Source organism: Gordonia hirsuta DSM 44140 = NBRC 16056 (assembly GCF_000333015.1).
In the GTDB taxonomy this organism is placed as follows: Bacteria; Actinomycetota; Actinomycetes; order Mycobacteriales; family Mycobacteriaceae; genus Gordonia; species Gordonia hirsuta.
In genome coordinates, this window is record NZ_BANT01000020.1 from 1 (window position 1) to 48,096 (window position 48,096).

43 protein-coding genes are annotated in these 48,096 nt (G+C 68.7%); 9 read left to right on the plus strand and 34 right to left on the minus strand.

All coding sequences use genetic code 11. The features are described 5' to 3' along the window. Window positions 1–222 precede the first annotated feature (222 nt). From GOHSU_RS08260 to GOHSU_RS08275, 4 genes are all read right to left on the minus strand, one after another. Complete coding sequence (locus GOHSU_RS08260; protein WP_005939600.1) at window positions 223–1,638, minus strand: HAMP domain-containing sensor histidine kinase; 1,416 nt, start codon at window positions 1,636–1,638, stop codon at window positions 223–225. 6 nt (window positions 1,639–1,644) lie between these two features. Beyond that, on the minus strand, window positions 1,645–2,331 hold the full coding sequence (locus tag GOHSU_RS08265) for a response regulator transcription factor (RefSeq protein WP_005939603.1): 687 nt from the start codon (window positions 2,329–2,331) through the stop codon (window positions 1,645–1,647). A 285-nt stretch (window positions 2,332–2,616) separates the two neighbouring features. Then, complete coding sequence (locus GOHSU_RS08270) at window positions 2,617–4,209, minus strand: FAD-dependent oxidoreductase (protein ID WP_005939609.1); 1,593 nt, start codon at window positions 4,207–4,209, stop codon at window positions 2,617–2,619. A gap of 9 nt (window positions 4,210–4,218) precedes the next feature. Next, complete coding sequence (locus tag GOHSU_RS08275) at window positions 4,219–5,160, minus strand: AurF N-oxygenase family protein (protein ID WP_005939612.1); 942 nt, start codon at window positions 5,158–5,160, stop codon at window positions 4,219–4,221. Window positions 5,161–5,309: 149 nt separating this feature from the next. On the opposite strand from GOHSU_RS08275, the gene GOHSU_RS08280 reads away from it, so the two are divergent. After that, on the plus strand, window positions 5,310–6,080 hold the full coding sequence (locus tag GOHSU_RS08280) for an SDR family oxidoreductase (protein ID WP_005939615.1): 771 nt from the start codon (window positions 5,310–5,312) through the stop codon (window positions 6,078–6,080). A gap of 96 nt (window positions 6,081–6,176) precedes the next feature. Here GOHSU_RS08280 and rpmF read toward each other — a convergent pair whose 3' ends face one another. After that, window positions 6,177–6,350, minus strand: a complete 174-nt coding sequence (gene rpmF / locus GOHSU_RS08285) for a 50S ribosomal protein L32 (RefSeq protein WP_005939617.1) — start codon at window positions 6,348–6,350, stop codon at window positions 6,177–6,179. A gap of 153 nt (window positions 6,351–6,503) precedes the next feature. Here rpmF and GOHSU_RS08290 point away from each other — a divergent pair, with 153 nt between their 5' ends. Beyond that, a complete protein-coding gene (locus tag GOHSU_RS08290; RefSeq protein ID WP_005939620.1) occupies window positions 6,504–7,436 on the plus strand; it encodes an AEC family transporter in 933 nt (310 codons plus the stop codon). A gap of 65 nt (window positions 7,437–7,501) precedes the next feature. Here GOHSU_RS08290 and GOHSU_RS08295 read toward each other — a convergent pair whose 3' ends face one another. From GOHSU_RS08295 to GOHSU_RS08305, 3 genes are read right to left on the minus strand one after another with little or no spacing between them, the layout of a single operon-like run. Then, on the minus strand, window positions 7,502–8,164 hold the full coding sequence (locus GOHSU_RS08295; RefSeq protein ID WP_005939622.1) for a DUF1707 domain-containing protein: 663 nt from the start codon (window positions 8,162–8,164) through the stop codon (window positions 7,502–7,504). A 30-nt stretch (window positions 8,165–8,194) separates the two neighbouring features. After that, window positions 8,195–10,180: a vWA domain-containing protein gene (locus tag GOHSU_RS08300; protein ID WP_005939624.1), complete on the minus strand. Its 1,986-nt coding sequence runs from the start codon at window positions 10,178–10,180 to the stop codon at window positions 8,195–8,197. Then, window positions 10,177–11,637, minus strand: coding sequence for a sigma 54-interacting transcriptional regulator (locus GOHSU_RS08305; RefSeq protein WP_005939626.1), 1,461 nt, complete (start codon window positions 11,635–11,637; stop codon window positions 10,177–10,179). Before GOHSU_RS08305 ends, GOHSU_RS08300 begins: the two co-directional genes overlap by 4 nt. A 53-nt stretch (window positions 11,638–11,690) precedes the next feature. On the opposite strand from GOHSU_RS08305, the gene GOHSU_RS08310 reads away from it, so the two are divergent. Continuing rightward, window positions 11,691–12,272: a TIGR03086 family metal-binding protein gene (locus GOHSU_RS08310; RefSeq protein WP_005939629.1), complete on the plus strand. Its 582-nt coding sequence runs from the start codon at window positions 11,691–11,693 to the stop codon at window positions 12,270–12,272. A 187-nt stretch (window positions 12,273–12,459) separates the two neighbouring features. Here GOHSU_RS08310 and GOHSU_RS08315 read toward each other — a convergent pair whose 3' ends face one another. After that, on the minus strand, window positions 12,460–12,855 hold the full coding sequence (locus tag GOHSU_RS08315) for a YchJ family protein (RefSeq protein WP_005939632.1): 396 nt from the start codon (window positions 12,853–12,855) through the stop codon (window positions 12,460–12,462). A gap of 153 nt (window positions 12,856–13,008) precedes the next feature. Here GOHSU_RS08315 and GOHSU_RS08320 point away from each other — a divergent pair, with 153 nt between their 5' ends. Then, window positions 13,009–13,530 carry an NUDIX hydrolase gene (locus GOHSU_RS08320; protein WP_005939635.1) on the plus strand — a complete coding sequence of 174 codons (522 nt, stop codon included), beginning with the start codon at window positions 13,009–13,011 and terminating at the stop codon, window positions 13,528–13,530. A 91-nt stretch (window positions 13,531–13,621) separates the two neighbouring features. Beyond that, entirely contained in the window at window positions 13,622–14,104 is a 483-nt protein-coding gene (locus GOHSU_RS08325) for a hypothetical protein (protein ID WP_005939639.1), read from the plus strand. Between the two features lie 99 nt (window positions 14,105–14,203). Here GOHSU_RS08325 and GOHSU_RS08330 read toward each other — a convergent pair whose 3' ends face one another. The 20 genes from GOHSU_RS08330 to sucC form a co-directional block, all read right to left on the minus strand. Beyond that, window positions 14,204–15,148, minus strand: coding sequence for a hypothetical protein (locus GOHSU_RS08330; protein WP_005939641.1), 945 nt, complete (start codon window positions 15,146–15,148; stop codon window positions 14,204–14,206). A 139-nt stretch (window positions 15,149–15,287) separates the two neighbouring features. Beyond that, window positions 15,288–16,481 carry a glycoside hydrolase family 183 protein gene (locus GOHSU_RS08335; RefSeq protein ID WP_005939644.1) on the minus strand — a complete coding sequence of 398 codons (1,194 nt, stop codon included), beginning with the start codon at window positions 16,479–16,481 and terminating at the stop codon, window positions 15,288–15,290. Window positions 16,482–16,542: 61 nt separating this feature from the next. Continuing rightward, complete coding sequence (locus tag GOHSU_RS08340) at window positions 16,543–17,292, minus strand: sulfite exporter TauE/SafE family protein (protein WP_024332874.1); 750 nt, start codon at window positions 17,290–17,292, stop codon at window positions 16,543–16,545. Beyond that, complete coding sequence (gene purH / locus GOHSU_RS08345) at window positions 17,279–18,853, minus strand: bifunctional phosphoribosylaminoimidazolecarboxamide formyltransferase/IMP cyclohydrolase (RefSeq protein ID WP_005939651.1); 1,575 nt, start codon at window positions 18,851–18,853, stop codon at window positions 17,279–17,281. The genes GOHSU_RS08340 and purH overlap by 14 nt, the downstream gene beginning before the upstream one ends. Window positions 18,854–18,864: 11 nt before the next feature. Continuing rightward, window positions 18,865–19,485: a phosphoribosylglycinamide formyltransferase gene (purN, locus tag GOHSU_RS08350; RefSeq protein WP_005939654.1), complete on the minus strand. Its 621-nt coding sequence runs from the start codon at window positions 19,483–19,485 to the stop codon at window positions 18,865–18,867. 9 nt (window positions 19,486–19,494) lie between these two features. Further along, complete coding sequence (locus tag GOHSU_RS08355; RefSeq protein ID WP_005939657.1) at window positions 19,495–21,018, minus strand: cell division protein PerM; 1,524 nt, start codon at window positions 21,016–21,018, stop codon at window positions 19,495–19,497. Between the two features lie 135 nt (window positions 21,019–21,153). After that, window positions 21,154–22,221: a DUF5336 domain-containing protein gene (locus GOHSU_RS08360; protein ID WP_005939660.1), complete on the minus strand. Its 1,068-nt coding sequence runs from the start codon at window positions 22,219–22,221 to the stop codon at window positions 21,154–21,156. A gap of 72 nt (window positions 22,222–22,293) precedes the next feature. After that, window positions 22,294–24,228 (minus strand): acetoacetate--CoA ligase, encoded by a 1,935-nt coding sequence (locus GOHSU_RS08365; RefSeq protein WP_005939662.1) that lies wholly within the window; start codon window positions 24,226–24,228, stop codon window positions 22,294–22,296. Beyond that, window positions 24,215–25,867, minus strand: coding sequence for an AMP-binding protein (locus GOHSU_RS08370; protein WP_005939665.1), 1,653 nt, complete (start codon window positions 25,865–25,867; stop codon window positions 24,215–24,217). Before GOHSU_RS08370 ends, GOHSU_RS08365 begins: the two co-directional genes overlap by 14 nt. A 41-nt stretch (window positions 25,868–25,908) precedes the next feature. After that, entirely contained in the window at window positions 25,909–26,754 is an 846-nt protein-coding gene (locus GOHSU_RS08375; RefSeq protein ID WP_005939668.1) for an HpcH/HpaI aldolase/citrate lyase family protein, read from the minus strand. Continuing rightward, window positions 26,754–27,248 carry a MaoC family dehydratase gene (locus GOHSU_RS08380; RefSeq protein WP_005939671.1) on the minus strand — a complete coding sequence of 165 codons (495 nt, stop codon included), beginning with the start codon at window positions 27,246–27,248 and terminating at the stop codon, window positions 26,754–26,756. The genes GOHSU_RS08375 and GOHSU_RS08380 overlap by 1 nt, the downstream gene beginning before the upstream one ends. Next, window positions 27,245–28,393 (minus strand): acyl-CoA dehydrogenase family protein, encoded by a 1,149-nt coding sequence (locus tag GOHSU_RS08385; RefSeq protein WP_005939674.1) that lies wholly within the window; start codon window positions 28,391–28,393, stop codon window positions 27,245–27,247. Before GOHSU_RS08385 ends, GOHSU_RS08380 begins: the two co-directional genes overlap by 4 nt. Before the next feature lie 17 nt (window positions 28,394–28,410). Next, entirely contained in the window at window positions 28,411–30,462 is a 2,052-nt protein-coding gene (locus GOHSU_RS08390) for an acetyl/propionyl/methylcrotonyl-CoA carboxylase subunit alpha (protein ID WP_024332875.1), read from the minus strand. A 5-nt stretch (window positions 30,463–30,467) separates the two neighbouring features. After that, window positions 30,468–32,048: a carboxyl transferase domain-containing protein gene (locus GOHSU_RS08395; protein ID WP_005939680.1), complete on the minus strand. Its 1,581-nt coding sequence runs from the start codon at window positions 32,046–32,048 to the stop codon at window positions 30,468–30,470. Window positions 32,049–32,134: 86 nt separating this feature from the next. Then, on the minus strand, window positions 32,135–32,737 hold the full coding sequence (locus tag GOHSU_RS08400) for a TetR/AcrR family transcriptional regulator (RefSeq protein WP_005939683.1): 603 nt from the start codon (window positions 32,735–32,737) through the stop codon (window positions 32,135–32,137). Then, window positions 32,734–33,357: a DUF5336 domain-containing protein gene (locus GOHSU_RS08405; protein WP_051139553.1), complete on the minus strand. Its 624-nt coding sequence runs from the start codon at window positions 33,355–33,357 to the stop codon at window positions 32,734–32,736. The genes GOHSU_RS08400 and GOHSU_RS08405 overlap by 4 nt, the downstream gene beginning before the upstream one ends. Window positions 33,358–33,383: 26 nt before the next feature. Continuing rightward, complete coding sequence (locus GOHSU_RS08410; protein WP_005939689.1) at window positions 33,384–33,806, minus strand: RDD family protein; 423 nt, start codon at window positions 33,804–33,806, stop codon at window positions 33,384–33,386. Continuing rightward, on the minus strand, window positions 33,803–34,261 hold the full coding sequence (locus tag GOHSU_RS08415) for a hypothetical protein (RefSeq protein WP_005939692.1): 459 nt from the start codon (window positions 34,259–34,261) through the stop codon (window positions 33,803–33,805). The genes GOHSU_RS08410 and GOHSU_RS08415 overlap by 4 nt, the downstream gene beginning before the upstream one ends. Window positions 34,262–34,507: 246 nt before the next feature. Further along, window positions 34,508–35,410: a succinate--CoA ligase subunit alpha gene (gene sucD / locus GOHSU_RS08420; RefSeq protein WP_005939694.1), complete on the minus strand. Its 903-nt coding sequence runs from the start codon at window positions 35,408–35,410 to the stop codon at window positions 34,508–34,510. 14 nt (window positions 35,411–35,424) lie between these two features. Beyond that, complete coding sequence (gene sucC, locus GOHSU_RS08425) at window positions 35,425–36,588, minus strand: ADP-forming succinate--CoA ligase subunit beta (RefSeq protein ID WP_005939697.1); 1,164 nt, start codon at window positions 36,586–36,588, stop codon at window positions 35,425–35,427. A gap of 284 nt (window positions 36,589–36,872) precedes the next feature. On the opposite strand from sucC, the gene GOHSU_RS08430 reads away from it, so the two are divergent. Further along, window positions 36,873–37,886: a M23 family metallopeptidase gene (locus GOHSU_RS08430; RefSeq protein ID WP_155821061.1), complete on the plus strand. Its 1,014-nt coding sequence runs from the start codon at window positions 36,873–36,875 to the stop codon at window positions 37,884–37,886. Window positions 37,887–37,922: 36 nt separating this feature from the next. On the opposite strand, the gene GOHSU_RS08435 is transcribed toward GOHSU_RS08430, so the two are convergent. Both GOHSU_RS08435 and GOHSU_RS08440 read right to left on the minus strand, forming a co-directional pair. Continuing rightward, window positions 37,923–40,337: a UvrD-helicase domain-containing protein gene (locus GOHSU_RS08435; protein WP_005939703.1), complete on the minus strand. Its 2,415-nt coding sequence runs from the start codon at window positions 40,335–40,337 to the stop codon at window positions 37,923–37,925. Window positions 40,338–40,375: 38 nt separating this feature from the next. Beyond that, window positions 40,376–42,181, minus strand: coding sequence for a hypothetical protein (locus tag GOHSU_RS08440; protein ID WP_005939706.1), 1,806 nt, complete (start codon window positions 42,179–42,181; stop codon window positions 40,376–40,378). Between the two features lie 45 nt (window positions 42,182–42,226). Between GOHSU_RS08440 and GOHSU_RS08445 the strand changes: the two genes are divergently transcribed. Further along, window positions 42,227–42,568, plus strand: a complete 342-nt coding sequence (locus tag GOHSU_RS08445) for a chorismate mutase (protein WP_029760041.1) — start codon at window positions 42,227–42,229, stop codon at window positions 42,566–42,568. 30 nt (window positions 42,569–42,598) lie between these two features. Here the strand turns inward: GOHSU_RS08445 and pgi are convergent, their stop codons facing one another. Beyond that, window positions 42,599–44,248, minus strand: coding sequence for a glucose-6-phosphate isomerase (gene pgi, locus GOHSU_RS08450; protein WP_005939711.1), 1,650 nt, complete (start codon window positions 44,246–44,248; stop codon window positions 42,599–42,601). Between the two features lie 49 nt (window positions 44,249–44,297). After that, a complete protein-coding gene (locus GOHSU_RS08455) occupies window positions 44,298–45,038 on the minus strand; it encodes an SDR family oxidoreductase (RefSeq protein ID WP_005939714.1) in 741 nt (246 codons plus the stop codon). A 184-nt stretch (window positions 45,039–45,222) separates the two neighbouring features. On the opposite strand from GOHSU_RS08455, the gene GOHSU_RS08460 reads away from it, so the two are divergent. Then, complete coding sequence (locus GOHSU_RS08460) at window positions 45,223–46,290, plus strand: glycoside hydrolase family 183 protein (protein WP_281169721.1); 1,068 nt, start codon at window positions 45,223–45,225, stop codon at window positions 46,288–46,290. Window positions 46,291–46,335: 45 nt separating this feature from the next. Here GOHSU_RS08460 and GOHSU_RS08465 read toward each other — a convergent pair whose 3' ends face one another. Beyond that, window positions 46,336–47,244 (minus strand): DNA-formamidopyrimidine glycosylase family protein, encoded by a 909-nt coding sequence (locus GOHSU_RS08465; protein ID WP_005939720.1) that lies wholly within the window; start codon window positions 47,242–47,244, stop codon window positions 46,336–46,338. A 47-nt stretch (window positions 47,245–47,291) separates the two neighbouring features. Here GOHSU_RS08465 and GOHSU_RS08470 point away from each other — a divergent pair, with 47 nt between their 5' ends. Further along, a complete protein-coding gene (locus GOHSU_RS08470) occupies window positions 47,292–48,038 on the plus strand; it encodes a 3'(2'),5'-bisphosphate nucleotidase CysQ (protein WP_005939722.1) in 747 nt (248 codons plus the stop codon). Window positions 48,039–48,096 lie beyond the last annotated feature (58 nt).

Below are 48,096 nucleotides of genomic sequence, written 5' to 3' on the forward strand. Positions count from 1 at the left end.
GGCTGCGGCGGCGGGCCGTACGTGGCATGGCCGAACGGCGGCTGCGGATCGCTGCCGTGCGGATCCCTGGTGTCCGGATCTCCACTGTCCGGATCACTGCTGTTCGGGTCGTTGTCGGATCCCCGGTTGATCATGGTGATCACCCTAGAAGATGTTCCTGTGAGTCGGCTCAGGGCATCCTGCGGGACAGCTGGCGGTCCGGTTCCCGACCGGCCGGCGCGACTATCGGCGCACCAGGGTCGGCTCGGGTTCGGTGTGCACGGGGCTGCCGGGCAGCCGCATCCGGATCAGCGCGCCGCCCTGGCTGGACTGCTCGGCCCACACGGTGCCGCCGAGCCGGACCACCACCTGCCGCACGATCGCCAGACCCAGCCCCGAGCCGGGCATCGAGCGGGTGGCCGTGGCCCGGTAGAACCGTTCGAAGATCAGTTCGCGGTCCTCCGGTGGGATGCCGGGACCGGCGTCGGCGACGCTCAGCTCGGCGGTCTGCGGTCCGGTCTGCACCAGGACCACCTCCACCACGCGCCCGGGCGGGCTCCACTTGGCGGCGTTGTCCAGCACATTGAGGACGGCCCGGGACAGTCCGGCGGCCTCGCCGTAGACGAACCACGGCTGGGCGGTCACCGCGAAGTCGATGTCGGCGCGACGTCGTCGCACCCGGGCCAGGGTCTCGTCGAGGATCTCCAGCAGATCGCACTCTTCGAAGATCGCGTCGTGCGAATCGGCCCGGGCCAGGTCCACCAGATCCCCGACCAGGGTCGACAGCTCCTCGACCTGGGCCATCACATCCGAACGCAGCTCCACCATGTCGGTGGCCGGGATCTGCGGGGCGCCCGGCTCGGAGGCGGCGATCAGCAGTTCCAGGTTGGTGCGCAGCGAGGTGAGCGGGGTCTTGAGCTCGTGTCCGGCGTCGGCGACCAGCCGTGCCTGCCGATCACGGGATTCGGCCAGGGCGGTCAGCATGGCGTTGAACGACTCGGTCAGCCGCGCCGTCTCGTCGGTGCCGGTCACCGGGATGGGCCGCAGATCCTGGGTCTTGGCCACGTGTTCGACGGCTTCGGTGAGCCGGCCGACCGGGCGCAGACCGCCGCGGGCCACCACGGTTCCGGCGACCGCGGCGAAGGCCACCCCCAGACCACCGGCCAGCAGCAGGACCGACGCCAGCCGTTTGAGGATCGCATCGGTGCGGTTGAGGCTCTGCGCGATGATCAGGGTGTTGCCGTCGGGCAGCTTGCGGGCCAGCACCCGCTGGTTGTCGGTGGTGCGCAGACTCTGGTTCTTGCTGCCGTACTCGTAGGGTGCGGCGGTCAGATTGCGTTCGATGTCTTCGAAGGGGACGTCGCCGACCTTGTAGGCCAGACCGTCCGGCTGCACCAGAGCGATCGTCATATTGGTCGAGTAGACGCTGCCGGTGATCAGCTTCGGATTCGCGGCCAGCTGTCCGGTCTCGGCCACCGCGGTCAGGCCGTCGGCGCGCACCTCGAGCTGGGTGTCGACCTCCTGGTACAGCGCCCGGGAGACGAAGATGTAGGTGGCCCCGGCCATCAGCATCGCCGACAACAGAACCAGGGCCGCCGCCAGTACCGCCACCCGGGTCCGCAGTGACACGGTCCGGGTCAGCGCGGTCGGTTCACGCACTGCGCATCACGGCGCACTTTCGCGCAGCACGTAGCCGACGCCGCGCACGGTGTGGATCAACCGGGACTCCCCCTCGGCTTCGGTCTTGCGGCGCAGATAGCCGATGTACACCTCGAGGGCGTTGCCGGAGGTCGGGAAGTCGTACCCCCAGACCTCCTCGAGGATCCGGCTGCGGGTGAGCACCCGGCGCGGATTGGCCATGAGCATCTCCAGCAGCGCGAACTCGGTGCGGGTCAGGCTGATCGGCCGTTCGCCGCGGAACACCTCGCGGGTCACCGGATCCAGGGTCAGATCCTCGAAGGCCACCGCCTCCGAGTCGTCACCGTCCTCGCGGGCGGTGCGCCGCGACAGGGCGCGCAGCCGCGCCAGCAACTCCTCCATCGCGAACGGCTTGGGCAGATAGTCGTCGGCGCCGGCGTCCAGTCCGGCGACCCGCTCGGACACCGAGTCGCGGGCGGTGAGCACCAGGATCGGGATGTCGTCGCCGGCCGACCGCAGCCGTCGGCACACCTCGAGCCCGTCCAGGCGCGGCATCATCACATCCAGCACCAGCATCTCGGGCCGGTCGGCCACGATCTTCTCGAGCGCTTCGAGGCCGTCGCCGGCCGTCTCCACGGTGTACCCGTTGAAGGTGAGCGATCGCCGCAGCGACTCCCGGACGGCCCGGTCGTCGTCGACCACAAGAATGCGCATGCCTACAGTCTTAACCCCGGAAGGTAAGAAGGCGCTGAGGGGCGCGCCCTATTCAGATGGGTTCTTCGGCCGATTCGAGCTTTTCGTCCGGATCGGTGAACTCGTCGTCGGTCTCCGATTCGCGCACCGCGGCCCGGGCCTGAGCCTCCGCCTCGGCCCGCACGCGAGCTTCCTGTTCCTCGATCTTGTGCTCCTTGTGCTTCTCGAACGTGCGCTCCCCTAGTGTTGCGGTCGGACTGTCGACGCCCGGAACATCGGACGTGCCTCGAGCCTACGTCGGACCGCTCAGCGACGACGTCGTCCCGCCGCCCCGAGCATCTCGGAGACTTCGGTGAACTTGACCCGCGGGCGGCCCTGTTGGGCACCCTTCTGCCGTTCCCGGCGGTCGATCGCCCGGATCCCGCGGTAGCCCACCACCGTACGACGGCGGCGGCGCAGCAGCTCGTCGAAGGCCTCCGGCGGGCTCACCGGCCGGTCGAGCCGCTCGGCGGCGGCATCGTCGATGAACCTCTCCACCGTCTGGATCGCCTGCAGCTTATTGGCGCCGATCCCGCCGGTGGAGCCGCGTCCGGCCCAGCCGAGTACATAGACACCCGGCAGCGGCGCGGCATCGCCGCCGTCCGGGTCGATCATCCGGCCGCCGTCGTTGGGGAAGTGTCCGGCCCGGTGGTCGAACGGCAGCCCGCCGATCGGCGCCGCCCGGTAGCCGATGGAGCGCACCAGCAGGTCCGTGGCGATCGGATACTCCCGCCCGCCGGTGGACGCGGTGACCTCCTGTACGCGTTCGTCACCGCCGGCACGGACCGGGGTGGTGTGGAACAGGAAGACGATGCGGCGCCGGCCCGGATCGGCCGGCCCGGACAGATCCGGCAGCGGACCGTCGGCGTCGTCGTACCCCTCCACCTGGACGCCCGGGATCACCGACAGCGCCCGGTATTCGGCAGAGGTGTAGGCGGCCTGGTCCTGGCCGCGCCGGCCCAGCAGCACAACCTCGTGGACGTCCTGGCGCCGCAGCAATTCCAGTGCCCGGTCGGCGATATCGGTCACGGCCAGCAGTTCCGGCGGGGACACCAGGATGCGGGCGATGTCCAGGGCCACGTTGCCGGTGCCGACGATCACCGCACGGCCGCTGCCGTCGGCGACGATCTCGATCCCGTCGGCCCCGGGAACCGCGTTGTACCAGGCGACCAGGTCGGTCGCCGAGGTCGAACCGGGCAGATCCTCCCCCTCGATCCCGAGGGTGCGGGACTGCGCGGCACCCACGGCGTAGAAGACGGCGTCGAAGTGCTCGGCCAATTCGGCCGGAGTGATCTGGCCGGCGGCGACATCGTCGCCCACCTCCACATTGGTGGCCATGGTGACCCGAGGATCGCGGTAGAGCAGGTCGAAGGTGCGCATCACGTCTTTGGTGCTCGGATGATCCGGTGCCACCCCGGCGCGCACCAGGCCGCCGGGTGTCGGCAGCTTGTCGATCACCGTGACCGCGGCACGCGTGCGGTTCAGCAGGGTGCGCAGTGCGTAGCCGCCGGACGGGCCGGTGCCGACCACCGCCACCCGCAGTCCCTCGGGCAGGCGCGGCAGTTCGGGGTAGACCACCTCCGACCAGCCCGACGAGATCTGCGGATTGTCCCGGTAGTAGTCGGCGTTGATCTCGATGAAGATCCGGTCCCGCGGACTGAGCCGGTCGGCCGGGAAGATCGCGTTGACCGGGCAGGCGTCCGCGCAGGCGCCACAGTCGATGCAGGCCTCCGGATCGACGTGCAGGATGTCGGAGGTGCCGAAACCCGGTTCGTCGGGGGTCGGGTGGATGCAGTTGACCGGGCACACCGCCACGCACGCGGCGTCGCTGCAGCACGACTGGGTGATGACGTAGGCCATGGCGCCGCCTCAGATCATGTGAACCTTGCGGTAGTACCGCAAAGCCGGCTTGGTGAGCAGCCCCATCTCGTCGAGGAACTCCATCAGGTGGATGCAACTGCTGCGGATCATCGAGTGGTAGTGCTCGTTGCCGGCGGCCTCCCGGCGCGCCCGGGACACGTCCAGGCCGGCGTCGGCGTAGGCCTGCGGCTGCACCAGACTCGAGACGATGAGATAGGCGCCCACCGAGATCAGCAGGGCGCTGGAGTGGCGGCGCGCGGCACTGATCCCCTTCATCGACTCCCGGACCTCTTCGCGCGCGAACTTCATGTGCCGCGCCTCTTCCAGGACGTGGATCTCGTTGACGGTGCGGATGAACGGCAGCACGCGCTCGTCGCGCATGCAGCCGCGCTGGAAGACGTCGAGGATCTCTTCGGCGACCAGGATGCCGGCGTAGGCGACCTCGTCGCGCGCCAGCACACCGAAGTGCTTACCCGCCCGGCCGATACGCGGGTGCGGACGGTAGCTCTTGCCGACCATCTTCTCCGAGGCCTTGGCGAACATGAGGCTGTGGCGGCATTCGTCGGCGATCTCGACCAGCGCGAACTGGAACTCCGGGCTGTGATAATCACCCAGGTACTGATCGCGGATGACCATCTCCTGCAGGATCATCTCGAACCAGATGCCGATGCACATGATCGAGGCGAACTCGTGACGGGTCAGCGAGATCTGCTGCTCCTGCGTCATCTCGTTCCAGTAGTCGGTGCCGTACAGCGAACTCCACTCGGGGCTGCAGCCGTACTTGTCCGGCTCCATCGGCAGCGACCAGTCGATCTCGGTCATCGCATTGCGCGAGAGACGGGCGGCCGAGGCCAGCAGGCGCTCGGAGACCTCGTTCGGGCCGGAGTCCTGCAGACTCACCACGTTGTCGGGGACCTCAGTCAGACCCTGAGGGTCCAGTGCGGCGGTCATCGTCCTCACTCCTCCGTAGAGCAGAATTATTACAACGATCAATGTCAACGTTAGGCCAGGCTTGCGGGGTTGTAAACAGTCTGGAAATCTTACCGACGGGTAACTACCAGCGGAGAAGACGTCTCCGCAGGTCAGAGCGGAGGAATGCCATGCCATCGATCTTCATCTCCGGAGGGGCCGCAGGGATCGGCCTGGCCACCGCCGAACGCTTCGCTGCCGAGGGCTGGACCGTCGGTGTCTACGACATCAACGACCAGGCACTGGCCGCGGTCGCCGAAGCCCATCCCGAGATGATCACCGGCCGGCTGGACGTGACCGACGCCGAGCAGTGGGAGCGCGCGCTGGCCGAGTTCACCGCCCACACCGGCGGCACCCTGGACGTCCTCGACAACAACGCCGGCATCCTGATCTCCGGCGACCTGGCCGCGCTGAGCCCGGCCCAGGTGAAGGCACAGATCGACATCGATGCCCTCGGCGTCGCACTGGGCGCCCAGGCCGCTCACCCGTACCTGAAGGCCACGGCCGGCTCGCATCTGGTCAACATCGCCTCGGCGTCGGCGATCTACGGCCAGCCCGGCATCGCCGTCTACAGCGCCACCAAGTTCTTCGTCGCCGGCTTCACCGAGGCCCTGGAGCTGGAGTGGCAGGCCGACGACATCCGCGTGGTCTCGATCTGGCCGCTGTGGGCCAAGACGGCACTGGCCGAGACCGACGCCAAATCGACCAAGACCTTGGGCGTGCGGCTGACCCCGCAGGACGTCGCCGAGAAGATCTGGGAATCGGTGCACCCCAACACCCTCGACCGGCTGACCCGGCGCACCAGCTACTCGGTGGGCACCCAGACCACCGTCCTGGGCAACGCCTCCAAGTTCATCCCCAACAGCGTCTCGCGAGCGGTGAACAAGCTGCTCTCGCAGTAGTTCTGTCCAGATACGAAGAACCGCGAACGACGAGGACGTCGTTCGCGGTTCTTCGTATCTGTCTGTGGTCGATCCGGTCCGCGTGGACCGGAACGATCAGCGGCGGTCGAGGTCGACCAGGCCCAGCTCCGCGGCCTTCACCAGGCGACGCGGGATGCGGTGCGGCACACCGTTGATCTTCTCTTCCTGCAGGGTGACGTTGTCCGCCTTCCACTGCGAACGACGACTGCGGGTGTTGGCCCGCGACATCCGACGCTTGGGTACTGCCATGATTCAGCCCTTCTCTACTTGCTCTACCTGCTGTGCCCAGTGGGGTTCGGACTCGTCTTCCGATCCGGCCGACCTGCGGCACACAACCAGAACAGACTATCGGCTCACGGCCGTATCTCGCAAAACAGGCCCGAACCGCTAGCATTGCGCCACGTGTCAGGCGTCGTCTCCGGGTTCACCGTCATCTTCATCGTGGTGGTGATCGGCTATCTGCTGGGCCGGACCCGGGTCCTGGGCGAACACGCCGTCAGCGTGCTGGCGCGGCTGGTGTTCTTCGTCTGCACACCGGCGCTGATGATCACCTCGCTGACCACCAACGAACTGTCGGTGGTGTTCTCCTCGACGCTCGCGGTCGCGGCGACCTCGGCGGTCGCGGTCGGAGCGCTCTACTTCGCCGTCGTCCGGCTGCTGTGGCGCCGCGCAGTCCCCGAGGCGACGATCGGCGCGCTGTCGTCGTCGTACGTCAACAGCGTGAATCTGGGGCTGCCGATCGCCATCTTTGTGCTCGACGACGCCTCCTTCATCGCGCCGCTGCTGCTGTTCCAGATCATGCTGTACTCGCCGATCGCGCTGGTGATGCTGGACCTGACTGCCTTGGACGCCGCCCACCGGGGTTCGCTGTGGCGCACCGTCCGCACCCCGCTGACCAATCCGATCGTCATCGGCGGTCTGATCGGTCTGGGGCTGGCGCTGGCCGGGGTCCATCTACCCGAAGCCGTGTTCTCCCCGCTGGACATGCTCGGGAAGGCCTCGGTACCGCTGGCCCTGCTGGCCTTCGGACTGTCGCTGACCGGCGTGCAGGTGTTCGCCAAGGGCGTCACCCCGCGCCGGGACATCGCCCTGTCGGCCGTGCTGAAGATGGGCGCGATGCCGCTGGTCGCCTACGCGCTGGCCCGCTGGGGATTCGGGATGACCGGGCAGGCACTGTTCGCGCAGGTGGTGATCGCGGCACTGCCCACCGCGCAGAACGTGCTGGTGTATGCGACCCGGTACGGCCGCGGTGAGGTGCTCGCCCGCGACTCGGCGCTGATCACGACGGTGCTGTCGATCCCGGTGATCGCCGTCCTGGCTCTGGTGCTGGCCTAGCGTCGTCGTCCGCCGGGCCCCGCGCAGCGGTTCAGCCGGGGTGCCCGGCCGGTTGCGGGGCGCAGTCAGTTGGGGCGCCGCGGACCGGTCTCGGCGCCGCGCGCCACCCGGGTCACCTCGACGCCGCCCAGGAACGCAACTCCGCGGATCACCACCCGCGGCGCCCCGGCGCGGCCGGGACCGGCGCCGGCACCGGAGAAGCTGCCGCCCACCCCCGAGCCGTGTACCTCGACGGTGACATCGCTGGGCACGACGATGCGGATTCCGCCCATCATGGCCTTGCAGCGGATCTCGAGCACCGGGGCGGTGAACTCGACCTCGCGCAGATCGATGTCGACCCCGCCGAGGAACGCGGTCGCCTTCAGGTCGCTGCCGACCACGGCGCCGCCGCTGAGTTCGCTGCCAGACAGGATGCCGGCGGTCCGGGCCACCGGGGCCGCCCCGGAGGTACTCACCCGGGTCTGGCCGGCGGTGCTCTCGGCCACCGCCCCGCCGAGCCGGTCCAGCGGCAGATCTGCCAGCAGCGCGTCCAACTGCGCCAGGGAGGTCGCCGCCAGTGCCTCGCCGGCGCGTTCGCTGTACTCCTCGGGAGTCAGCGCACCGACCGTCATCGCCGCGGACAGGAAGGCGTCGGCCCGCATTCGGTCGGCGTTGTCGGCGCGGATCTGCCCGCGGCGGGCGTCGTCGAGCGGAGCCGGATAGTAGTTGCCACCCTCGGGTTCGGTCACGGTCGCCAGTCTACGGGCCGCCGGCCCGACTCAGCGGCCGGTGCGGCTGCGCAGATAGTCCCCGACCACCGCTGCCCCCAGACCGTCGGCGTCCGGGGCCACCACCCGGCCGCCGATGCGGCGGGCGATCTGGTCGATGAACCGGGCCAGCCCGACATCGTCGCCCAGCCGGAAGAAGGTGACCTGCGTTCCCATCCGGGACAGGTGTTCCAGTTCGCGCACCGTCAGCCCGATGGTCTGCGGGTGCGGCGGGTAGAAGAAGAAGGCTTCGCCGCTGGCGTCCAGGTGCGCGGTCGGTTCGCCGTCGGTCACCACCAGCAGCACTGGCTGCGCGTTCGGGAAGCGTCGCAGATGCCGCTGGGCCAGCAGCAGCGCGTGGTGCAGGTTGGTTCCCTGTTCCATCCGCGGCTCCAGTCCGGTCAGCGTCGCCACATCGGTGTCGCGGGCATGCCGGCCGAACTCGATCAGGTGCAGTTCATCGGAGCGGAAGCGGGTGGAGATCAGGTGGTTCAGGGCCAGCGCCGTCCGCTTCATGGGCGTCCAGCGACCTTCCATCACCATCGAGAACGAGGTGTCCACCAGCAGCACCACCGCCGCCTGCGGCCGGGCCTCGGTATCGGAGACCTCGACGTCGTCCATCTCGATCCGCACCCCGTGCGAGGTCATCGTCGCCACCGAGCCGGGACCGCCGGCGGCCGCGGTGCGCAGGACCGCATTGGTGACCGTGCGCGTGACATCCCACGGTTCGGTGTCGCCGTAGGCCCATTCGCGCGTGGCACCGGTCGGCTCGCCCAGACGGCCTGCGGTATCGGCACGACGCTCCCCGGTCCGCGGCGACAGCTGCTGAGCGATATCGCGCAGGATCGAATGCCCCAGCTGACGCATCGCCTTCGGGGTCAGCTCCAGCCGGCCGTCGGCGGACCGGTGGACCAGGCCCTGTTCGCGCAGCGCCCGATCGAGTTCGGCGAGGGTGCGCGCATCGGCGGCCGCCTCCTCGCCCAGCTGACGAGCCAGCGCGTCCAGATCGATGTCTTCCAACTGCGCCCCGGCGTAGCCCTGTGACAACTGTTCGGCCAGTTCCTCGAGTTCCCCCAGATCGGCCAGCGCCGCAGCACCCTCGCCCAGCCCCATTGGCTGATCACCGGAGAAGCGCTGCGCCCCGTCCCAATCCAGATCGGGCCGGGCGTGGCGCAGGGCCGCATCGAGTTGATCGATCTGGTTCATCAGCGCCGGTGATCCGAAGGCCTGCGCCGACAGCTCCGCCAGTTCGGCCTGCTGCTGGGGAGTCAGCGAGTTGAAGAACTGCTGGGCCGCTGCCGACCGGCGCGCCAGCGAGTCGATCAGCTCGTCGGTGTTCTCCGGATTCTCCGGGAAGTGCTGGCCGTGCTTGTCCATGAAGTCGGCGAACTGCTCGGTGGTGTCTTCCCCGCGATTGTGCGCGTCCAGCAACTCGTTGAGGTCTGCCAGCATCTGCGAAACCGCCTGCCGGTCCTGCTCATCGGCACCCTCGAGGGCTTGTTTCATTCCGGCGAAACGCTGATCCAGGGCCTCCCGGCCGAGCAGGTCGGCGATCTCCTGGTACTTCTCCCGCGCGGTCGGACTGCGCCAGGAGTAGTCCGCCAGCTCGCGCACCGCCTGGGCCGTGGAGGCGGGCAGGTTGCCGATCTGCAGTTCGGCGAAGCGGGCATCGTCGTCCAGATCCCGCGCCAGCTGCTTGCGCTCTTCCAGGACGGCCTCGTCGAGCAGCTGCCGGATCTGCTCGAAGGTCCCGTCCAGATTGCGTTGCTCGAGGAGTTTGCGGCGCCGGCGGTTGGCGGCCTCGGCCAGCCGGTCCAGACCGCGCATCTGCCGGTCGCCGCGGCGCAGGTACTCGCGCAACGCCCGTTCCGGGGAGGCCCCGGCCATCACGTCCTCGCCGATAGCTCCGAGCGCCTCACGCAGATCCAGCGGCGGAGCCAGCGGGTCGGGCCCACCGGAGTACCGCTGATAGCGGGTGCGGTGGTGACGGGCGGTCATCGTTCAGCGTCGGTCTCGGACTGATCGACCCGGTAGACGGTGCGTCCGCGCTCGTCGGGTTCCTTCCCGATGCGCCGGGCCAGGAACAGCCCTTCCAGCGCGAACTCCAGCGCGCTGGCGCGCTCCTCGTCGGACACGTCGAGCTTGGCGGCCAGGCGGTCGAGCACCTGCAGCACCTCCGGATCGGTGCCCATCGCCGAGATCACCTCGGCGGCGGGGATCCGGTCGCCGGTGAGTACCGCCTCACCGCTTTCGAGCTTGTCCACCAGGGGCCGCAGATCCACCCCGCCCAGGTCGGCGCGGACCGCATCGGCGGTCGCCTTGCGCAGCAGGTATTCCAGAAGTTCCAGTTCGCGGCCGTCCTGGCCGGATTCGAATTCGATCTTGCCGCGCAGTACCTCGATCACCGACTCCAGATCGATCGGCCGGGCGATGGCGATCTCTTCCCCGGTGACGGTGGCCCGGTGCAGGGCCGCAGCCGCAACCGTTTCCGCCCCGGCGATGGTGAAACGCGCCGACACCCCCGAACGCTGGTCGATCGACGGATGCTCACGCAGGTAGCGGGTGAAGCGGGCCAGGATCTCGATCAGGAACGACGGCACCGTGGCCACCAGATCGGCTTCCTGCTCCACCACGTCGATCTCGTCGTCGAGTTCCAGCGGGTAATGGGTGCGGATCTCCGCGCCGAATCGGTCCTTGAGCGGGGTGATGATGCGGCCGCGGTTGGTGTAGTCCTCGGGGTTGGCGCTGGCCATCACCAGCACGTCCAGCGGCAGGCGCAGGTTGTAGCCGCGGACCTGGATGTCGCGTTCCTCCATCACGTTGAGCATGGCGACCTGGATGCGTTCGGACAGGTCCGGCAGCTCGTTGATGACGATGAGTCCGCGATGGGCCCGCGGGATGAGCCCGAAGTGGATGGTCTCCGGATCCCCGAGACTGCGTCCGGCCGCCACCTTCATCGGATCGATATCGCCGACCAGGTCGGCCACCGAGGTGTCCGGGGTGGCGAGCTTCTCACTGTAGCGCTGGCTGCGGTGCAGCCATGCGATCGGCAACTCGTCGCCGAGGTCGGCGGCCCGGCGCACACTGCCCGGCAGGATCGGGCTGTAGGGGTGCTCGTCGAGTTCGGATCCGGCGATCACCGGCGTCCACTCGTCGAGCAGGTTCACCAGCGTGCGCAGCAGCCGGGTCTTGCCCTGCCCGCGTTCACCGAGGAGCACGACGTCGTGCCCGGCGATCAGGGCCCGTTCCAGCTGCGGAACCACCGTCGATTCGAAGCCGACGATCCCCTCCCACGGATCAGTGCCCTCGCGCAGCGCGGTCAGCAGATTGTGCCGGATCTCGTCGCGCACATCACGCTGGACGTGACCGTCGGCACGCAGTTCACCGACCGTCGCAGCGGTCGGTGCGGAGCTCTCGGGGTTTGCAGACTTCTCGGAGACGTTTTCGGCAGCCACGGATCCCACGCTACCCGCTTGCGGCGGGTCCGGCCGGGGCGTAGCGTCAGGACATGAGCTGGGATTCGCTGACCATGTACTCGCAGGGACTGGACTTCTTCACCGGGGTGGTCGAGTCGGTGCCCGACGCCGGCTGGGCGAGCCCCTCCCCGTGCGCGGGCTGGACCGCGCGTGATGTGCTCGGCCACGTCGGAACCGCCACCGCGATGGGTGCGGCGATCCTGGCCGGCGAGCCGGTCGAGGTCACCCGGATCGAGCCGCCGGGCGATGCGGTGACCGGTGAACCGGGCCGGTGGTGGGCACAACTGGCGGCCACCGCCCGCACGGCCGCCGCTGCGGTCGACGATCTGGAACGCGTGGTGGAGAGCCCGATGGGCCCGCGCACCGTGGCCGAGGGCCTGTCCTTCCCGGCGGTCGACCTGTTTCTGCACGGCTGGGACCTGGCGGCCGCCACCGGCACCGCGGTGGAACTACCGCCGGAGGCGATCGCGTTCACCGTGGAGATGTTCCGGGAGGTCCCCGAGGACGTGGCCCGCGGTCCGGGCGTCTTCGGTCCCCCGCTCCCGGTGGGCCCGGAGGCCACCGCCACCGCGCGGCTCATCGCCTTCACCGGACGCGATCCCGAACACGGTTGATACGTCGAACCGTAATTCGCCGAGGCCGCCCGCCTCGGTCTCGGTGCACAGGACGTCGTCGACCTGATCCACCGCACCGCAGACACCACATCCAGCGCAACCGACCGGGGGCAGCCATGAGGCCACCGAGCCGGCTGTCCGGGTCCAGAGCCTGAGTATCCGAGCGACCCGCTGAACACAGCGTCGATCAGGACAGGTCGCCGTCCACGTAGTACCAGCGACCGTCCTCGCGAGCGAAGCGGCTGAGTTCACGCAGTTCCCCCCGCCCGCGCCGAATGCGGTAGGCGGCGGTGAACTCCACGGTCCCGTCGGTGTCGAAGGGTCCGCCACCGGACACGGCGTCGATACGCAGATGCAGCCAGCGTTGCTCCGGGTCCAGGGCCAGTTCCACCGGCCGGGTGTCCGGATGCCAGGTGGCCAGCAGATGCGTGCGATCGCCCAGTGCGAAGGCCGTGTACCGACTGCGCATCAAGGCCTCAGCCGTGGGCGCGGGCGTCGCCGCACCACTGCTCAGGTAGCGGCCACAGCACTGTCCCAGCTGCTCTCCGGTGCCGCACGGGCACCGATCTGCTGCGGTCACCACTCGCCTGCCACCGACCGTCCAGCGTTGCTCCTCCACTCCGGTAACGCTACCGGGCGCAGACTCACCAGATTCGGCGATCGCCGGTCCAGCGCAGCCGGGCGCGCAGCGGGTGCGATGCGGTGACCGGGAAGCCGGGCGCGTTAGCGTGGCTGCATGCCCGTTCCCGATTTCGTCCGCACGCTGCGCGAGCGCGTCGGCCACGACCTGCTGTGGCTCAGCGGGGTGACCGCCATCGTCCTGCACCAGGTCGACGGGGTGGAACTGCTGCTGTTGGGCCGCCGCGCCGACTCCGGCGAATGGGCGGCCGTCTCCGGAATCCTGGAGCCCGGCGAGCAGCCCGCCGTGGCCGCAGCCCGCGAGGTCTTCGAGGAGACCCGGGTGCGGGTCCAGGTCCAGGCGCTGGCCGCGGTGATCTCCGGCGAGCACCCGGTCCGGTATCCGAACGGCGACGTCTCCCAATACCTGGACTTGACGTTCCTGTGCACACCCGATCTGTCGGCCGACCCCGATCCGTTCGACTCGGCCCGGGTAGGCGACGACGAGTCCCTGGAGGTGCGCTGGTTTCCCATCGACGCGCTGCCCGCGCCGCTGGCGACCAGCACGCAGCAGCGGCTGGCCCGGGTGCGCGCCTTCCGTGCGGATCCGGCCGCCGGCACCCTCTTCGTCCGGCCCTGACCGTCTTTGCGCAACCCGGCACTCGTCGGCAACGCCGCCCGTCCGCGCCTGCGGTGACACGATGGCTCAGCAGCGATACCGAGGAGCACCGATGACAACGTCCGATCCGATTCTCGCCGAGATCACCACCGCCGTGGAGGCAGGTCGTCTCGGCGATGCCGACCTGACCCGCGCCGACCTGCAGACCATCTGGGACCGGCTCGACCAGGACGACGCCTTTCACCGCACCGTACTCGCTCACTATCTGGCCGATCTGTACGACGACCCCACTGAGGCGCTGGTGTGGGATGAGCGGGCGCTGGCCGCCTCGCCGGGTCTGGTAGACAGCGATCTCGCGGAAATCGCGCCCGGAGTCTCGGCGGAGGGCTTCCTGCCGTCGCTGCACCTGAACGTCGCCGATCAGCTGCGCCGGTTGGGCCGCTTCGACGAGGCGGCCCAGCAGCTCGAGGCCGCCCGCAGCCACACCCCCGCCCTCGCCGAGGACATGTACGGCACGGCCATCCGCGAGGCGATCAAGAACCAGGACATCGCCATCGCCGAGCGTGACACCACGGTCCGCGAGCCGCTCCCGTAGCCCGGGCCGGCGGTTCCCGCGCCCTATCTCGGTTCCAGCACCCTTCCGGGAGGGCGCTGGAACCGAGATAGGGCGCTCGAATGGCCGGACCGGCACTCGCTACCAGGAATACCCGTGCCTGCGGAGCCGCTCGGCGACCCGGGGCACCAGCCGCTCGTTCCACAGATCGGCGACGACCCACCGGATCACATCGGTCCCCCGGTCCCGGAACGCCTCCTCGCGCGCCTTCTCGCGCAGGATCGCGTCGAGCTCCGACTCCCCCGGACGACGATGCTTCAGGTACTTCACCTTGCCGTCGAGTTCACCCACGAGCTTTTCGTCCCAATCGAAATCGCTGTACGCGCGGGTCGGCACACCCCTGATGGTGAGCCGGTACTCGTGCTGCAGATCCGGCAGCGGAAGCCCTGCCCTGATCATCTGGGCCCGGCTCCACGACTCACCGGGATTCGCCGCCCGTCCGTCGGCCATCGCCAGTGCGTACTTGGCCACGGCGATCCCGCGGCGCCGTCGTTCCTCGAGCACCTTCTCCAACTGCTCGCGCGTCACATGCGCGTGCAACGCCGCGTCGAACACCGCCAGCGCCTGGGCGAAACTCCCCTTGGCCGCTGCCGCGGAGGCGACATCGACGGCGGTGCGCACCCGATTGGTCACCTCGACACCGTCGACGACGACCAGCGCTCCGGCGGTCGGTGCCACGTGAACGTGCCGCGTCGACCGCCGGCATCCTCGTCCCTGGCCGCTCTTGACCACGTGCACCTGCGTCCGGTCCGGATTGAGCACCGGCAGACGCAGCACCGCGGCCGCCGATTGATGGCTGAGGACGAACGGCTTCTCGGCACGGGTCACCGCTGCCAGGCATTTGAGCCGGTACAGCTCCTCCGGGAGGTAGCGGTCGGCCACCCTGTCGGCCGTCACATAGATGCCGCGACCGACCCTGAGCAGCTGTTTGGAGCCGATCAGCTCGGCTAGGTCCTTCTCGCTGTAGCCGGAGTCGAGCGCCTTACGGCGCCAGGTGAGGCCGTGGCCGTCGATGGGGAGCACCATGTGTAGTTAGACGCACACGGTCGGCTCCCGGTTCCCCTCCGCCGAACCAAAGAGGATTCCCACGCCCTATCTCGGTTCCCGCGCCGTCCGGGGAGGGCGCTGAAACCGAGGTGGGGCGCTTGACGGTCCGGGAGGGCGGTCAGCGGAGGTTGGTGCGGATGAGCAGGACGTTGTAGTCGTCCCAGCGGCTGCCGTTGTAGTACAGCTCCGGACCCGCACCGGTGAGCGCCGGCGAATGCGGCAGGATCATCGGGGCGTAGGCGTCGACGGTGCCCTTGCGCAGCAGCATCCGCGGCGGCGACCACGGCCCCTGCGGCCGCTTCGCGGTACGCAGCACGACGCCGCTGGTGGTGTGCAGCATGACGTACTTGCGCAGGTACTGGCTGTAGGCGACGGACAGTTCGCTGACCGGGCGGCGCACCACCGGGCGGGAGGCGTTGACATCACGCACCCAGCCGTGGCCGTTCCAGTACTCGTAGGCGCCCAGGTTCAGGATGTCGGCGGGACGGAAACGCGCCACGTGCGCGGCACCGGAACGGCCGTTCGGAGTGCCGTACTGGAAGATCCAGCCGGCGTCCGGGCCGGTTCCGCGGACATAGGCGCTCTGCTGGAAGTTGCTGTTGCCGGCGATGTTCCAGCGGAAGTTCGCCGGGTTGGTCTGCCAGGTGCGGCCGTTGTCCCCGGATACGGCGATCCCGGCGTAGTTGGTGGCCCATTCGCCCGGGACACCCCAGGCGCGCACCGACATGTAGTTGATGTACTGCTTGCCGTTGATCGCGATGCCCGCGGTCGGAATGGTGGTCACTTCGACGAACCGCATTCCGAGCGCACCGATCATGGTCGGCGCCCACCCGCCGGCCGAGCGGACCGTCAGGCCGTCGGCGTAGTTGCGGTCGGTGGTGCGCATCAAGACGTTGTGCCGCCACTGCTGACCCGCTTCGGCACAGTTGCCGAAGGTGTCGCCGAAGGCCATCAGGGTCTCACCGCGTCCGTTGTCCCACGCGACACCGATGTCGGTTCCGGAGATGCCGTGCCGCGAGTAGGTCCGGTTGGGGCTCTTGGGGCCGGTCACCCAGGCGATGGTCTTGGAGCGGCCGTCGTCGTACCGGGGCATTGCGCGTTGCGGCCCGTGCGGACGGGCCGGGCGGCCCAGCGGCGCCGGCAACAGCGTCTGCAGGCCGCTGCCCGAGTTACTGCAGGCCGCGGCACCGGCCTGACCCGCCACTCCCGGCCCGGTGATGCTGACCAGTCCGGCGGTCAGGGTCACCGCGGCGATCAGGGCGGCAGACCGCACCCGGACTGCGGGACGACCAGTTGCGCGGCGGGTGGGCATCAGAAGAACTCCTGCGGTGAGAGGGCACACTCACGGGGAACGATAACGCATCGGCAGGTCATCAGCCGCCGATAGCCAGCCAGACCGCCAGGCCCAGACCTCCGAGTCCGATGCCGATCCGCAGCGGCGTCGCCGGGAGCCGCGCGACGACCGGTGGTCCGGCCCAGCCGCCGAGGAGACAGCCGGCGCCCATCGCGACCGCCGCACCCACGTGCACGTCGGCGAAGATCAGGAAGCCGACCGCGGCCACCGCGTTGGCGATGCCCAGCAGCGCCGATTTGAGCAGCGTCGCCCGCCACAACGGCAGATCGGTGAGCACCATCGCCAGCGCCACGAACATCACCCCGGCGCCGGCGCCGAAGTAGCCGCCGTAGATCGACACGACGAAGATCCCGGCCGCCCACCAGCCGCGATGGCTGACCGCCTCGCCAACCCGGGCACGCAGCCGCGGCTGTGCCAGCAGGGCGATCGAGGCCAGCGCCACCAGATAGGGCACCACGAAGACGAAGATCTTGTCCGGTGACAGCAGCAGTATCGCCGCGCCGACGGCGCCGCCGGCCAGCGCGATCAGTCCTTCCCTGGCCAGCGAGCGCCCGCCGTCGTCGACCACCAGCACCCGGCCGGATTTGGCGAAGCTGCCGATCCCGGACGCCACCAGCGCCACCGTATTGGTGACGTTGGCGGTGATCGGACTCAGTCCGGCCAGCAGCAGCGCCGGATAACTGATCAGCGAGGCCAGACCGGTCACATAGCCGACGACGCCGGCGGCGAACCCGGCGCCGAAAAGCAGGGGAAGGTCAGTGAGCGAAATGGCGTGCGCCGGTGAAGTACATCGTGATGCCCGCGTTCTGCGCGGCCTCGATCACCTCGTTGTCGCGCACGCTGCCACCCGGCTGCACCACCGCGCGCACGCCGGCATCGATCAGCACCTGCAGACCGTCCGGGAACGGGAAGAAGGCGTCCGAGGCCGCCACCGCACCGCGAGCCCGGTCGCCGGCGCGCTGGACCGCCAGATGCGCCGAGTCGACCCGGTTCACCTGTCCCATACCTACGCCGACGGAGGCACCGTCGTGTGCCAGCAGGATCGCGTTCGACTTGACCGCCCGGCAGGCATGCCAGGCGAAGGACAGGTCCGCCAGCGTCGCCGCGTCGGCGGCCTCACCGCAGGCCAGGGTCCAGTTCGCCGGATCGTCGCCCTGTGCATCGAGCACATCGCGGTCCTGCATCAGGATGCCTCCGGAGATCGGCCGCAGCTCGACGCCGGTTTCGGTCGGCGGCTGGGCCACCAGGATGCGCACGTTCTTCTTGCGGGAGAGGACGTCGACGGCGCCCTCGTCGTAGCCGGGAGCGATGATTACCTCGGTGAAGATCTCGGCGACCTGTTCGGCCATCGCGATGCTGACCGGGCGGTTGGCTGCGATCACCCCGCCGAAGGCACTGACCGGATCGCACTCGTGCGCCCGGCGGTGGGCCTGCGCGATGTGCTCGCCGACGGCGATACCGCACGGGTTGGCGTGCTTGATGATCGCCACCGCGGGCGCCTCGAAGTCGTAGGCGGCGCGCCAGGCGGCATCCCCGTCGGTGTAGTTGTTGAACGACATCTCCTTGCCGTGCAGCTGGTGCGCCTGCGCCAGCCCGGCCGGACCGGAGTTGGCGGTGTACAGCGCCGCACTCTGGTGCGGGTTCTCGCCGTAGCGCAGAACCGCACGACGGTCCCAGGTGCCACCGGTCCACACCGGGAACTCCGACTCGGTATCGGGTGCGACGACACTGCTCATCCAGGAGGCGACGGCGACGTCGTAGTCGGCGGTGTGCCGGAAGGCCTTGGCCGCCAGCGCCTGCCGCTGGGCCAGGGTGAAGCCGCCCCAGGCGACGGCGTCGGTCACCACCGGGTAGTCCATCGGGTCGACCACCACGGCCACCGACGGATGGTTCTTGGCGGCAGCGCGCACCATCGACGGTCCGCCGATGTCGATCTGCTCGACGCACACGTCGGGTGAGGCACCGGAGGCGACGGTCTGGGTGAACGGGTACAGGTTGACGCACACCAGCTCGAACGGGGCGATGTCCAGGTCCTGCAGCTGCGCCAGGTGATCGTCCTTGCGGGTGTCGGCCAGCACTCCGGCGTGCACCCGCGGGTGCAGCGTCTTGACGCGGCCCTCCAGGCACTCGGGGAAGCCGGTCAGTTCACTGACCTCGGTGACCGGGATGCCTTCGGCGGCGATGGTCTTGGCGGTCGAACCGGTCGACACGATCTCCACACCCGCCCCGTGCAGCGCCGCGGCCAGCTCGGGCAGCCCGGTCTTGTCGTACACGCTGATCAGCGCGCGCCGGACCTGCCGCCGGCCGTCGTCGGCTGCGGGAGCGTTCACATCGGATGCGTTCACTTGAGGTGTGCCTTTCGTCCATCGGTGACCACGCCGCGGGTCACCACGGCCTCCACCACGTCCGGGAGGAGGTCGCGTTCCAGAGTCTTGATTCGTTCGTGCAGGGAGTCGACGGTGTCGTCGGGGTACACCTCGACGGTGCCCTGGGCCAGGATGGGGCCGGTGTCGACGCCGTCGTCGACCAGATGCACCGTGCAGCCGGTCACCTTGACCCCGTAGGCGAGAGCATCGGCGACGCCGTGCGCACCGGGGAAGGCCGGCAGCAGCGCCGGATGGGAGTTCACGATGCGCTGGGCGAAACCGGCGAGCATCGCCGGGCCGAGGATCTTCATGAAACCGGCCGTCACGATCCACTGCGGAGCGAAGCTCGACACCTGTGCGGCCAGGTCGCGGTCCCAGGCGGCCCGGTCCGGATGATCGGCCAGCGCGCAGGTCACCACCGGCACACCCGCGTCACGGGCGATCTGAACGGCACCGCAGTCGCGGTCCACCACCACCGCGGCGATCTGGAACGACGACGCCGGGTCCTGGCTGCGGCGCAGGATCGCGGCCAGCAGCGTACCGGTGCCCGAGGCCAGCACCACGATGGGTGCACGCGGGGCGGTCCGGCTGTTCACGCTGCCAGATTAGTGCCCGTCGCCGGACTGCCGATGCTCGGGTGCGGTGACCTCGTCCGATTCGGACCCGGTGGACTCCCCCGACGGTTCAGCAGACTCGCCTGACCCGGGAGGCACATGCGCCTCATCGGATTCGCCGGTCTCCTCGCTGTCGCCGAAGTCAGCGGTGTCGTCGAGGTCAGCGGTGTCGTCAAGCTCAGCAGGATCCGCACGGTCCGCGCGGTTCTCGGGCGGATCGACCTCGTCACTCCGGTCCAGTGCGTCGAGATCCTCGATGATCTCCAGGTCGGCGAACTCCTCGCTGGCCAGGAGTTCGTCCAGATCGAAACCTCCTGCCGCACCGGCGCGCCGGTGCCGGAGCACGGGCGCCAGTTGCGCCGCCCCGATGGCGACACCACCGATCACCGCGATCCACGCGAAGGTGTAGACCCCGGCCAATGGGGCGCCCACGCCGACCGCGCCCAGTTCACCGGCGCGCCCGCCGGCCAGGAACGCCGCCAGCACCATCAGTGCCGCCCCGGTCGCGGCCGCCACGGCAACCGCGCGGACGTGCTTGAGCAGGTCGTAGCTGCGGCAGTACCAGCCGACCAGGGCACCCACGGCGACCGGCACCAGGAAGACGAGCATGCCGAGCGCACCCAGGCCCTGCTCGGGCAGTGCCCCCAGGATCGGGAGCGGCGGCACGGAACCGGGCTGCACACCGAGAGCGTCGACCGTGGCCGAACCGGCCTGGACGGTGGCCCCGGCCGAAAGCCCGGCGGCATCGATCGCCGCATTGGGCAGGTAGAGGATCGACAGCAGGGTCAGCCCGAGATAGCCGTCGAACGAGTGCCCCTCGGCGATCAGCTCACCGACCCGGCTCCACTTGGCGATCACTCCCACGGTCACCAGGACGGCACCGCCGGCGAGCAGACCGAGGAAGGCCAGGGCACCGGCGCGGGCGCCGACCCGGTCGGTGGCCGGGAATTCGTAGTGGGCGAAGATCGGCTGCAGACAGCGCCGGCCCACACCGATGGCGACCCCGATGCCCTGGACCAGCAGGGTGTAGCCGAACGCTGGCAGCGGCGGGGCCTGCCCGATCGAGGAGACGGCCGAGCCGTCGGCGACCACGGCCAGCGCCAGCGCGGTCCACAGCAGCGGTCCGGCCAGCGCCGCACCGGCGATGCTGCCGACCTCCGAGAGGGTGTCCACCTCCCGCGACGCCCGCGCGGTGACCACCGCGGTACCGGCGATCATCAGCAGCGTCGGCAGCAGCGGGAGCACGCCGACGGTGACCCCGCCGACGGTGAGCGGCACCTGATTGACCACCAGCCAGGCCGCCCCGACCTGCGCTCCCAGTCCCCCGAAAGCACCTCCGGCGAGCAGTTTGGTGACCGTCACCACCACCGCGAGCACCAGCGTGGTGATCGCCGGCACCAGCCCGGCGACCTTCAGCAGATCCCAGGTGGCCGCGCGGGCGGGATACTGCTGGTCACGCCGGGCCGTCCGCCCCTGCCGGAGGCGGGTGACCAGAGATTCGGTGGTGGAAGACATCGTTTCCAGACTGTCACGCCGGCCCCGTCACTCCCAGGGGCCACGCCGTGCGGGGGCAAATGTGGGTGCCCGGAAACGACGACGCCGCCGTTCCCGAAGGGGGAACGGCGGCGTCGCGGACGTCGGTGCCGAAAGCTACTTATCGCCCTTCTCGGACTCGCTCTCGGTGGACGGCGTGCTGAACACGGTGGTCGCCGAGCCGTCGCCCTCCGGATTCTCACCGGTCTCCGGCAGCGAGGTGTAGACCGTCGCCGACTCGGATGCGTACGACGATTCCGGAGCGGCATGGCTCGGGGTGCCCGAGGCATAGGAGCCCGAACCGTACGACGAAGCCGTCGAGGCCGAGTCACCGTACGAGGGGGTCGAGGCCTGGCCGTATCCCGTGCCCGTGGACGCGGCCGGGGTGGCATCGGTGTACACCGGTCCCGAGGTCGACGCCCCGACCGGAGCCGGCGCGGTCTTCACCGTTTCGGCGGCCACCAGCAGCCAGAACACCGTCACCACGGCGCCCAGAATGGTGCCGACCAGCAGCAGGATAGCGCCGGCTCCCTTGTCGGCCTGCTCGTAGGCGCCGTCGTTTCCGGCGAACTGGAAGATGGTGACCAGCGCCGAGACGACGGTGGTCGAGGCGATCGCGGCGACGTACTGTTTCCCCGCCCCGACCAGCAGGGTGGTCAGCGCCGAGATCCCGGCGACCGCGAACAGCGCCCACGGCACCGCGAGGTTGGTGGAGAAGATGTTCACCGAATCGCTGCCCGTCGAGCTCTTGTAGCCGGCCAGGAAACCGCAGAACAGCACGACCACACCCAGGGCACCGGTGACCAGCGCCAGGATCTGGCCGATGTTGTGCGGCAGGCCCGCCGACGCCGGCTTGGGTGCGGCGTACTGACCGGCCCCGGTCCCGTACTGGGGCGCCTGACCGTACTGCCCGTACTGGGGTGCCTGACCGTACTGCTGGCTCGAGGCACCGTACTGCGGGGTCTGCCCGTACTGCTGGGCCGCAGTGCCGTACTGCCCCGACTGACCGTACTGCCCGGACTGCTCCGACTGACCGTATTGGGGCTGCCCGTACTGGGGCGCCTGGCCGTACTGCTGGCTCGAGGCACCGTACTGCGGCGTCTGACCGTACTGCTGACCCTGACCTGCGTCACTCTGCCCTGCATCGCCCTGGCCGTAACCCGGGCCCGATTGCGGATACGTCATCGAGATCCTCCTGTGTTTTGGCGCAGCCACCGAACGCGATGACCCATGAACGCCGTCCACGCTAGTACACGTTCACCATCGGTGGTCGGCCCCCCGATCCCGATACCACTCGATCAGGCCCGGGTCGTCGACCGCCTTCGGGTCGATGCTCACCTCGCTGCGACCGGCCAGGATCCCGGTGATCGGCACCTCCAGTTTCTTTCCAGTCCGGGTGTGCGGAATGCCCGGGGCGACGATGATCTCGTCGGGCACGTGCCGCGCCGACAGGCGGGAGCGGATCGCGCTGCGGACCCGCTCGATCAGCTCATCGGTGAGTTCGGCACCGGGCACAAGGGTCACGAACATCGGCATCCAGTAGGCGCCGTCGGGGCCGTCCAACCCCAGGACGAAGGCCTCGGCGATGTCCTCTATCCCCTCGACCACCTCGTAGATATCGGCCGAACCCATCCGGATACCGTGCCGGTTGAGGGTGGCGTCGCTGCGGCCGTGGATGATCAGCGAACCGCGATCGGTGACCGTCACCCAGTCGCCGTGGCGCCACACCGGAGTCGGCAGCGGGCGCTCCCATTCGTGGTCGAAGTAGGCGCTGCGATACCGCTCGCCGCTCTCGTCGTTCCAGAAGGCGACCGGCATGGAGGGCATGGGCGCAGTCACCACCAGTTCACCGACCTGGCCGATCAGCGGCTGGGCCGCCGGAGACCAGGCGGCCAGCGCCACGCCCAAATGGCGCACCGTCAGTTCGCCGGCCACGACCTTCAGTCCGGCGCTGCCGCCGGCGAAGGCGCTGACGATATCGGTGCCGCCACTGATCGACGAGATCGGCAGGCCGGCCCGCACATTGGCCTCCACCCAGTCGAACAGGTCGGCCGGCAGCGTCGAACCGGTGCTGCCCAGGGTCGCCAGCGCCGACAGGTCGTGGTCGCGGCCGGGCACCAGGCGCGCCTTGCGGGAGGCGTTGAGCTGGCCGGGGCTGGTGCCGAAATAGGTCACCTGCTCGTCGGCGACGATCTGCCACAGCCGGTCCGCATCGGGATACAGCGGGGAGCCGCTGTAGGTGACGATCCGCGAACCCACCAGCAGTCCGGCCACCTGGAAGTTCCACATCATCCAGCTCAGCGCGGTGTGCCAGAAGAACACCGAGTCCTCGTCGAGGCCGGCGTGTAGACCGATCTGCTTGAGATGCTCGACCAGTACACCGCCGTGGCCGTGCACGATGCCCTTGGGCACCCCGGTGGTCCCCGAGGAGAACAGCACCCACAGCGGATGATCGGCGGCCACGCGTACCGGTTCCAGCGGCTGCGCCGGGCCGGCCAGCACCCGGTCCCAGGAGGTGGTCCCGTCGGCGACGTCGTTCCCGATCTGCACGTGCAGGACCGGATCGTCCAGCAGTGCCGCCAGTTCGGCCGAGTCGCCGCGCTTGTCGACGTCCTTGCCGTTGAAGCGATATCCGGCACAGGAGAACAGGGCCTTCGGATTCAGCTGCCGCAACCGGCCGGCCGCCCCCTCCGGCGCGTAGTCCTGCCCACACCCGGACCAGATCGCCCCCAGGCTCGCGGTGGCCAGGAAGGCGACCACGGCCTCGGGGTTGTCCGGTAGGTACGCCGCGACCACATCGCCGGGGCCGATCCCGGCCGCGCGCAGGGCGGTGGCGACCGCCGCGACCTGGCCGGGCAGCTCGCGCCAGGCGATCTGCGTACGGTTCAGGTCCTCGTCCAGACCCACGATCGCCGCGCCGTCGCGGTCGCAGTGCCGCAGGACCGCCTCGACGTAGTTCAGCCGCATCTGCCCGAACCAGCGCGCCCCGGGCATCACCGGATCGTCCAGCACTGCCGCATCGTCGTCGCCGAGCGGAGTATCGGTCAGCTCATCGAGGGAAAAGTGCTCCCAGACGGTGCGCCAGAAGCCGGGCAGATCCTCGACCGAGTATCGCCAGAGGTCGTCGTACGACGACAGGTCACGACCGGCCCGTCGGGCGGCCCGCGCGGTGAACTCGTCATTGTGAACCATGCCGATCCTTTCCGGATTCCAGGCCGAGCAGATCGACGGCCCGGGAACGCATCTCGACCTTGCGGACCTTACCGGTGACCGTCATCGGGAAACTGTCGACCACGTGCACATACCTGGGGATCTTGTGCCGGGAGATGGCTCCTTCGGCGAACTCGCGCAGGGTCTGTGCGGTCATCTCGGGGGCGCCCTCTCGCAGCTGCACCCAGGCCATCAGCTCCTCGCCGTACTTCTCGTCGGGAACACCGATCACCTGCGCGTCGACGATATCGGGGTGGGTGTAGAGGAATTCCTCGATCTCGCGGGGATAGATGTTCTCCCCGCCGCGGATCACCATGTCCTTGATGCGGCCGGTGATCCGGACGTATCCGTTGGCTTCCATGACCGCCAGGTCGCCGGTGCGCATCCAGCCGTCGTCGCCGAGCACCTCGGCGGTCTTGGCCGGATCGTTGCGGTAGCCGAGCATCACCGAGTAGCCCCGGGTGCAGAACTCGCCGGCCTGCCCGCGCGGCACGGTCTCGCCGGTGGCCGGATCGGCGATCTTGATCTCCAGGTGCGGGCCCACCCGTCCGACGGTGCCCACCCGCAGCTCGAGCGGATCGTCCATCCGGGTCTGCGTAGACACCGGGGAGGTCTCGGTCATGCCGTAGCAGATCGAGACCTGGGCCATGTTCATCTCCTCGATGACCCGCCGCATCACCTGCTCGGGGCACGTCGAGCCGGCCATGATGCCGGTGCGCAGACTCGACAGGTCGTACTCGGCGCCGGTGTCCAGCAGCGCCAGTTCGGCGATGAACATCGTCGGCACGCCGTACAGGCTGGTGCAGCGGTACTTCTGCACCGCCGCCAGGGTGGCGGCCGCGTCGAAGGCCGGTGCCGGGATCACCATGGCGCAGCCGTGCGCGATCGCCGCCAGATTCGCCATCACCATGCCGAAGCAGTGGTAGTACGGCACCGGCGTGCAGATCCGGTCGGCCGGGCCGTAGTCGAGCAGGTGTCCCACCAGGTAGCCGTTGTTCCCGATGTTGCGATGGCTGAGGGTGACGCCCTTGGGGTTGCCGGTGGTGCCGGAGGTGTACTGGATGTTGATCGGGTCGTCCGGGTCCAGTCCGGCGGCCGCGGCGTCCAGCTCGGCCAGTTCGGCCCCGCTCGGCCGGGTCATCAGCGCCGCGAACTCCGGCGACTCGAAGACGATCACCTCGCGCAGGTCCGGCAATTCCTCGCGGACGTCGGCGAGCATCTGCGCATACTCCGAATCCCGGAAGTGGTGCGCGGCCAGCACCACCGCGCTGCCCGACTGCGCCAGCGCATAGGCCACCTCGTGCCGGCGGTACGACGGATTCAGCACCACCAGCACGATTCCGGCCTCGGCCGCGGCGAACTGGGTGAGCACCCACTCCCAGCGGTTGGGTGCCCACAGCGCCAGCCGATCACCCGGCGCCAGCCCGAGCCGGCGCAGCCCGGCCGCCAGCGCCCGCACCTGTTCCCGGAACTGGCGGTAGGTCCACTGCTGATCGGAGACGGCGTCGATCAGCGCGATCGCGTCCGGGTGCGCGTCGGCGGTGCCTGCGAGCGTCTGGCCGATGGTGGTCTCCAGCAGCGGCGGGTGCTTCTCCCCCACCGCATAGGACGGTTCGGTCACGGCCTTGTCCTTTCTCGTCGTGTTCGTCTCGTCGTGTTCGTCTAGTCGTGTTCGCCGACGCGCCGCAGCACCGCGAGCGCCTGCCCGAACAGCGGGGCGTCGACCATCTGGCCGTCGAGGGCGAAGACACCGCCGCCGAACTCTTCGGCTGCGGCCAGCACGCGGCGTGCCCAGTCGATCTCCTCCGGCGACGGGGTGTAGCCCTCCCGCACCACCGGTACCTGGGAGGGATGGATGCAGGCGGTACCGGCGTAACCCAGGGCCACCGCATCGCGAACCTCGAAGCCCAGGCCGATCACGTCGGCGATGTCCACGTGCACCGCGTCGATCGCGGCCTTCCCGAAGGCGCCGCAGACCAGCCGGACCTGAGCGCGCACCAGGGAGGGCACATCCCGGTAGTTCCCGGCGCCGGGCTCGTCGATACCGAACCGGCTCGATTTACCGCCCAGACCGGCGACCAGGTCCTCGGCACCCCACATCAGACCGACGCAGTTGTCGACGGCCGCGATCTGTTCGCAGCGCACCGCGCCCAGCGGGGTCTCGATCAACCCGATCACCGCGTAGTCCAGCGCCGCCACCGATGCGGCGTCCTCGGCTTTGGCGAGCATCACCACGCGATAGCCGGTCTGCGCCAGGGCGGCCAGATCGGCGGCGTGATCGTCGGTGCCCACCGGGTTCACCCGCACGATCACCCGCGCCGGATCGAGCGGGGTGTCCACCAGGGCTTGGCGGGCGGTCGGTTTGTTCTCCGGGGCGACCGCATCCTCCAGATCCAGGATCACCACATCGGCGCGGTCGGCGGCCTTGACGTAGCGCTCGGGCCGATCGGCCGGGCAGAACAGCAGCGCCGGTCCGGCCGGCTGCCAGGATTGCGGGGGCAGGCTCATCACAGTTCCTCCGGGTTGAGCCGGACCAGCGTCGAGCGTGCGGCCCGGGCGACCAGGACGCCGTCCTGGTTGCGTCCGATGTGGGTCAGATTCACCACGCCCTCACCGGGGCGTGATTTCGAGACGCGTTTACCGGTGCACTCGGTCTCGGCGTACAGGGTGTCCCCGGCGAACAGCGGCGCCGGGAAGGCGATCTCGGAGAAGCCCAGGTTGGCCACCAGGGTGCCCTGGGTCAGCTGCGACACCGACAGTCCCACGATCATCGACAGCGTCATCATCGAGTTGATCAGCCGCTGCCCGTCGAAGCCCGGCTGGGTAGCCGACCACGCCGCATCCAGGTGCAGCGCCTGGGTGTTCATGGTCAGCGTGGTGAACAGGACGTTGTCGGCCTCGGTCAGGGTGCGTCCGGGCCGGTGCTCGTAGATCGCCCCGACCTCGAACTCCTCGAACCACAGGCCGCGCTGGGTGATGCGGTGCTCCGGCTGCTCGGTCATGACGGCAGTCCCAGCGACCGCGCGATCAGCATCAGCTGCACCTCGGTGGTGCCCTCGCCGATCTCCAGGATCTTGGAGTCGCGGTAGTGCCGGGCGACCGGGTACTCGTTCATGAAGCCGTAGCCGCCGTGGATCTGGGTGGCCATGCGCGCATTGTCCATCGCCGCCTCCGAGGAGATCATCTTGGCGATGGAGGCTTCCTTCTTGAAGGGTTTGCCGGCCAGCATCTTCGCGGCCGCGTCGTAGTAGGCGGTGCGCGCCACATGCGCGCGGGCCTCCATCCGGGCGATCGCGAACGAGATGGTCTGATACTCGTTGATCGGTTTGCCGAACGATTGCCGCTCCGCGGCGTACTTGATGGACTCGTCCACGCAGCCTTGCGCCACACCGGTGGCCACGCCGGCGATCGCGATACGCCCCTCGTCGAGGATCGACAGGAAGTTGGCGTAGCCGCGGCCGCGGGTGCCCAGCAGATTCTCCTGCGGCACCCGCACATCGGCGAAGCTCAGCGGATGGGTGTCGCTGGCGTGCCAGCCGACCTTGTCGTAGGCCGGTTCGACGGTGAAGCCCGGCGTGCCCGACGGCACGATGATGGTGGAGATCTCCTTGCCGCCGTCCTCGCGGCTGCCGGTGACCGCGGTGACGGTGACCAGCGAGGTGATGTCGGTGCCCGAGTTGGTGATGAACTGCTTGGCGCCGTTGATCACCCAGTCCGGGCCGTCGGCCACGGCGGTGGTGGCGGTGGCTCCGGCGTCGCTGCCGGCGCCGGGTTCGGTGAGTCCGAAACCGGCGATCTTCTTGCCGGACACCAGGTCGGGCAACCACTGCTGTTTCTGCTCCGGCGTGCCGAACCGGAAGATCGGCATGGCGCCCAGACCGACGCCGGCCTCCACGGTCATGGCGACCGACTGGTCCACCTTGGCCAACTCCTCCAGCGCCAGCGCCAGGGCGAAGTAGTCCCCGCCCATCCCGCCGTACTCCTCGGGGAAGGGCAGGCCGAACAGACCCATCTCACCCATCTGCGCGACGACCTCGTAGGGGAAGGTCTTCTCCCGGTCGTGCTGATAGGACACCGGCGCCACCACCTGCTGCGCGAAATCGCGCACGCTGCCGATGAGGTCGGTGTACTCCTGGCTCAGTTCCATCTCGAATACCTTCCCGCTCACTCGTTCTCGTCGGTCTGTACCTGCGCCAGCACCTGCTGCGCATCGACTTTCTGTCCCACCGTGACCGTGATCGCCGCGATTCCGGCGACCGGTGCGGTCAGGGTGTGTTCCATCTTCATCGCCTCGACGACCACCAGCGGCTCACCGGCCGTCACGGTCGAGCCGTCGGTGCCGGGTACGGCCACCACGGTGCCGGGCATCGGGCTGCGCACATCACCGGCGGCCGCCGCGGCCGAGCCGGCGGACAGGGTGCGGGCCGGTTCCATCACCCAGGTACCGTCCTCACCGCACACCCAGCGCCGGGAACGTTCCGGAACGACGACCCAGGGTTCACCGATGGTGCTGGTGCGCACGGTCATCGCGGGCCCCCCGCGGTGATCCAGCTGGACCGGACCGCTCCACAGGGGCTCGTCGTCGCCGTCGTCCGCAGACTGTGCCGTGACGGTGACCTGCGCGGTCAGCGCCTGCGGATCGGAGGCGGTGACCAGCGAGGACACCGTGTAGGTGTCGTCACCGCAGCGCAGCCGCTGCACGATCGGCGCGGGGGCACCGTTGCGGAAACCGACGGCGCTGCTCCACAGATCGTCGGCGCTGCCCAGGTCCAGATCGCCCAGGGTGCCGGCGATCAGGGCCGCCGGGGTCGGTGCGGGCGCGGTGTAGTCGACCACCAGCCGGTCGAGCAGCTGCGTGTCCAGTTCGGCTTGGCGCACCTGCGGCTGGGCCAGCACATACCGGCAGAAGTCGATGTTGGTGCCGACTCCGGCCAGCACGGTGGCCGCCAGCGCCTCATCGAGCCGGTCGAGGGCCTCGTCGCGGTCGCTGCCGTGACAGATCACCTTGGCCAGCATCGGATCGTAGTCCGAGCCGATCACCGAGCCCTCGTCGATTCCCGAGTCGATGCGCACCCCGGGACGCCGGGTCGGCCAGTCCAGCGCCCGGACCGTGCCGCCGGTGGGCAGAAAACCCATCGCCGGATCTTCGGCGTACACGCGGGCCTCGACGGCATGGCCGTTCAGGACCACCTCGTCCTGACTGATCGCCAGCACCTCGCCGCGGGCGATGCGGACCTGCTGTTCCACCAGGTCGATGCCGGTGACCAGCTCGGTGACCGGGTGCTCCACCTGCAGGCGGGTGTTCATCTCCATGAAGAAGAAGTCGTCCGGGGCGTTAGCCGAGACGATGAACTCGACGGTGCCGGCGCCGGTGTAGCCGACGCTGCGGGCCGCATCGCAGGCCGCAGCGCCGATCCGCTCGCGTGTCTGCGGGGTCAGCAGCGCCGACGGCGCCTCCTCGATCACCTTCTGGTGGCGGCGCTGGAGGGAGCATTCGCGCTCCCCCAGGTGGATGACGTTGCCGTGCGTATCGGCCAGCACCTGCACCTCGATGTGCCGGGGGGTGGCGACGAAGTGCTCCAGGAACAGGGTGTCGTCGCCGAACGCCGAGGCGGCCTCGCGGCGCGCGGTGATCAGCGCCCCCGGCAGGTCGGCGGGGTCGTCGACGCGGTGCATACCCTTGCCGCCGCCGCCGGCACTGGGTTTGATCAGCACCGGGAAACCGATCTCGGGGGCGGCGGCGATCAGTTCGTCGTCGGTCAGGCCCGGCCGGGACAGTCCCGGGACCACGGGCACGGATCGTTCGCTGACCGCGGCCCGTGCGGTGATCTTGTCGCCCATGGTGGCGATCGCCGCGGCGGGCGGGCCGATGAAGATCAGGCCGGCCGCCTCCAGGGCGGCGGCGAGCTCCTGGTTCTCCGACAAGAAGCCGTAACCGGGGTGGACCGCGTCGGCGCCGGTGGCCACCGCCGCAGCGATCACCTTGTCGATGTCCAGATAGCTCTGCGTCGCCGCGGCCGGTCCCAGGCGCACGGCCGCATCGGCGGCACGCACATGGCGGGCGTGCGCGTCGGCGTCGGAGTAGACGGCGATCGCGCGGATCCCCATGGCGTGCAGGGTGTCGATGACGCGGCAGGCGATCTCGCCGCGGTTGGCCACCAGCACGCTGCGGATCGGGCGGTCCGGGTTCTGCTGTGGCGGGGTCTGTTCAGTCATGTCTCTCACATCCGGAAGACGCCGTTGTTGACGTCGGCCAGCGGCGCATAACGGCAGGTCTCCAGCGCCAGGCCGAGCACGGTGCGGGTGTCGGCGGGATCGATGATCCCGTCGTCCCACAGCCGCGCGGTGGAGTAGTAGGCATCGGACTGCTCCTCGAACTGCCGGCGGATGGGCTCCTTGAAGGCCTCCTCGTCGGCGTCCGACCACTGCGTTCCGCTGCGTTCGTGCTGGCCGCGGCGCACTGTGGCCAGGGTGTCGGCGGCCTGCGGGCCACCCATCACCGAGATCCGCGCATTGGGCCACATCCACAGGAACCGCGGCGAGTAGGCGCGGCCGCACATCGAGTAGTTGCCGGCACCGAAGGAGCCGCCGATCATGACGGTCAGTTTAGGCACTCGGGCGCAGGCCACGGCGGTGACCATCTTGGCGCCGTTCTTGGCGATTCCGCCCTCTTCGTACTGGCGTCCGACCATGAAGCCGGTGATGTTCTGCAGGAAGATCAGCGGAATCCGGCGCCGGTCGCACAACTCGATAAAGTGCGCACCCTTGAGCGCCGATTCGGAAAACAGCACGCCGTTGTTGGCGACGAAACCGACCGGGTGCCCGTGCAGGCGGCCGAAGGCGGTCACCAGCGAAGTGCCGTAGCCCTCCTTGAACTCGGTGAACTCTCCCCCGTCGGACAGGGTTGCGATCACCTCGCGCACGTCGTACGGGATCCGGGGGTCGGTGGGCACGATGTCGTACAGGTCGGTCTGCGGGCGGGCCGGCGCCTGCGTGGGGACCGTCTCCCACTGCGCGGCATCGCGCGGGCCGAAGGTGGCCACGATCTCGCGGACCTTCGCCAGCGCCTGCTCGTCGTTGTCGACCAGATGATCGGTGACGCCGGAGATCGTCGAATGCATCGCGCCGCCGCCGAGGTCTTCGGCGGTCACGTCCTCGCCGGTGGCCGCCTTCACCAGTGGCGGGCCGGCCAGGAAGATGGTGCCCTGCTGCGCGACGATGACGTTCTCGTCGCTGATCGCCGGCACATAGGCGCCGCCGGCGGTGGACGATCCCAGGACCGCGGAGATCTGCGGTATCCCGGCAGCGCTCATATTCGCCTGGTTGAAGAAGATCCGGCCGAAGTGCTCACGGTCGGGGAAGACCTCGTCCTGGTTGAGCAGCATCGCCCCGCCCGAATCGACCAGGTAGATGCACGGTAGCCGGTTGGCCGCGGCGATCTCCTGCGCCCGCAGGTGCTTCTTGACCGTGACCGGATAGTAGGTGCCGCCGGAGACGGTGGCGTCGTTGGCCACGATCATGCACTCGCGCCCGTGAATGCGTCCGACACCGGCGACCACCCCGGCGGCGGGCGCCTTGTCGTCGTACATGCCGAAGGCGGCCAGCGGCGCCACTTCCAGGAACGGCGATCCGGGATCGATCAGCTGGTCGATACGGTCGCGCGGCAGCAGCTTGCCGCGGGACAGGTGCCGTTCGCGCGCCTTGGCACCGCCGCCGGCCGCGGTGGCGGCCAGCCGTTCCTGCAGCAGGTCGACGTTGATGCGATGCTGCGCCGCCGGCCCCACCTTCTCCGCGTTCGCCATCGATTCCCTTTCAGTTATCGGCCATTAACTGAAATGGAGAATACGGCACCGTCGCGGCTTTGTCAGCGGTACCCGCGAATTCTGTTTCAGCCCAGGCCGGACAGCAGGGCGGCCAGGGCCATCTCGGTGAGCAGCGCCCGCAGACGCGCCTGTTCGAAGTCGGGCAGCCGCGGCGAAGAGTTGAGCAGACCGAAGGTGGCATGGGCCCGCACCCGGGACTCCGATTCGCTCAACGGGTGCCCGTTCGCTTCGGCCACCGCGATCAGCACCTGCACCCAGGTCTCCACGTAGCGCCGCTGGAGCGAACGCACCCGGCGGCGGGCATCGTCGGTCAGTGCATCCAGATCGCGATCCTGAATGGCGATCAGATCGGGTTTGGTGACCAGCACATCGATGTGGAACTCCACCAGGTTGGCCAGCACCTGGACCGGGGTGCCGCCGCGGTCCACCACCTGCTCCCCACCGGACTGCAACCGCTCGCTGATATCCAGCAGCAGCTCGTCGAGCACCTCGTTCTTGGAGTCGAAGTGCCGGTAGACCGCCGGGCCGCTGATGCCGACCTCGGCGGCGATGTCTTCGAGCCGGACCGAAACGAAACCGCGGCGCGCCATCTGGCGCGCCGCGGCTGCGAGCAACTCCGCGCGCCGAGCGGCCTTGGCCTGCCCGCGACGCGTGGTGGGAGTGGTCACTGAGATTCGTTGCGTCCGTCCAGCACGACCGCGGCCCCGATCAGCCCGAGCTGCACCGCCCCCAGGATCAGCGAGACGATGGCGCCGGCACCCAGGCTGATGAACCCGGGCATGGCCAGGGCGCAGGCCAGCAGGCCCAGCCAGGACACGACCACCAGGGCCGCCACATGCGGCAGGTACTTGCGCCACTTGGGGGCCAGGAAGGCGAAGGCGGCCACACCGGCGGCGCCCAGGAACAGCAAGAAGTATCCCGGGGTGAAGACCATCGTCAGGAAGGCGGGAATACCGATCTCCCCGTTGAGGTCATCGGCCCAGCGCTCGGCCTTGCGGTCGATGTCGTCACTGATGGTGACCCACGACAGGAAACCCATGATGTAAGTGATCAGTCCGGCCACACCGGAACCGAGCGCCAGTTTGAACGGCAGCGGGACTTCGGCCAGGAACGCCGGACCGCTGGGGCCGGCCGGGCCGGTCGGAGCACCGTAGCTCGGCGGCCCCGGGTAGGGCCCCTGTCCCTGCCCCATCGGCTGACCGTAACCCGGGTACTGCTGGCCCCCCGGCGGCGGCTGATGCGGCGGCTGGCCGCTCCAGGTCTGTCCGTAATTCGGATTCTCAGTCATTCTCGTATTGAATCACGTGGCCCAGGTCACCGATATACGACCCGGGTGCGCACGGCCAGATCGTGCACCGCTCGCCGTTTACGGGACAGCACCACCCAGGCCAACCCGAGCGGGAACACCGTGCACAGCGCCGCCCGGCCCACTGCGTGCAGAAAGTACGGATTGGCCGGTGTACTGCGGCGCACCACCGCCAGCCCCATCACCAGCTGACCGATGGTGCGCCCGAAGACCTGCCAGCACAACGCCTGATAGCCGATGGCCACGGCGAAGAAGGCGTGCAGGGTGAAAACCCACGGCACCTGCGGCAGATGAAAGGTACGGGGCGAGACGATAAAGGCCACCAGCACGACCACCGCGTAGATCACCACCAGATTCAGCAGCACCACCACCAGGTCGATCACCGCGGCCAGCACGCGGCTGACGATGCCCGCTTCCCGAGCGGCACTCACGTCCGGTCCCGATCCCGGTCCGGGTCGCCGTCCCGGCGCAAGAGCCGGTTCACGAACTGTTCGACGCGGTCGTCGGCGCGTTCGCTGCCGCTGCGCACATCGGTGATCATCTCGGTGGTCACCGTGCTGCTGGCATCGCGCACGATCGCGTTCAGGTCGATGCCGTCGACCACCACCGTGGCCACACCCACCAGATCGGTGCGGGCCAAGACGGCGTCGATGTCGACACCGGTGAGCACCTTATTCAAGTCGATGCGGGTGATCACCGGCTCCAGTTCCAGCGACTGCACCGCCGGATTCAGATCGAGTCCGACGATCAGCCGATTGAGGTCGACTCGAGCAAGTACCGCATCGAGGTCGATGCGGTCGAGCAGCGCATCCAGGTCCACCGTCGCCAGGATCCGGTTCAGGTCCAGACGCGCCACGAGCGCCTGCAGATCCACCGATGCCAGCACCCGATTCAGGTCGACGGCCGAGAGCAGAACACCGGTCAGATCGGCCCCGGACAGCTAGTCGAGCACCTCGTCGAGCACACTGTGGATGACCCGGCGCGGGATCTGCGCAAGCCGAACCCTCAGTCCACCGCCGATCCCGTGTCGCACGTCGCCTGCCACCTGTTCAGTATGACCGCAATGAGTCGTGCCCCGGAGCGCTACCAGGGCACTCCGGGGCACGACGACTGCTAACTGCGGCGCAGGGACCTAGAGCGACTCGTAGATCTCGCGAGCCAGCCGGGCCGTCTCACTCGGCGTCTTGCCGACCTTGACGCCTGCGGCCTCCAGTGCCTCCTTCTTGGCCTGCGCGGTCCCCGAGCTGCCCGAGACGATGGCGCCGGCGTGGCCCATCGTCTTTCCCTCGGGGGCGGTGAAGCCCGCGACGTAGCCGACGACCGGCTTGGTCACGTTGGCCTTGATGTACTCGGCGGCGCGTTCCTCGGCGTCACCGCCGATCTCACCGATCATCACGATGACCTTGGTCTCCGGGTCCTGTTCGAAGGCCTCGATCGCGTCGATGTGCGTCGTGCCGACCACCGGGTCGCCACCGATGCCGATGGCGGTGGAGAATCCGAGGTCTCGCAGTTCGTACATCATCTGGTAGGTCAGGGTGCCGGACTTGGAGACCAGTCCGATCGGCCCCTTACCGGTGATGTTGTTCGGCGTGATGCCCACCAGCGCCTCACCCGGGGTGATGATGCCGGGGCAGTTCGGGCCGATGATGCGGGTCTTGTTGCCCTTGTCCACGTTGTAAGCCCACGCGTACGCGGTGTCCTGCACCGGGATGCCTTCGGTGATCACGACGAGCAGCGGGATCTCCGCATCGACGGCCTCGATGATGGCGTCCTTGGAGAAGGCCGGCGGCACGAAGGCGATCGAGGTGTCGGCCCCGGTCTTCTCCATGGCCTCGGCAACGGTCGCGAACACCGGCAACTCGATCTCGCGGCCGGCCGCGTCGAGGTGTGTGACGGTGGTTCCGGCCTTGCGCGCGTTGACGCCGCCGACGATGTTGGTTCCCGCCTTGAGCATCAGGGCGGTGTGCTTGGTGCCTTCGCCGCCGGTGATGCCCTGGACGATGACCTTGTTGTTCCGATTGAGATAGATCGACATAGTTTTGTGGCCCCTTACTTGTTCGCCAGTTCGGCGGCCTTGTCGGCGCCTTCGTCCATCGACGTCGCGAGGGTCACCAGCGGGTGATTCGCCTGTGCCAGGATCTCCCGGCCCTCGTCGACCTTATTGCCGTCCAGACGGACCACCAGCGGCTTGGTGGCCGCGCCGCCCAGCTTCTCCAGAGCGCCGACGATGCCGTTGGCGACCGCATCGCAGGAGGTGATACCGCCGAAGACGTTCACGAAAACACTCTTGACCTGCTCATCACCGAGGATGACGTCCAGCCCTGCGGCCATCACGTCGGCGGAGGCGCCGCCGCCGATGTCCAGGAAGTTGGCGGGCTTGACGCCGCCGTGCAGCTCACCAGCGTAGGCGACGACGTCGAGGGTCGACATCACCAGACCCGCACCGTTGCCGATCACGCCGACCTGACCGTCGAGCTTGACGTAGTTGAGGTCGTTCTCCTTGGCTTTGAGTTCCAGGGGATCGGTGGCTTCTTTGTCCTCGAATACGGCGTGGTCGGGGTGCCGGAAGTCGGCGTTGTCGTCCAGAGTCACCTTGCCGTCGAGCGCCAGGATCTCGTCGTCCGGGGTGCGGACCAGCGGATTGACCTCCACCAGCAGCGCGTCTTCTTCGACGAAGACCTCCCACAGCTTGGCAATGGTCACGGCGGCGGCGTCGAGGACTTCCTCTGGCAGGTGGCCGGCCGCGGCGATCTCGCGGGCCTTGGCTACGTCGACGCCGGCGACCGGGTCGATCGAGATCTTGGCGAGACGGTCGGGCTTGGTGGCGGCGACCTCTTCGATCTCCATACCGCCCTCCACCGAGCACATGGCCAGGTAGTCGCGGTTGGCACGATCGAGCAGAAAGGAGATGTAGTACTCCTCGGCGATGTCCTTCGCCTCGGTCACCAGCAGCTTCTTGACGATGTGACCCTTGATGTCCAGACCGAGGATGTTCTCCGCGTGGGTGAGGGCCTCAGCCGCATCCTTGGCGAACTTGACGCCACCGGCCTTGCCGCGGCCACCGGTCTTGACCTGTGCCTTGACCATCACGGCCTTGCCGATCTGCTCGGCGATCGCGTGCGCGTCGGCCGTTGCTTCGGCGACGGAGCCCGCGCTCGAAGGAACGCCGTGCTTCACAAACAATTCCTTCGCCTGGTACTCGAAGAGATCCATTCAGCTCACCATCTGAGAGTGTTGGGAATTACGCCTGCGTGGGTAACGCGGGCCACCAGAAACTCTATCGGTTCGGGTGTGACCGTCTGCAGCGGCCGGGAATCCTTGTGCAAGAAATCACTTACCCGCCAGTAGCTCGAAAGCAGCCGGTGAGCGCCCCAAGGGCCCTCTTTTGTCCCCCGGACGGGGGTCTGCGGGTGGACGGGAAGCGCTCCGACCCAGTACCGTTCAGGGGGTTGATAACGAGATGGTTACAACAGGCACGGTGAAACGAGGTGAGTGACTTGGCCAGCGACCAGCGTGGTGGTACTGCCGTAGTCGACCGCACGAACGACTCCTTCGATGTGGATTACAGTCCGACGACGCGCGATATTCCGCTGCCGCCGCGGTCCGTGCGGATCGGACTGAGCCCGGCCTCGACCAGCCCTGCCGCTCCTGCTTCGACCGCGGTCACCCCGGCCCCCATCACCCCGGCCGCTGGTTCGCCTGCAGCCGGCACCGTCACCGAGAGCGCCTCGGTTCCCGCGACCGCCGCCGCGCCGGTGCGACCCACGCCGTCGACCGCCAAGCGCACCGCCCGCCGTGACGGCCCGCCGAGTTCACTCAAGGCCCGCACCGCCCTGGTGGCGGTGGCCGCGGGAGCCGTGGCTGTGGCCGTCACCGGTTCGTCCGATAATGCCCAGTCGGTCTCCCCGGCCGCCACGCCCAGCCCGGCGGCGCCCGAAGGGGGCGCACAGCCGCTGCTGGCTGCCTCGTCCGCCGATCTGGACGGCGGCGTCGTACCGGCCGCCAGCACCGCCGATATGGATTCCTACGGCAGCCAGCTGACTGTCGGAAAGCAGCTGGCTGCTGCTGCCGCCGCACGCGAGGCCGCTGCACGCAAGCCGCTGTTCGCTGCACCGCTGACCGCCAAGTACTCGTTCACCTCCGGTTTCGCCATGCGGTGGGGTAGCTTCCACGGCGGATTGGACCTGGCCGCCCCGCTCGGCACCCCGATCCACGCCGTCACCGACGGTGTGGTGAAGGAAGCCGGTCCGGCCTCCGGTTACGGCAACTGGATTCAGATCAAGGCCGACGACGGCACCGTCACCCTGTACGGCCACATGGCCAGTTCGGGTGTGCTCGTCTCCAAAGGCCAGAAGGTCACCGCCGGCGATGTGATCGGTCTGGTCGGCTCCGAAGGCTTCTCCACCGGTCCGCACCTGCATTTCGAGGTGTGGAAGAACGGCACCACCAAGATCGATCCGGCGCCCTGGCTGGCCAAGCACGGAATCCGGCTCAACGCCTACACCGGCTGATTCCGGCCTGCACGCGCTGATTAGTCCGGTCCGGACTCACAACCTTTCGCCGGGAACGCCGAAGCCGGTCATCAGGCGCATTTTGCCCACCGAACCGCCGAAGTCGAAGACGGTCTGCTCGGTCGGCCCACTGCCCGACTTCTCCACCGCCCGGCCCAGCCCGTATTTCGGGTGATTGATCCGATCCCCGATCGCCCAGTCGATGTACTTGTGCCGGCTGCGGGTGGGGATCGACGATCCGGGTCCCGGCCGGTCCGACGAGGACGCCGAGGCGTACCCGAACGGTCGCGCGGTGGACCGCGATGCACCGAAGTCCCGGCGCTGCGGACGCGGTGCCGTCCGCCGCCAGTCGAGCAGCTCCTGCGGGATCTCCTGCAGGAAACGTGATTCGGGGTTCTCCACCGGCTGCCCCCAGGCCGCGCGCATGATCGCGCGGGTCAGGTACAGGCGCTGGCGGGCCCGGGTGATCCCGACATAGGCCAGCCGTCGTTCTTCACTGAGCTCACTGGAATCACCCAGGGCCCGCGCATGCGGGAACTGCCCGTCCTCCCATCCGGTGACGAAGACGACCGGGAACTCCAGGCCCTTGGCGGTGTGCAGGGTCATCAGCGTCACCACCCCGTCACCCTCCTCGGGCAGCTGATCGGCGTCGGCGACCAGAGAGACCTTCTCTAGGAATGCCGCCAGGGAACCGGGCTCGGGCTCGCCTTCGGCGGCTTCGGCCGCCTCGCGTGCCTGCTCGTCTTGATCGTCGATCCCGTCCAGATCATCCAGGTCGGCGGCCGCGGCCTCCAGACTGAAGTCCCGGGCGACGGCGATCAGCTCGTTCAGGTTGTCCAGCCGTGCGCCGTCCTGGGGATCGTTGGAGGCCTCCAACTCGGCGCGGTAGCCGGTGCGGTCGACGACGGCTTCGACCAGATCGCCGATGTCGGCGCCCTCGGCGCTGGCATCGTCGTCCAGGAAGTCCCGGCGCAGCCCCTCGATCAGCTCGACGAAGCCCCGGATCTGTTTGACCGCCCGGGTGTTCAGCAGCGGCACCCGGTCTTCGGTGGCTTCCAGCAGCGACCGGTAGAAGCTGATGTCCAGGTTCTCCGCGTGGACGGCCACACACGCCTCGGCACGATCACCGATACCGCGGCGCGGAGTGTTGAGGATCCGGCGCAAGCTGACCGAGTCCTCCGGGTTGGCCACCACCCGCAGATAGGCGACGATGTCGCGCACCTCTTTGCGTTCGTAGAAGCGGGTGCCGCCGACCACTTTGTACGGGATGCCGTGCCGGATGAAAGACTCTTCGATCGGGCGCGAACCGGTGTTGGTGCGATAGAAGACGGCGATATCGGCGTAGGTGGCAGCCTGGGATCCGCCGATGGCGTCACCGACCAGCTCGTCGACCTCCTTGGCGATGAACGCCGCTTCATCGCGGTCGGTGTCGGCGACGTACCCGACGATCTGCTCCCCGTCGCCGGCGGCGGTCCACAGTTTCTTGGCCCGCCGGTTCGGATTGCGCTCGATCACCGCATTGGCCGCCGACAGGATCGTCTGCGTCGAGCGGTAGTTCTGTTCCAGCAGGATGGTCTGCGCGTCGGGATAGTCGCGCTCGAATTCCTCGATATTGCGGATGGTCGCGCCGCGGAAGGCGTAGATCGACTGGTCGGAGTCGCCGACCACGCACAGCTCCGACGGTGCGGTTCCACCGGCGCCCGGCTCGCCCACCAGGGTCCGGACGAAGACGTACTGAGCGTGGTTGGTGTCCTGGTACTCGTCGACCAGCACATGCCGGAAACGACGACGGTAGTACTCGGCGATGTCCGGATGGTTCTGCAGCAGGGCGACCGTCTCGCCGATCAGATCGTCGAAGTCGAAGGCGTTCGAGGCCTGCAATCGGCGCTGATATTCGTCGTAGATGCGGGCGATGTTCTCGGCGGTCTGCCCCTGCTGGACGGTGTCATCGCTCAGGGTGGCGGCCACCTCCTCGGGTGAGCGGAGTTCGTTCTTGAAGTTGGAGATCACCGTGGACAGTCCGCGCGGACTGTATTTCTTGGGGTCCAGCTCCAGATCGCGCACCACCATCCCCAGCAGCCGGCGGGAGTCGTCGGAGTCGTAGATGGAGAAGTTCGAGTTGCGCCCGGGCAGCAGAGTCGACTGGGCCCGCAGGATCCGCACACAGGTGGAGTGGAAGGTGGAGACCCACATGTAGGCCGCCCGCGGACCGACCAGCTCGATCACCCGCTCGCGCATCTCGGCGGCGGCCTTGTTGGTGAAGGTGATGGCCAGGATCTGCCCGGGGGTGACCCCCCGTTCGGCCAGCAGATAGGCGATGCGGCGGGTCAGGACCGCCGTTTTGCCCGAGCCGGCGCCGGCGACGATGAGCAGGGGTGAGCCGGTGTGCAGCACCGCTGCCCGCTGCTGGGGATTGAGGCCTTCGAGAAGCTGATCAGCACTGGTCATCATCGCCTGTCCAGAGTACCGGCGCCCACCGACAGTCCCGGTCAGGGGGCATAGGCGGCGACGATCGGTTCCCCGATGCGGCCGCCGTCGACATACAGCGTCAGGTCCGGTGTCACCGGGCGCAGCCGCAGCTGTTCCCCGCCGCCGACCAACTGGAAGTAGACCCGATGCCGGCCCGCCTGCACCTGGATCCGGCGCTCCACGCCGTCCAGGGCCGCGGCGACCTCGCCGTCGCGGTCGGCGCAATAGTCCAGCACCGCGGTCCAGTGCCAGTCCAGCAGCGGCCCGGACAACTGCAGTCCCTGCCGCTCGGTGGTCACCGGCTCGGCACAGGTCCCGCGCCCGCGCTGCACCTGCCGGACCGGGCTGATGCCGCCGGGCACCAGATGCCCGTACTCGTCGAGCACCTTCAGATCGTCGGTCTGGTCGGCGAACCGGGGCCGCACGCGCAGCCGCCCGAAGACCCGGCTGGTCTGGTTCTCCGGGTAGGCCACCGGCGTCAGGACCTCCAGCGGCAGGGACTGATCCAGCAGCACCAGCTCCGGCTCAGCGGCCAGCGCGGCGCGCGCGGTGGCCAGGTAGGCCCCCGTGGGGTCGTCGTCCCAGGACTTCGAGAACGACGCCGTCGCGATCAACGACGAGACCACCAGCAGCACCGCGCTCCCCGTAAGCACGATCGCCGGTACGCGCGCGGCGACGACCGGCGGCACCCATTCCGGCACCCGATCCCGCACCCGGTCCGGCACCCGGCCGGGTGCGGCGGCCAGCAGGGCGATCCCGATCGTCATCACCAGCGCGGTATCGGGCAGATACCGCATGGTCTGCCCCAGTTCGACGGCGGTGGCCGCACTGGACCGGTTCCACATCACCGGCAATTGCGCGGCGACGGCATAGGCCGCTACGCAGACCACGATCCGGGCTCCCCCGCGACGACGCAGACCGGCCCCCAGCGCCGCACCGGCCAGCAGCACCCAGCCCGCGGCGGTCAACCATGCGCTCGGCTCGCCCATCGGCGGCGCGGTGGTCCACCGATCCCACTGCCACGGGCCACCGGCGACCGCCGGCACCAGCCCCGCGCCCACCGACCGCCAGGTCAGCGCCCAGGTCTGCCCCAGCGAATGCTCCCCGTCGGTCGGATCGGCGACCGCCAGATACAGCACGGTCCAGACGACGACGATCCCGCCGAGCCAGGCCCACAGCGCTCGGGCCCGTCGCAGTCGGCCGGGTGCGGCCAGCCAGGCGGCGACCAGGGCCACCGGTGCGATGTAAAGCGACTTCTCGAAGAAGGCCAGCGCCACCACGAAGACCAGCACCGACCGGACCAGCAGTCGGCGCCGGCGGGCGGGTGGCTGCTCGTCGCGGGTCAGCGACACCGCAGCTGCCACCACCACCGCCATCGCCGCCTGCATGGGCAGAGTGTTCAGTCCCGCCGCCCACCACACATAGGCCGGGACCGTCATCGGCACAAAGAGGTAGAAGGCCAGCGCCGCCAGCGCCCCGAGTCCGGCGCCGGGAGCGAGGACGCGGATCATCCGCCACACCGCGATCGAGGCGATCGCCTGCAGCACGACCAGCGTCACCGCCGGCAGCCACCACTGCACCGGCGCCAGCACCGTGGTGATCCCGGCCAGCAGATAGGCGGCCGGCATGAAGTGCCCGTCGTGACTGTTTCCCAGGTAGTCCCAGCTCAGAATCGGGTTCGACGATGCCTGGCCGATGATGATCAGGTCGTCCCAGTAGAAGTCGCCGCGGGCCACCAGGATCCCGCGCACCACCAGTTGCCCCAGGATCAGCACCGCCGCGAACGCACCGGTCTGGCTGGACGCGGCCGCACGCACCGAGGTCATGGATCCAGTCTGCCGCCCTGCCGACGCGAACGCTCCGGCGGTGTCATGGCAAGATCAGAAGCCGTGAGCGAGCAGGATCCCCAAGCCCCGTCCCCGTCGATCGATCTGTCGGCGTACAACCTGGGCAGCGATGTGAGCGATCTGCCCGACGACATCGACGAACTGCGCGGTGAGATCGACCGCATGGACGCGGTGATCCTGGCCGCGGTGCAGCGTCGCTCGGCCGTCTCCAAGAAGATCGGTGCGGCCCGGATGGCGGCCGGCGGTCCGCGCCTGGTGCACAGCCGTGAGGTGAAGGTGCTCGAACGCTTCTCGGCACTCGGCGCCGAGGGCCACACCCTGGCCATGCTGCTGCTGAGGCTGGGCCGCGGTCCCCTCGGCCGCTGAACCGGTGCCCGCGTCTTCGCGGGCGCGCAGTCAGTTCCGGCGCCCGCGTGCGGTGCGGTACCAGCGGACCAGCTCGTCGGTGGAGGAATCGGCCAGCGGCGCCGGCGGTGCGGGCTCGGCGAGATCGCTGAGCAACTGGTTGGCCTGCTGCTTGCCCAGCTCCACTCCCCACTGGTCGAACGGGTTGATGCCCCAGACCATGGCCTTGACGAAGACCTGGTGCTCGTAGAGCGCGATCAGCTGACCGAGCACCGCCGGGGTGAGCCGTGGCGCCAGGATCGAGGTGGTCGGCCGGTTGCCCGGCATCACCTTGTGCGGAATCAGCTCCGGGGCGACGCCTTCGTCGGCGAGGTCGTCGGCGGTCTTCCCGAAGGCCAGTACCTGCGTCTGGGCGAAGAAGTTACTCATCAGCAGGTCGTGCATCGAGCCGCCGTCGGGGGTGGGCAGATCGTCCAGCGGTTCGGCGAAGCCGATGAAGTCGGCCGGAATCAGCCAAGTGCCCTGGTGCAGCAGTTGATAGAAGGCATGCTGACCGTTGGTGCCGGGCTCACCCCACACCACCGTCTCGGTCGGCGCGGTCAGATGCCCGCCGTCGCGCGCGACCGATTTCCCGTTGGACTCCATCACCAGCTGCTGCAGGTAGGCCGGGAAGCGGGCCAGGTCGTCGGCGTACGGGAGCACCGCGTGGGTCTGCGCACCCCAGAAGTTCGAGTACCACAGGCCGATCAGCGCCAGCAGCACCGGCGCATTGCGGTCCAGCGGCTGGGTGCGGAAGTGTTCGTCGACCGCGTGGAAGCCGCTGAGGAACTCGGTAAAGCGGTCCGGTCCGACGGCGATCATCAGGCTCAGTCCGATCGCCGAGTCCACCGAGTAGCGTCCGCCGACCCAGTTCCAGAAGCCGAACATGTTGTCGGTGTCGATGCCGAAGTCGGCGACCTTCTCGGCATTGGTACTCACTGCGGCGAAGTGGGCGGCGACGGCGTCCTGGTCGCCGTCGTAGTGCGCCAGCAACCACGCCCGGGCCGCGCGCGCATTGGCCAGCGTCTCCTGGGTGGTGAAGGTCTTGGAGGCAACGATCAGCAGCGTACTCTCGGGGTCGAGATCGGCCAGCGTACCGGTCAGATCGGCGGGGTCGACGTTGGAAACGAAGTGGCAGCGGATTCGTGCGTGCCGGTAGTGCCGCAGCGCCTGATAGGCCATCGCCGGGCCCAGATCCGAGCCGCCGATGCCGATGTTGACCACATCGGTGATCGCCTTGCCGGTGAACCCGGTGTGCTCTCCGTCGCGGACACGGTCGGAGAACTGCGCCATCGCTGCGAGCACCGCGTGCACATCGGCGACCACGTCTTGTCCGTCGACGGTCAGCTCGGCGTCGGCCGGCAGCCGCAGCGCGGTGTGCAGGACGGCACGGTCCTCGGAGGTGTTCAGGTGGTCACCGGCGAACATGGCGTCGCGGAGCTGTTCGACGCCGGCCTCCCGTCCCAGTGCCGTCAGCAGTTCGAGGGTCTCGGGAACCACCAGGTTCTTCGAGTAGTCGATGTGCAGCTCGGCGGCGTCGACCACCATCGACCGGCCCCGATCGGGATCCATCGCGAACAGTTCACGCAACGACCGGGCGAACAGATGCTGTTGGTGGGCGGCCAGCTCCCGCCAGGCCTCGGTGGCAGTGATATCGACCATGCCCCAACCCTATCGGCGCCGCCGTGTCTTCGCGGGTGCGTCGCGCAGCTCAGACCATCTTGGCGGTCAGCGCATCGGGCAGCACCCGCAACGCGGCGGCGATGGGCTTCCACGGCCACGACGGCACCTCGGCGCGACGCGGCTCCGCTTCGATCGCGGCAACCATCGCCTTGACTCCGGCGTCGGTGCCGGTCATCAATCTGGTCTTGACGCCGCGGTTGATGTCGGTCTCGATGTAACCCGGCAGGATCACACTCACGGCGATCGGTTTGCCGGCCAGTTCGGCCTGCAGCCCCTGCCCCAACGCCGACACTCCGGCCTTGGAAGCCGAGTATGCGGCCTGAGCGCGAGGCAGCCCGCGCACGGCACTGATCGAGCTGATCAGCACCAGGTGCCCGTGGCCCTGCTCGCGGAAGATCTCCATGGCCGCCTCCGCCTGAGCGAGCGCACCGACCAGATTGGTCTGCACCGTCTCGATGTTGGCGGCCGCATTGCCGGTGCCGATCGGTGCGCCCTTGCCCAGGCCAGCATTGACGATCACCCGATCGAGACCGCCGAGTGCGTCCCGGAGTTCGGCGAAGGCGCGGAAGACGTCGTCGGTGTCGGTGACGTCCAGGCGAGTCAGAGCGATCTGCTTGGCCTGAGTGCTGAGATCGGCGGCGATGTCTTCGAGCTTGTCCAGTCGGCGGGCGGCTAGTCCCAGAGACCGGCCACGCTTGGCGTATTCACGGGCCATACCCTCGCCGAGTCCGGAGCTGGCGCCGGTGATGATGATTCTGTCGCGCGTCATACAAGGTGAATCTACCTGCTTCTCAAGCCCGGCCCGCGACCCGATCGATGCGCGATCGTGACGGCCCACGCGCAGAAATGCAGCCGCCGACCGCCACACGGGTCACTATTGTCACTTCTGACACAGACAGTGCAGGAGCCCGCATGCGTGCGCACTGCCGAACTGGCGTAACGACACCTCGCGGCTGGTCCCCTGGGTCACCGGGCCCAAGAGCCCGAACACGACCCTCGGGCGATTCACCATCTCGGGTACCGATCTGGGCATCGCGTGGGACAACGGTTCACAACAGACCCTGCTGGCCTTCGGCGACACCTTCGGCTGGTGCAACGTCGAGGGCCACCAGTGGCGAAACAATGTGTTGCTGCGCACCGACGACGACGATCCCTCCGACGGCCTCACGATCACGCCGGGAATTCCCGGTGACAGCAAATCCGGCGCGGTGGTCACCGCCGCAGCACCCGCTTACGCCACCGAAATGATCCGGGCCATGAAAGCCGACTTCGTCGAGGTGACGACGATTCCCACCGCCGGTATCAGTATCGGCACCGGAGCCGGCGCCAAGCAGTACGTGAACTTCATGTCGGTGCGCCATTGGGGATCCGCCGGGGTGTGGGACACCAACTTCTCGATGACCGCGGTCTCCGCCGACAACGGGCAGACCTGGACCCCCGAACTGAGCACCATGCGGGTCAACGCACCGCTGACGATGGCGCTGCCGGATGAGGCCCCGACGGTGAACGTGAACAACCGGTTCTTCCAGCAGAGCGGCTATGTCCGCGGACACGGCGCAGACGACGCCTACATCTATCAGGTGGGGACTCCCAACGGGCGCTTCGGCAACGCCTACCTAGCGCGCTTCCATCCCGACGACATCCTCGACCTGAGCAAGTACGAGTACTGGCTCGGCAACTCATGGACCAGCGACCTGGGCGCATTGAGTGAGACCGGTTCGGCGATCGTGACCGGGAACATCTCCGAACTCTCGGTGGCGTGGAGCGAATACCTGGGCAAGTACGTGATGCTCGACGGCGACAACGGTATCCGGATCCGTACTGCCACCACGATGTCCGGGCCGTGGAGCGCACCGAAGATGCTCGTCCCCGACGGCCGCGTCGTTCTGTACGGTCCGATGATGCTGCCACAGTCGCCGGCACTGACCAGTAAGACCGACAATCGTCTGTACTTCAACGGGTCGCAGTGGAGCGACTACAACATGATGCTGGTCGAATCCAAACTCCAATCGTCCTGGTGAGGACTCGGCCTGGTGGTACCTCGGCTTGGCGATTCCACAGCAGTACTACTTGAGCAGCCGAGACATCCGCCGGTCGGCGAGAACCTTGCCTCCGGTCTGGCAGGTCGGGCAGTACTGGAACGAGCGGTCCGCATAGGACACCTCGCGGATGATGTCACCGCAGACCGGACAGTGCTGACCGGTCCGTCCGTGGAATCGAAGGCCGGTACGTTTCTCGGCCTTGAGCCCGCCGGCACCGACGTCCTCCAGCCGCTGCGTCGCCTCGATCAGAGTCGTTCGCAGAACCGTATAGAGACGATCAACGGTCGCGTCATCGAGAGAGGCGGTCAGGGCGAACGGCGAAAGTCGGGCGGTATGGCAGATCTCGTCGGAGTAGGCGTTGCCGATCCCCGCCATCACCCGCTGATCGGTGAGCACTGTTTTCACCCTGCTGTTGCGGGCGGCCAGCAGCGCGCCGAACCGCTCGCGGCTGATGTCCAGAACGTCGGGCCCGAGCCCGGCGATGCGGTCGATCTCGGCCGGATCGCGGACCAGCCAGGCCGCCGCACGCTTCTGGGTGCCTGCTTCGGTCAGATCGAAGCCCTCCCCCGGCAGTCCGCAGTGCACGCGCAGCGCGATCGGCCCCTTACCGCCGGGGCGGGGCGGTGTCGGTGAGAGCGCCTCGCTCCATCGGATCCAGCCGGCCCGGGACAAATGGATCACCAGATCCAGTTGCGGCTCACCGTCGCCTGATGGGCTCTCATCGGATCCGACGGCGACCGGCAAGGTGCGGATCACCAGGTACTTTCCGAGTCGGTCCACCCCCGAGACGGTGCGCCCGGCCAACGCCGGCCACGGCGGATCGGCCGTCTTCAGAACGGAGAGTGCAGCCACGTCCACGCGCCGGATCGGCAGCGCCGCCATGCGTCCGTCCAGGAACGCGGCGAGCGCGGCGACTTCGGGAAGCTCGGGCATGACTCCAGTGTGCGCGTTGAGCTCGCGCCATGTGGTTGGGTAGAGCAATGACCGCCCCCGGCCGCCACACGGACGCAGAGCTCGCGGCTCTCATCGCCGAGGGCGCCGGGCAGGTGCTGTTGGGCGTCGCGCACGGCGAACTACTCGAGCCACGACGGCGCGGCGACGTCGGAGACGCGCTCGCACAGGCCTGGATCGCTCAGGTCCTCCAGATGCACCGGCCACAGGATCCGGTGCTGTCGGAGGAGGCCGACGACGACCTCCGGCGACTGCGCAGCGATCGAGTCTGGATCATCGATCCGCTCGACGGCACCTCGGAATTCGCTCGCGGCACCACACACTGGGCGGTGCACGTCGCCTTGGCCGTCGACGGTCTGCCCACGGCCAGCGCCGTCGCACTCCCGGCGCAGGGCCAGCTCTTCCGGTCCGATGAGGTTCCGGTGGCCGATGGTCCGCTGACCGGTCGGATGGCCGTGTCCCGTTACGGGCACTCGTATCCGAGTGCGGCCGTCGCCGATCGCCTCGGACTCGGTGCGGTGCATATCGGATCGGCCGGGGCCAAAGCGATGGCGGTGGTGCGCGGCGATGTCGACGCCTATGTCCATGCCGGCGGCCAATACGAGTGGGACAACTGCGCACCGGTCGGTGTCGCACAGGCAGCGGGCCTGTTCTGCGCCCGGCTCAACGGCGAACAGATCGTGTACAACAATCCTCAGCCGTACATGCCCGACTTCGTCATCTGCCGCCAGGAGATCGCCGACGACCTACTGAGGGCACTGCGCACCCCGTGGTGACCGGCCGACTGGCTGATCAGCTCATCGAAACGCCTGTTCAGAACAGTGGTGGGTCGTT

Excerpts from the sequence above, each read along its gene's own strand:
- GOHSU_RS08375 (WP_005939668.1), bottom strand. The coding sequence starts at position 26,754 with ATGAGCCTGCCCCCGCAATCCTGGCAGCCGGCCGGACCGGCGCTGCTG.
- GOHSU_RS08470 (WP_005939722.1), top strand. The coding sequence starts at position 47,292 with ATGACCGCCCCCGGCCGCCACACGGACGCAGAGCTCGCGGCTCTCATC.
- GOHSU_RS08330 (WP_005939641.1), bottom strand. The coding sequence starts at position 15,148 with ATGGTGCTCCCCATCGACGGCCACGGCCTCACCTGGCGCCGTAAGGCG.
- GOHSU_RS08275 (WP_005939612.1), bottom strand. The coding sequence starts at position 5,160 with ATGACCGCCGCACTGGACCCTCAGGGTCTGACTGAGGTCCCCGACAAC.
- GOHSU_RS08395 (WP_005939680.1), bottom strand. The coding sequence starts at position 32,048 with ATGGCGAACGCGGAGAAGGTGGGGCCGGCGGCGCAGCATCGCATCAAC.
- GOHSU_RS08320 (WP_005939635.1), top strand. The coding sequence starts at position 13,009 with ATGCCCGTTCCCGATTTCGTCCGCACGCTGCGCGAGCGCGTCGGCCAC.
- GOHSU_RS08455 (WP_005939714.1), bottom strand. The coding sequence starts at position 45,038 with ATGACGCGCGACAGAATCATCATCACCGGCGCCAGCTCCGGACTCGGC.
- GOHSU_RS08270 (WP_005939609.1), bottom strand. The coding sequence starts at position 4,209 with ATGGCCTACGTCATCACCCAGTCGTGCTGCAGCGACGCCGCGTGCGTG.
- GOHSU_RS08405 (WP_051139553.1), bottom strand. The coding sequence starts at position 33,357 with ATGACTGAGAATCCGAATTACGGACAGACCTGGAGCGGCCAGCCGCCG.
- GOHSU_RS08335 (WP_005939644.1), bottom strand. The coding sequence starts at position 16,481 with ATGCCCACCCGCCGCGCAACTGGTCGTCCCGCAGTCCGGGTGCGGTCT.
- GOHSU_RS08390 (WP_024332875.1), bottom strand. The coding sequence starts at position 30,462 with ATGACTGAACAGACCCCGCCACAGCAGAACCCGGACCGCCCGATCCGC.
- GOHSU_RS08265 (WP_005939603.1), bottom strand. The coding sequence starts at position 2,331 with ATGCGCATTCTTGTGGTCGACGACGACCGGGCCGTCCGGGAGTCGCTG.
- GOHSU_RS08440 (WP_005939706.1), bottom strand. The coding sequence starts at position 42,181 with ATGACCTCGGTGCGTGCGGCCGCGTCCAGCCAGACCGGTGCGTTCGCG.
- GOHSU_RS08360 (WP_005939660.1), bottom strand. The coding sequence starts at position 22,221 with ATGACGTATCCGCAATCGGGCCCGGGTTACGGCCAGGGCGATGCAGGG.
- GOHSU_RS08365 (WP_005939662.1), bottom strand. The coding sequence starts at position 24,228 with ATGGTTCACAATGACGAGTTCACCGCGCGGGCCGCCCGACGGGCCGGT.
- sucD (WP_005939694.1), bottom strand. The coding sequence starts at position 35,410 with ATGTCGATCTATCTCAATCGGAACAACAAGGTCATCGTCCAGGGCATC.
- GOHSU_RS08280 (WP_005939615.1), top strand. The coding sequence starts at position 5,310 with ATGCCATCGATCTTCATCTCCGGAGGGGCCGCAGGGATCGGCCTGGCC.
- GOHSU_RS08465 (WP_005939720.1), bottom strand. The coding sequence starts at position 47,244 with ATGCCCGAGCTTCCCGAAGTCGCCGCGCTCGCCGCGTTCCTGGACGGA.
- GOHSU_RS08355 (WP_005939657.1), bottom strand. The coding sequence starts at position 21,018 with ATGTCTTCCACCACCGAATCTCTGGTCACCCGCCTCCGGCAGGGGCGG.
- GOHSU_RS08380 (WP_005939671.1), bottom strand. The coding sequence starts at position 27,248 with ATGACCGAGCAGCCGGAGCACCGCATCACCCAGCGCGGCCTGTGGTTC.
- GOHSU_RS08325 (WP_005939639.1), top strand. The coding sequence starts at position 13,622 with ATGACAACGTCCGATCCGATTCTCGCCGAGATCACCACCGCCGTGGAG.
- GOHSU_RS08385 (WP_005939674.1), bottom strand. The coding sequence starts at position 28,393 with ATGGAACTGAGCCAGGAGTACACCGACCTCATCGGCAGCGTGCGCGAT.
- rpmF (WP_005939617.1), bottom strand. The coding sequence starts at position 6,350 with ATGGCAGTACCCAAGCGTCGGATGTCGCGGGCCAACACCCGCAGTCGT.
- GOHSU_RS08300 (WP_005939624.1), bottom strand. The coding sequence starts at position 10,180 with ATGACCGCCCGTCACCACCGCACCCGCTATCAGCGGTACTCCGGTGGG.
- pgi (WP_005939711.1), bottom strand. The coding sequence starts at position 44,248 with ATGGTCGATATCACTGCCACCGAGGCCTGGCGGGAGCTGGCCGCCCAC.
- GOHSU_RS08445 (WP_029760041.1), top strand. The coding sequence starts at position 42,227 with ATGGCAAGATCAGAAGCCGTGAGCGAGCAGGATCCCCAAGCCCCGTCC.
- GOHSU_RS08310 (WP_005939629.1), top strand. The coding sequence starts at position 11,691 with ATGAGCTGGGATTCGCTGACCATGTACTCGCAGGGACTGGACTTCTTC.
- sucC (WP_005939697.1), bottom strand. The coding sequence starts at position 36,588 with ATGGATCTCTTCGAGTACCAGGCGAAGGAATTGTTTGTGAAGCACGGC.
- GOHSU_RS08435 (WP_005939703.1), bottom strand. The coding sequence starts at position 40,337 with ATGATGACCAGTGCTGATCAGCTTCTCGAAGGCCTCAATCCCCAGCAG.